This window comes from Actinomycetota bacterium (assembly GCA_013152275.1).
GTDB lineage: Bacteria > Actinomycetota > Acidimicrobiia > Spongiisociales > UBA4744 > BMS3Bbin01.
In genome coordinates, this window is sequence record JAADGS010000057.1 from 1 (window position 1) to 50659 (window position 50659).

Consider the following 50659-nt stretch of genomic DNA (forward strand, 5'->3'; position numbering starts at 1 on the left):
GTCGACCACCGCGACCCCCTGGGACGCCGCGACGATCGTCACCGGAACCCGGGTGCCGTCGACGGTCGTCACGAACGGTTGGTTCGCCGCGTCCGAACCGATCGCCGCGACTGGCACCAACGGCCCAGACGTCACCGGGATCACGACCACCTCGGCACGAAAATCCGTCCTGTCGACCAGGTCCACCCACCGGGCGCACCCCGACCCGCACACCGACCCTCCATCGATCCCGGTCAACAACAGATCCAACTGGCCGAACTCCGGCGACTCCACCGCCCGATCCACCCGAGCGTCCCACACCCCCTCCGGGAACGTCACCCGAACCTCGGCCGACAGCGGCACCAGGGTCCGCTGCTCGATCGACAACGGAATCCGAAACACCGGATCGTCGGGCACCACCGACACGACCTCCTCCCCGCCGCTCAGACGCGCCCCCACCTCCAACACCTCGGCGAACACGACCCGCACCGGCAAGACAGGTACGAACACGACGTCACCGGCCCGCACCACACCATCCGCCGCCACCCCCAACGACGACTGCCACACCTTCACCGCATCGCGGGTCGAGCGGCCGAACACCCCGTCCGGTTCCACCGACAACAACCCCAACCCGACAAGCAGACCCTGCAACTGGGCCACATCCGGCCCCACCGCCTTCAACGACAGATCGCGAAACGCCGGCACCGACCCTTGCGCGATCACCACCGGACGCAAATCCACCGTATACAACACATCGCCCGACGACACCGCACCGCCCACCCTCACCGGCATCGACGTCACCACACCCGACGCCCCATTACGACCAACCGGAGTCAAATCCCACTCCGCGACCGCGGTAAACGTCAACGACCGGCCAACCTCACCCTCCCCCACCGCATAGGTCACAGCCTCGGCCCCCGTCAACGGATTCCCCGGCGGAACCAACGCCCTCCGGCCCGCCCAAAACCCCACCGCACCGACACCCACGATCGCCACCGCAACCCACAGCGCAACCCATCGACGCTTCATCACACCTTCCTCATCACACCAGACACCACCGGTGAAGCCGGCCGGGCTCCCCGGAGACCTCCAACGGCACGCTTCCGGGTGGACTCCGACCGTACGACGATTGAGGATGACGTCCCAGCCGGAGCCCACCACATGACACAGCCCGTCGAACATCGACCCGCCACTCCACACACTCCAGTTTGTGTGCGTCGCCAGGCCGGTTCACGGTTGGGGACATAGCTCTTGGATTCTGTACCAGTCCGCTTGACTCATTCTCGGAACCGAGTTGTACGCAGTCCAGATGTCCTGACCGCCCATGTAGCTGTCGATGAACGTATCCAGTGACGGTGGATCGTCGACCGTGTACCCCTCGGCTTCAAGGCACGCCTTGGTGTCGACCTGTTGGTAATAGAACTCGGTGACCTGCTCCTCCGTCATCGGTTCGGACGGTGGGATATGCAGCCCCGCCCAGCAGGCAGAGACCACCGCCAGAGCCATGTTTTGCTGGTCGAGCACGACCTGGTTGTAACCGATCCCGTTACCCGGGGGGATGACGGTCACCGGATACCCTTGGTCGTTGGCGCACTGCACCTCCAGCGCAGTGACCTCGACCCAGTCGACGTCATAGTACGAAACACCTGAGAAGTCTCCGTACCCGGTGATCGGATCCAGCGTCGGTATCGGCAACACATCGGCAAAAGGCACACCCGAATCCCCATAATCGCTCAAGACGCCGGCACTGGTCGTGCCTGTCACCGTCGGAGACGTCTCCGTCACCGCAGTCGTCGTGGAGGCGCTCGACGACGTGGGTGATGCTGCGTCACCGGGGGTGCACCCGGCCAGCATCACCAACAGCACCACACCCCCGACCCACAGTCTCAATCTAGTTTCTGTGCAGCGAACCATGTGACCTTCTAGCTGATGTCCGTGCACCAGCCGTGCGTATCGTTGTCATACAGCACGCCACCGAACTCATAGACGACCCAGTCGAAGGCAAAAGCATTCCCAATCGACTGGTGGGTCCTCACAGTCGAGCCGTCGTTCCAACTCCCTCTGACACCTCCATACGGGTCGGCTTGATAGTGCTGGACCTGTCCTGACGACCTCGACTGGATACCAGCGATGTAGGTACCGCAGTCCTGGTGGCCCTGCTTCTCAAGCGTCTGGATTGTTGCCCCAGCAGGCAATGCTGCCATCGCAGCCAACACGACAACCAGTACGAGGACAGTGATTCGCTTCATCTTGCGAACTCCCCTTTCCTGGATCTCACACCTCTCACTGTATGTATTCGCGAAAGAGCCGTCCTCTGTTCCCAAAGAGTGGAGATTCGGGCGCAAGGTTCCCGAACCGACGCAAGAATCTTCGTGCTGTCCTGGTTGCCCGCCGCTTCCGACTCCTGTCCGTATTCTGTCCGTCAGAGGAACAGGAATGGGCGAGAATCGACGGGCATTGACCGGTGGGTGAATGTCCAGGTCGCGGCAGGTTCTTGGGTCATTCCTCCTGGTCATCGGAACCCGCCGTGTCAGGCGTATGACCTGTTGGTCGCAGGTTTGAGTCCTGCCGGGCTCACAACATGCGCCCAGGGAACCATGAGGAGAACCCCCGGACCAGGTGGTTCTTGTCGAGGATACCGGAGCTATCTGGCCTTGATATTCGCGGGGCGAACGATCCGAGCGACCCAGCTGTGCTCGGGTCGAGGCTTGGTGCATGGTCCACGCGGATCCAAGCCCGATCTGGTGCCGCGCCAGCCAACGTTCGGAGTGTCGATGGCGAGGCAGGGGCGTTGCTCACAAGGCCCTACAACGAAGGCACACCTATGAGTGCGCCGAGGCGGAGAATGCAGTGAGCGGCGTTCCTGGCCGCCAGAACGGCGCCAAGGCTGCCTGACGGGGTGCTAGCTCGGCTCAGAGCCGCACAGAGTACACTGCCATTTGTGCTCCATTTGTGCTGAGATGTTGAGAAACGTCGACAAAGGCCAGGTGGCGATGCGAAGTGTCACGAACGGGAAGCCCCAGCTAACGGGGCCAGAATAGCCTCCCACGCAGGGGTTTCGTTGGTGGCCAGGGGCAGAATCGAACTGCCGACCCCAGGTTTTTCAGACCTGTGCTCTTCCTACTGAGCTACCTGGCCGAGCAGGTTGGCGGGGACGACGGGATTTGAACCCGCGACCTCCGGCTTGACAGGCCGGCGTGAACTCCAGGCTTCACCACGCCCCCAAGACCGCTCCACGGCGCAGCCGTGTAGACGGCGGCAGTATAGGGGGTCTGGAACCCGCCCGGGTTCGTCAGCCATGCCGCAGCAGAATCTTGCCGAACTGGTCATTGCCCTGCATGCGGCCCAGAGCCGTGGGGAGATCGTCGAAGGCGAAGACGGAATCGACGAGGACCGGCACCTGTCCTGTGGCGACGAGGCGTGTTGTCGACGCGAACTCACCGAAGTCGTACATGGTCGACCCGATGATCTCGAGCTGTTTGAAGAACAACCTCGGAACGGTGAGTTCCACGGTCGTTCCTCCCGTTGCTCCACACGTGACGAGACGGCCGCCCTTCTCGAGGGAGCGAACAGAGGTGTCCCACGTCGGTTTGCCGACGTTCTCGAGCACGACATCGGCACCGGCACCGGTAGCTGCTTTGAGGGCGCGGTCGTAACCCTCGTCGGAGAGGAACCCACCGTCCGCTCCCAGCGAGATCGCCTTCTCGATCTTCTCGGCATTCCGAGAAGTGACGAACACGGTCGCTCCCATCGCCTTGCCGATGAGCATCCCGGCGCTCGACACGCCGCCTCCGACGCCGATCACCAGCAGCACCTCACCGGCCTGAAGACGAGCCCTGCGCAGCATGCGGTACGCGGTCCCGTAGGCGAGACCGTACGCGCCCGCCTCCTCCCAGCTCAGTGACGAAGGTTTCGCCGTGACGTTTCGGGCCGGGGCGACGACCTGTTCTGCGAAGGTCCCCCAGCGGTGCTCCCCGAGGATCTGATACGCATCACAGAATGGCGTATTCCCGCGCAGGCACGCCGCACAGTGTCCGCAGGAGACCGACGGATTGACGATGACTTCATCGCCGATGGCCAATCCGGCGACATCTGCTCCGATGGCATCGACGACGCCTGCACCGTCCGCGCCGGCGACGTGGGGGAGCGGGGGTTTCGGCATCCCCATGGACGACCAGATATCGAGGTGGTTGAGGGCCGATGTCTTCAGGTGAACTCGGACCTCCCCGGGGCCAGGGCTGGGGGTCTGGACGTCCTCGAGTGTGAAGGAATCCGGTCCATCGATGTCGTGAAGGAGCCATGCTTTCATGACAAGCAGCGTAGTAGCGGCCTGTTCCCGGGGTCGGGTCCAGAGTCCCTCGATCACTTTGCGAGGTCACTGAACCTCGTGTGTGAGACATGTCGGCGGCTGTGGTCGGCAGGCTGGTGGGCGGCTCGTCCTCAGAGTGCTGCGAGCGCCTCGGCGAACTCGGTCGGGAACCGGGTCGGCCTGCCGTCGAGGTCGGTGACCGCCGCGCGGATCTCGAGCGTGGCGATCAACGTGTCATCTCGGAACATCCGCTGCTGCCACATGGACGAAGCGCGCCTTCGTTCTTTCACGGCCGTCTCGATCCGGAGCGTGTCACCGCCGACGGCCGGGACGAGGAACCGGGCGTCGGCCTCGACGACCACCACATGGATCCCCACTGCCGACATCTGATCCATGGCGAGCCCCACCGATTCGAGTGCCTCGATGCGTGCGGTCTCGAAGTAGCCGAAGTACGCGGTGTGGTTCACGTGGCTGTAGGGATCCAGTTCGTAGAAGCGAACTTTGAGGGTCGTCGTGTGTGCCATGAGTGGACAGGCTACTGCAGGCGTTCCCACGTGGGCGTAGCATTGCGCCGGGAGAGGAGACTCCAGATGCTGCCGTGGCTCAACGTTGCGGTGATGGTCGGCGCCACGATCTTGACGTTCGTCTTCTATGTGGCGAGCGTCCGGCCGGCGGCGCTGTCGCGACGGATCGGTGCCGAAGCCGCCTATCGGACGTGCACGCGGTTCCGGGTCCTCTCCGCGGTGATGATGACGGTCGTCGGGATCAACTACGTGGTGTATGCGTTCTTCCCGTTGCCGTGGTCGTTCCCGAAGACGTTTCCCTGGCCCTACTGGGTGTCCGCGCTGATCGCCGTCGTTATCGCCATTCCTTCGGGCATCGTGTTCGCCCGCGGGATGAAGGACGCCGGCGAGGAGACCATGGTTCTCAAGGAACAGCACACCATGTACGGCGGAATCTACGAGAAGATCAGGCATCCACAGGCCGCGGGCGAGGTCTGGTACTGGTGGGTGATCGCCTTCCTGTGCCACTCACCCTTCCTGGCGATCTACTCGTTCGTGTGGCTTCCGCTGTTCCATCTCATGTCGCGGGCGGAGGAGCGTGATCTGTTGATCAGATACGGGGACGACTACCGGGCCTACAGGGAACGCACGGGCATGTATCTCCCAAGACGGGCGCACACCGGCTCATAGGCCGACGACTCCGTCGGGGTCGATGCGGAAACGGATCGATGTGCCGGGCTCCTCGGCGTGGTCGAGGTCGGCCTGGAGGATCGTCCCGTCGGGCATTTCGAGGTGGGTCGTGTAGTGGCCTCCCCGGAAGCTGCGTTGCGCGACGACGGCTTCGAGCGGACCGTTCTCCGTGATGGCGTCCTGTCTGATGATCACCTGGTGTGGGCCGTCGGAGACTCCCGGGGCTTCGAACGTGCCCCACGGTGCAGTGGCGATCCCGCCGGACACGTTGACCGTGACCACGTTGGCGAATCCGAGGAACCGGGCCACCCATGCGTCCACCGGTGCTCGCCACACCTGCTCGGGAGTACCGGCTTGGGCAACCGTGCCGTCTCGTAGGATGACGATCCAGTCGGCGATCCCGAATGCCTCCTCCTGGTCGTGGGTGACGTAGATCGCGGTGATGTTGTGAGTCACGAAGAGGTCTCTGAGCTCTGGAACGATCCGCTCTCTCAACGTCCGGTCGAGGGATCCGACGGGTTCGTCGAGCATCAGGACCTTGGGTTCGGGTGCGAGCGAACGAGCCAGGGCCACACGCTGCTGCTCACCGCCGGAGAGATGCCCGACGCCCCGATCTTCGTACCCTGCCAGCCCCACCCAGCGAAGCACCTCCGCGACTCTGCGGTCCACGTCGGGGCGGTCTTCGATGCCGAAGGCGACGTTTGCGCCGACGGTCATATGCGGAAACAGGGCGTAGTCCTGGAACATCAGTCCGAAGCCTCGGGCATGTGGTGGTGTGTGGTCGAGTGGCTCTCCGTTCCAGGCGATGGATCCGGAGTCGGGGCGTTGCAGGCCGGCGATGGTTCGCAGTAGCGTCGTCTTTCCACTTCCGCTGGGACCGAGGATCGCGACGACCGTTCCGTCCGTCACGGTCAGGTTCACATCGTGGAGGAATGGCACTCCTGCGAAGGAGACGGCGAGGTCCTTCACTTCGAGCATCAGAAATCACCCAACTCGCCGAACCGGAACCGCTCGATGAGGAGTATCGAGAGTGCGGTGAGCACCATGAGCACCGTTGCGAGTGCCAGCGCCTGATCGAGGGTGCCCGGTCGTCCGAGCAGACGGAAGATCGCGATCGGCAGCGTGGGCGTCGCCGGCCGGGCAATGAAACTCGTGGCGCCGAACTCTCCGAGGGATATGGCGAACGCGAACCCTGCGCCGACCAGTCCGGCGCGAAACACCATCGGGAGGTCGATCCGTCGCCACACGCGGGAGGGGGGAGCGCCGAGCATTGCCGCAGCTTCGCGCAGCTTCTCCTTCACGGACCGCATTACCGGGACGGCGGTTCGCACGACGAACGGGATTGCGACGAGCGCGTGGGCGATCGGTATCAGCACCGGTGAGGTCCTCAGGTCGACCGGTCGTCCGAGCGCCACGAGGAAACCGAACCCGATCGTCACCGCGGACGTGCCGAGGGGGAGCATCAGCAGCACGTCGAAGGCTCTGGAGAGAAGACCCGTCCGGTAGGCGACGATTGCCGCAGCCGCCATGCCGACGGTCACGGCAATCACGGTCGCCGCGAAGGCGAAGAGGATCGAGTTCCGGATGGCTTCCACCGGTGGGACGAAGAGGGCGGAGGTCGGTGTGGCGAGGGATCGGTAGGCGGCGAGCCCGAACCCGGCGTCGGTCCGCAGGGAGCGTTCGATGAGTACCGCCAGGGGGGTTCCGAGGAAGAGACCGGTGAAGCCAAGGGTGATACCGACGATGGCCCGGTCGCGCAACGTCCTGGGTGTCCGTGAGACTTCCTGTGCCGGGCGCAGCGGCAGTTCGATCATGCGCCGCTGTTGGTAGCGCGAGTACGCGAACAGGATCGACGTGACGCCGACGAGTTGAATCACGGCGAGTGCACTCGCGATCGGCAACTGCAGATAGGAGATCGTCTGGCGCCAGATCTCGACTTCGATCGTGGCGAAGCGAAGACCTCCGAGGATGAGGATCACTCCGAAGGACGTGAAGGTGAACAGGAACACGATCGATCCTGCCGCCGCCAGTGCAGGGCGGAGCAGCGGCAGTGTGACGGTGCGGAACGTGCGCCAGCGTCCCGCGCCCAGCATTCGTGCCGCCTCTTCGAGTCGAGGATCGAGATTCGCCCAGAACCCGCCGACGGTGCGCACGACGATGGCGTAGTTGAAGAAGACATGGGCGATGAGGATGAGCCACACGGTGCCGCTGAGATCGATCAGTCCGGTCGGTCCGAGGAGTGCCAGAAAGGCCGTGCCGACGACCACGGTCGGGAGTACGAACGGAACGGTGATTGCTGCACGAAGCAGGTTCTTACCGGGGAACCGGTACCGCGCGAACACGTATGCGGTCGGCAACGCGACGACCAGTGTGAGCAGCATGGATGCGGTCGCCTGCCACACGGTGAACCAGATGGCATTTCGCAGGGTGCCGCGGCGGAACACGTCGGCGAAAGGCGTCAGGTCGACGCGCCCCGCCTGGAGGAGACTCTTGGAGAGAATCGCTCCAAGCGGGTACGCGAAGAAGTAGCCAAGGAAGACGAGAGGGAGTACGACGAGGATGACGCCGCCGACACGCTCTCGTAGTCTGGCCGGGGTTCTCACTTTCGTAGGATCTCCGTCCACTCCTCGATCCAGCGTTCCCTGTTCTGTTCGATGAGGGCCGGGTCCAGCGACTCCGGGTGCTCGGGCAGTGTCGTGAATTCGATGAACTCGGGTGGCAGCTCGGCTTGGGAGTTCGCGGGGAAGACGAACATGTTCAGGGGGATGTCCTCCTGGAACTCTTTCGAGAGCATGAAGTCGATGAGTTTCCGGGCGGCGTCCGGATGTTCGGTGCCCGCGAGGATCCCTGCGAACTCGATCTGACGGAAGCACCCGTCGGTGATGACGCCTGTCGGCGCGCTGGTGAGCGGAGTCTCGGAGAAGATCACCTCTGCCGGCGGAGACGACGCGTAGGAGACGACCAGGGGCCGTATCCCATCCGACGCGGCGGAGAAGTCCGAGTAGTAGGCCTCCGTCCATCCGCTGTCGACCTTGACTCCGTTTGCGGCCAAGTCCGCCCAGAAGTCCTTCCAGGTGTAGTCGCCCTCCTCGCCGAACTCGGCGATCGTTGCCAGCAGAAACGCCAGGCCGGGTGACGACGTCGCCGGATCTTCGACGACGAGCATGTCTCGATAGGCCGGGTCGGTCAGGTCGAGAAGTGAAGTCGGGACCGGGACATCTCCTGTGAACGCCGCCTTGTCGTAATTGATGCAGACGTCGCCGAAGTCGATCGGTGTGACGTAGTGCTCGGGGTCGAGTTGGAGTGCCTTGGGCACCGTTGCCAGGCCCGGCGACTCATACGGATCGAAGATACCTTCCGACAAGGCCCTGGAGAGGAACGTGTTGTCGATACCGAACATCACGTCTGCGATCGGGTTGTCCTTCGTGAGGATCGTCTGATTGAGCATCGTCCCGGCATCGTCCGACCGCAACAGCTTGACGTTGATGCCGGTCTGGGAGGTGAAGTCTGCGAGGACATTGTCCGAGACGGCAAACGCATCGTGGGTGAGCAGGACGATTTCGACGGGTTGGGTGGTCGTTGTCGTGGGTTGGGTGGTGGTCTCTCCGGGTTGGGCGGTGGTCTCGCTTGTTGTCGTACTCGTTTCCTTCGGTGCCGATCCTGTCGGGCTACATGCCGCGACGATCAGGGTCAGTGCAATGACAAGCCCGCCGAGACGACGGACCTCTGGTGTTCTACGCATGGTGCCTCCTTTGTGTTCGGAGGCCAGGCTGAGACAGCTTCCTACGCCGGCATTATCCGGTCAGGTTCCAACGGTCGGAGGCTCCAAGCCTCCTTCTCAGCCCGGTCAAACCGAGCTCCCGTGCGATGTCGATTGTAGCGGAACCGGCGGGAGGGACGCGACCCCGACAAATCCTCCCGTTCTCGTGACGGTTGGGCGGGACTATTCCGGTGAACCGTCACGAGAACGGGAGGGGGGTGCTCGTGTTCGGTCAGGTCCTGTCGGCGGCGCCTCCAACGAGTAGGGCTACTCCCAGGGCGATCACGGCCGCCGGCAACAGGTAGCCCGAAGGGACGTCCCAAACTCCTGCGGCTTCGAGAAGGAAGACGACTCCGACGATGACGAAGAACACTCCGGCGGTGATGGAACCTTTCATCGTGATACTCCGATCTGCCCGGCGAAGGCGGAGACGTTCAATACCAGGGTCCGGTCGCTGTCTCCCGACGACGTCTTGTCGAGGCCCACACCCACACCCGACCGCTGCTCACCGAACGCGTTGATCTCTCCGAACAGCGTGTTGGCGTTCACCTCGACGGTGGCGTCACTCGGGACGCGAATCTCGATCTCTCCGGCGAACACGCTGATGTCGATCTTGGTGGTTCCGGACGGCAGGTCGAGATCACGCAGGTCGAGGGTGAGGCTGCCGGCGAACATGGAGGTGTCCTTGAGGTCGGTCATGCTGGTTATCCGTTCGTGTCGATCGCCCACCGCGCTCGTGGTCGTGTCGACGTTGACCGCCCTGCCTCCGCCTGCCACGAGTATGAGCGTCAGGATCACGCCGAGAGCGATCAGACCGCCGTGCCTTCGCCCCTTGGCGTCGGCGATGAGCGCCAGACCGACGACGATGAGGATGGCGGGGAGGATCCAGTCCCAGGCCAGGTGGTCGATCAATCCTGCCGCCTGGAAGAACCATCCGAGCCCGATCAGCAGGATGATCAGGCCAAGGATGAGTCGCCCGGCGCGACCGTTCATCGCCTGCCTCCTATGATCACCGCCAGACCGATGATGATCACGGTTGCCGGCAGGATGAACTTGCCGAGGCTCGGGACGATACGGTCGAGGATCATGAATCCGCCGATGACGATCAGCGCGGCGCCGATCAGCACGGTTGCGTTGCTTGCCTGTCCGGTCGCAGGTCCGACGTTGTCGCCGGGTCGTTCCATCGGCATGGCGACCCATCCGATCAGATAGATCAGAAAACCGGATCCGCCTGCGACGAGCAGGACGAGCAGGATGATCCGAATGATCACCGAGTCGATGCCCAGGTAGCGGCCCAGCCCGCCTGCAACCCCTGCGATGACCTTGTCGTTTGCGCTCCGTCGCAGGACCTTCGGCGCGCTCGCCGGCTCCGAGCCCTCATGTGTGGTCATATGTTCCCTCCTGGCGTCGATTCCAACCTACCCGAGTCCGCACGAACCTTTTCCCCGTTCTCGTGACGCTCGGCCGGGACTATTCCCATGAAGCGTCACGAGAACGGTCTACCAGCGGATCAGCATCGATGCCCACGTGAAGCCGCTGCCGAAGGACGCCGATGCCACCAGCATCCCCGGCTGGAGAACTCCGATCTTCTCGGCCTCGTGAAGTCCGATCGGGATCGTCGCGGCGGTCGTATTGGCGAAGCGGTCGATTGTGTTGAACACCTTCTCCTCGGGAATCCCCATGCGCTGTGCGACGGCCTCGTTGATCCGGAGGTTGGCCTGGTGGAAGACGAAGAGGTCGACGTCTTCGAGAGCGACTCCGTTGGCTTCGATGGTCTCGATGATCGCTTCCGGCATGCGCTTGATCGCGTTGACGTACACCTTGCGGCCGTTCATTTTCGGGTAGATGAGACCTTGGTCGATGATCTCGTGGGTGACCATGCGGCCGCCGACTGCCATTCCGGGGGCTTCGACCCACAACTCTTCGGCAAACCTGCCGTCGGCGTGCAGATGCGTGGAGAAGACATGCGCATCGACCGCAGGGTCCTGGACGTCGGTGGCCTCCATGACGATCGCTCCGGCGCCATCCCCGAAAAGCACGGCGACATCGCGCCCCTCGGTGCTGATGTCGAGGCCTTTGGAGTGAATCTCGGCGCCAACGACGAGAACCTGGCGCGCCGATCCGGTGCGGATGTACTGGTCGGCCATCGAGGCGGCGTAGATGAATCCGGTGCACTGCTGGCGGACGTCGATCGCAGGGATGTCGGAGATTCCCAGCTTGCGCTGGAGGAATACGCCACTGCCGGGGAAGAAATGATCCGGACTGATGGTCGCGAAGAAGATCATGTCCAGGTCCTCGGGGCCGATTCCTGCCGACGCGAGGGCCTGGTCGGACGCTTGCAGAGCCAGATCGGAGGTGGTCGTGGCGCCTTCCACCCAGTGCCGTTGCTTGATGCCCGTGCGCTGGGTGATCCACTCATCGGACGTGTCCATGAGATGAGTGAGGTCGTCGTTGGTGACGACCCTCGGTGGGACGTAGCTTCCCACGCCCGTGATTCGCGAACGGAGTGCCATGCGATCTGCCTTCCCGGATGGTGCGGGCATGGTATCGCGCGATGTGAGACCGGTCAGGTCGACTTGCGGATGTCTGGGGCGCCGAGACGAACCGCGTCGGCCGTTCGGTCGTCGGGTTGGCGTTGTGAGTCTCGCTCGGCCTCGACCCGGGCGAGGTAGTAGGTCACCTCCCGCCGGCGGGTTTGCTCGTCCCAACCGAGTAGAGGTCCGATGAGTCGGGCGGCTTCTTCGGCGACATCGGTTCCACGGTCAGCGGTCTCGACAGAGATCCTGGTCCTTCGCGTGAGGACGTCGTCGAGATGCAGTGCGCCCTCGTGGGAGGCCGCGTAGACGATCTCGGCTCTCAGGTATCCGCCGGAGAGTGTGCGCCCCAGCGTCGGGTCGGCGTCGATCAGCCCGAAGATGTCCTCGATCATCGAGCCGTACCGGTGCAGGAGGTGTTCGACGGTCTCGAGGGAAAGGGATCGTCTCACGGCGATCTGCTCCCTTCGGTCCCACAGGTCCCGATACCCCTCGGCTCCTGCGAGAGCGAGGTCGTGTGTTGCGGATGGTGGCGTGTCCGAACCGAGGCTCTTCACGGTGGCGTCGACGGCATCCTTGGCCATGACCCGATAGGTCGTGTACTTGCCGCCTGCGACGGTGATGAGACCGGGGACGACCTCGGTAACCGCGTGCTCCCGGGTCAGCTTGGACGTCGAATCAGATTCGCCGTACAGCAGCGGTCGTAGGCCGGCGAAGACGCCTGCGACATCATCGTGACCGAGGGGCGGGTCGATGACCTTGTTGATGTGCTTGAGCAGGTACTCGATGTCCGTACTCGAAGCGGCGGGATGGGCGAGGTCCAGATCCCAATCGGTATCCGTCGTACCGATGATCCAGTGACGATCCCAGGGTATGACGAACAGGACGCTCTTCTCGGTCTTGGTGATCAGGCCTGTGTCTCCACGGATACGGTCTCTGGGTACGACCAGGTGGATGCCTTTGGAGGCGCGTACGTGGATCGCACCGCGACCCGCGAAGTCCTGGATCTTGTCGGTCCAGACGCCGGTGGCGTTGATGACGGTTCGGGCATTGATCGTGAAGGTCTCTCCACATTCGAGACAGCGGGTCTCCACTCCGGTGACCCGGTCACCGTCCCTGCGGAGTCCGGTGGCGATCATGCTGGGTGCGATGGCGGCACCGAGTCCTGCGGCGGTGCGGGCAACGGTCAGGACAAAGCGGGCGTCGTCCTCTTGAGCGTCCCAGTAGCGGATCGCGCCGACGAGGCCGTCTTTGCGTAGAGAGGGAAACAGCTCGATCGCACGTCTTCGGGAGAGTTGCCTGTGCCATGGGAGTGGGTTGACGCCTGCTCTGGCGAACAGGTCGTACATCGTGACTCCGGCTCCCACGTAGAGCCGCTCCCAGACACGATGGGTGAGTGGGTAGAGGAATGAGACCGGTCGGACCAGGTGTGGGGCGATGCGGTCCAGCAGGAGGCCACGCTCGTGCAGCGCTTCCCACACGAGACGAAAGTTGAGTTGTTCGAGGTAGCGGAGCCCTCCGTGGATGAGCTTGCTGGATCGGCTCGATGTTCCGGAAGCAAGGTCACGCTGTTCGATGAGGCCGACCGAGAGGCCACGTGATGCGGCGTCGAGCGCGGCGCCCGTCCCTGTGATCCCACCGCCGATGACCAGTACGTCGAATGTCTCGCTCCGTAGCCGATCGATGTCCCTGCGGCGCTGCATCGGACTGAGGGCGGATGTCATGGTCGAAGACTAGATGTGTTGTTCTTGGAGGTTGCCGACTGCTCGAAGTGACCCTCCCGGCTTCGCCGGCCACTTTCCCGGTCGTTTGCTCCCCCAGGAGACCCCCAGGGCCGACGCTCGGGGAGGTGCCCTCGAGGTTCGGGCTGAGGGCGGAGGGGGTGCTTGGGACGTGACCTCCTTGGGAACGGAGAAGGTTTTGGGAGGTGTTCCTCGGCGAGATGAAGGGGCGGGTTCTTTGGCCGGGTAGCCTAGGTTTGTGGTGTCGAGGGCGGAGGCAGTGCATGGAGGACCGAACGTTCATGATTCTTGGGGGGGCCGGTCTGGTCGGCTTTCAGGTGGCGCACCGTGTTGCAACCGACCTGCGTCCGGACCGGATCGTGCTCGTCTCGCTCTACGAAGAGGGAGTCGAGCAGGCCGTCGCCGACCTGCGTGCCCTGTTTCCAGAGGGTGAGACCGAATTCGTCGGCGAGTGGGGCGACATCTTTGCCCGGGAAGCGTTTGCTCAGCGCTCTCGGGGCGATCTGCTCGAAGATGAAGATGCCCGGGAGGGCATCTTCGCTGATCTTCTGGGTCCCGTCGACGAGGCGTTCGAACGTTCCCGGTTGGCTCATCTGATCGATGGGCATCGTCCCGACGTGATCGTCGATGCGATCAACACGGCGACCGCCATCAGCTATCAGGACGTGTATACGTCGGCCCGATGCGCCAAGCGAAGCGTGGATCGACTCCAGGAGGACCCTTCGTACCCGGGCGATGAAGTCGCTCACGATGTCGAGACGCTGATTCTCTCCCAGGCGGTTCCCCAGTTGATCCGCCATGTGATGATTCTGGACAGGGCGATGCGAAAGGCTGGGACACGCCTCTATCTCAAGATCGGCACGACGGGAACCGGTGGAATGGGATTGAACGTCCCCTACACGCATTCGGAAGACCGCCCTTCCGCGAAGCTGATGACCAAGGCGTCCGTTGCATTTGCCCATACCGGCCTGCTGTTCCTCATGGCTCGAACGGCCGGTGGGCCGATCGTCAAGGAGGTCAAACCTGCGGCAATGATCGGGTACGCGGACATTGACCACCGAACGATCTATGAGCGGGGTGAGCCCGTGCGTCGGTACGGCGCGCGTGTCGAGACACGCACCTTGCCCTGCGGGTGAGTCCCGACGAGTTCGAACGGGGGCCCGATCTGCAGCTTCCCGTGGTGGGCACAGGGGAGAACGGCGTGTTCACGAAGGGTGAATTCGAGGCGATCACCGCGCTGCGGCAGATGGAGTTCGTAACTCCAGAGGAGATTGCACAGATCTGCCTGCAAGAGATCGTCGGCGACAACACGGGCCACGATGTCATCGCGGCGATGGACGCCTCGGTCGTGGATCCGAGTTATCGGGCCGGTGTGCTGCGTGAGGACGCTCTCGTGAAACTGCGCAAGCTCGAAGAGGAGACCGGCACGCACAGCGTCGCGCTCGGCCAGCTCGGTCCGCCGGAGCTCTCCAAGTTGCTGTGGGAGGCCGAACTCCTGAAGCTCACCTATCGGACGTTGCCCGCCGTCCTGGCGGCGACAGCGGCGGAGATCGCGACAGCGGCGACGAGTCTGCTTGTGGAGCATCCCGACTTGCGAGACACGATCACTTCGCTCGGGCTGCCCATCATCACCAAGGACGGGAGCTCGTTGATCAGAGGTCCGCGTATCAGGATCCCAGAAGTCTCCGGTGAGACGGTCATCTCGCTGTCTCCCGAGGCGGTTGACCGCTGGGCCGCCAAAGGATGGGTCGATCTGAGACCGAAGAACTTCGCCGAGTGGCAGCGGAGGTTCCAGGCGATGCGGGACGCGCGTAGTGGAAGGGCACAGCGCGGGTCCGCCGGTGTTGTGCAAACTGCCTATGCGACCGAGAACATCACGATCGGCGCCGTCGTCGCCTGGGTGCTGACCAACGAGCTGGGCGGATTCAGGACGAAGTAGCCGAACGAGAGAGTGGGCCTCGGGGAGACCCACTCTCTCGGATGGTGGGCCGGCGTGTCAGCTGTTATTCGAGGACGAGCCGTCGCTGCGCTCATCCTCGCTGTCGTTGTTCTTGATCTCGGTCTTCGTCTGGAGTTGACCGTGGTCGAGTTCGGCTTCGAATTCGACGTTCTCGGACCCGTTGGTGAACTCGATCTTGATCTGATCGGCCTCGGTGCGAGTCTCGGTGATCTCCCATCCTGCGTTCGGGGTGGCATCCAGCAGTTCGAGACTTCCGCCCGAAACCTTGATCTGCACAGAACCGGCGGTACCGACGGTGTACGTCTTGGTCATGTCCACGGCCGGGGTCGTGTCCGTTGAGCCCTCGGTGGAGGAGTTCTCGGTGGAGGGGTGGTCGCTCGTTGAGTCCTCGGTGGAGGAGTTCTCGGTGGAGGGGTGGTCGCTTTCCCGAGTTTGATCGTCGTTGGCCACATCGTCGGCAGTCTCACGGGAGACCTTGACGTTGAGCGTTCCGTTCTCGAGCTCGGCCTCGAACTCGACTTCGAGAGATCCGTTCCGGAACTTCACATCGATGCCGTGTGGCTCAGTGCGCGTGCTCGAGACCTCGAAGCCGTCGTTAGGTGTTGCCGAGACCAGTTCGAGTCCTGTGTCACCGACCGCGATTTCGACCGTTCCGGCTTCGTCGACGGGGAAGATTCCGCCGGTGGGAGCCACCTGGCTCGGCTGGGGATCCGCACTCTCGAGGGAGTCGTCGGTGGAGTTGTCCGAACTCGACGACGTGGCCGTGGCCGAGCCGTCACCGGCTACGGACGATGTTGTTTCCTGAGAGTTGTCGTCGGCGGCTTCGGCCGTCGTTGACGTCGAGCCGTCAGCCGACGCGCTCGGGCTGTCGGTGGTGCTCACGGACGTTGCGGTGTCATTGGTGGATGCCGGTGCGGTTGCTGCGTAGGCAAGGCCTGCGATCAGCAGCACGGCGAGTGCGATCGATGAGATCACGGATACTCGCTTCAACATGCTTGTCCTCCTGGGATTGCTGGGTTGCATGAGGGCATGATCCTCGAGGCAACGCTATGGGGTCCTCTCGGGAGGGTTAGAGGTTGGATAAGGATCCAAAGGCCGGGCCGACAGTCGCGACCAACGTGAGCAGATCATGCTGTCCGCCGACCCCGTCATTCACGACGAGGGGCAGCGATGTATCGAGCGGGTTGTTGGGGCGGTTGTCGTCGACGCCGGGCCGTGGCGTCGACGGTTGGGAGGTTCGTATGTTGCTGTGGCGTTCCCCGGCCGCAAACACCCGGCGAGGGTGTCTCCGAGGGCGTCGGCTTTCACGATCACGTTACGGGTGTCGGCGGCATGCATCGTGCCAATGCCCTCCTGTTCCGGAAACCGTTCTCTTCGCAACCTCGTGTCCCTTGCCAGAAGGACCTTTGCGCGTACCGAACTTTCCCAACAGCACGACCCCTCGATGGTGGGATCTAGCATGACCGGAAACCGATGAGAACTGTCCCAATGCTTCTATTACCGGGCGGAGGGACGCTGCCCGAGGAGTACACCATGGACCAGCACGAGAACGGCCTGCAGCAGTGGCGGTGGAAGACGACAAGCCGTCGAGAACGATGGGCGACCGCCTGGGGTGTCGGTTGGCGACTGGGGGTCGTCGGGGCGGTGCTGGCAGGTGTCGTGGCGGCGGTGCTGTTGGCGGTTACCCTGCTCGTCTCTTTTCTGCCGGCCGTCTCCATCAACGGGCTCGGCGACACAGGCACCGACGGTGGTCGGGGCTTCGGAGCCCGCCTGTTCGCGTTCCTCCAGCCGCCCGATGCTTCAGGTCCCGGTAGGCTCTCCGCGGTCGTCAGCGGTGACTGTTTCGACACCACCCTCGCCGCCGGAGGGGCTCTCGACAGCTTCGAACAGAAACCATGCACCCAGCCGCACAGTTACGAGGTGTCCGGCGTGATCTCCACGGAGACCTTCCTGGCACATGACGAATTGGCCAACGAAGGCTACTGCCTGAGCATCGCCATCAGCTATCTGGGAAGGGCCCCGAACGCAGGCGATGGTCTCGAACCCGACTGGTTCCTCATCGATGCAGCCGATCCCAACGGACTCATCTGCGTCGTCCACAGCTACTCGCCCATCGATCACGCGGTGGCAGGCCAACTCTCCTCCTGACCGGGTCCCCCTGTCACGCGTCGGTCCGTAGCAGGCCCCTTCTTCCGGCACCCCACCGGCCGGTCACCCGCGCCCGCCCGCCCCTGCCACGTCGCTGAAGGCTGCCTGACACGCGTCGGAACCCCGGACATCCGCCGTTCCGGGCGCTGTCGCACCCCGGATGGGTCAAGACCCCGCCTCCGAGACCCTCGAGGGTCGGTCGGGCAGGGTTTTCGTGTGTCCAACCAGCCGGTTTCGGCCGGCTGGTATCTCGTGGGCCCGGAGGGAATCGAACCCTCGACCTTGGGATTAAAAGTCCCCTGCTCTGCCAACTGAGCTACAGGCCCGGGACTGCAAGATAACTCACGAGAAAACACGCGAGAAAACCAGCCGTCGCAAGCGGCCCACAGGATAGGGTCCTGACGGGGGAGGCGGCGCAATCGGCGTGTGGGAGAGGCCTGGCGGTTGATCTCCGTGCCGGCTTCTCCCCGGCTTTCGGGAACGGTTGGGTTGCCGGTAGCCCAGGGTGCATGACATGCCGGTTCTGCGCTCTTGCCACGAGTGCCCATCGGCAATCCCGACGGTCAAGCGGCCAGGCTGCGGTCCAGTAAGACTCGCAGCCGCTCGGCATAGGCCTGGTCCACAGGGGCGGCAGTCGCGCGGTTGAAGCGATGGCCGAGCTCGCCCATGAAATCGAGGCAGAAGAGCGCCGCATAGAAATCGAGCGCCGCACGTTGCTCCGCGTCAGGTCGAAGCAGCTCGGTCCAGCTGTCGGCATAACAAAGGCTATGGCCGTTGGCCGACAGCGCCATGCGAACCAGACCGAGCAGGAACAGCGGGTCGCCGAAACAGAGGTCGTCCACGTCAACGATTCCACTCAGGCGCGATTCCTCGACAATGACATTCCTGGTTGTGATGTCGTGCAGGAAGGGTGTGGGAGGCAGCCTTGCGAAATAGTCTGCGAGCCTGCCGGAAGCCGCTTCGACCCGGTCGCCGGGGAGATCGCCGAAGATGCCCGCGGCGCGAATGCGCTTCCGGCTGCGTTCGATGGAGGCGGCGACAGCCTGCCCCCAATCGGCATGGGGAAAGGGCCCTTCCAGGCGCGGCGTAAACCCATAGCCCTGCCCCTGCGGCAGATCACCCACGATCGCCTGTATGCCCGCCACGCGCCGCGCCAGGCTGCGTAGCGCGTCGGGCGACAAACCGTCGATCACAAGCCCCAGGTCGCAGCCCGGCAGTCGTTCCAGGATCATGAAGGGGAAGGGGTGGCGAGTCATGGTCGTGTCGGCGTACAGAACCTCCGGCAGCGGGACACCCAGCGGCCGTAGCTTGCCCGACCAATAGAGCGCATCCAGCGCCACGCCGACAGCCGTGCTCCTCGAGATCCGGACAACGACGCTGCCGCCTTGTGTCGATACGGCCTCAAAGACGAAGTGTCGGGCGCCGGTTGGGAAGCGTGCGACGCTGATGTCGCCATCGGGAAACACTTCCCTGGCCATGGCGGTCGCAGCGGCCTCATCGGGGTCTGTTGGCGAAGCGCTGATGACATCCTCTCCAGAACTCGTGTCGACGATGACACGCCAATGGGTTGCAGCCTAGGTCGCCCCCCGGTGGGACCGTGGTCGGCTGACACGGTGTGGGGCCTGCACGGTGATACGGGATCCGCCAGACGCGAATCCTCCTCGAACCCGACCAGAATCGCGAATCGACGCGCCGGTGAACAACCGCGAGAGAACCACCGTCGGCGACCAGCCGACCGATCTACGGATCGGCCGGCTCCGACTCACGCTCCTAGCGGCGGAGAGTTTCGACTGCGCCTTGGAGCCGACTGCCGTATTCGGGATCGGCGTTGCGGAAGTGTGACACCGCCCTCTCGACGATCTCGTCCTTGGAGACCTGCGAAAGGCTCCCTGCGATCGAATCGATGAGACGCTGTTGCGCGGCGGCGTCCATCAGGCGATACAGGGCTCCGGCCTGCTCGAAGTCGTCGGACTCGCGGTCATCCCACTCGTAGGTACCGGTCACGCCGCCTACGTCGATGCCTGCGTAGTGCGCCTCATCGCTTTGGATCGGGCCGTCGAAGCTGTTCGGCTCGTAGTTCTTCTGGCGGCCGGCGTTGTCGTCGAACCGCATGAACCCGTCCCGGCCGTAGTTGTCGGCGGTGGCGGCGTGAGGGCTGTTCACCGGGAGCCGGGTGTGGTTGACACCGAGGCGGTACCGGTGTGCGTCGCCGTAGGCGAACAGCCGACCTTGCAGCATCTTGTCGGGTGAAGGCCCGATACCGGGAACGAAGTTTCCCGGGTTGAATCCGCTCTGCTCCACCTGCGCAAAGTAGTTGTCCGGGTTGCGGTCGAGCACGAGCTTGCCCACCTCGATCAGCGGGTAGTCGGCGTGCAGCCACACTTTCGTCACGTCGAACGGGTTGACCCCGTATGTCTCGGCGTCCTCGAACGGCATGATCTGCACGTTGAGGGTCCAGGACGGGAAGTCACCATCGTCGATCGAGGTGATCAGGTCGGTGGTGTGCGATTCGGGGTTCTCTCCCGCCACCTGGGTTGCTTCGTCGTCGGTGAGGCATGCGATGCCCTGATCCGTCTTGAAGTGGTACTTGACCCACACGCCGTCCCCCGCTGCGTTCACCCACTGGAACGTGTGCGATCCGTACCCGTTCATGTGACGGTATGAAGCGGGGATCCCGCGATCGCCGAACAGCCAGGTGAACATGTGGGTCGCCTCGGGCGACAACCCGAAGAAATCCCAGACGTTGTCCGGCTCCTGCTTGTTCGTATAGGGATCGGCCTTCTGGGAGTGGATGAAGTCGGGAAACTTCAGAGCATCGTGGAGGAAGAAGATCGGCGTGTTGTTGCCGACGAGGTCGTAGTTGCCGTCCTTGGTGTAGAACTTGACGGCGAACCCTCGCGGGTCACGAACGGCCTCAGGCGCGCCGCGACCGCCGGCCACCGTGGAGAACCGGACGAGCACCTCCGTCTTCTTCCCGACCTCGGAAAGGAAATCGGCACGGGTCCATTGCGTGACATCCTGTGTGACCTCGAAGTGGCCGAACGCTCCCGAGCCGCGAGCGTGGACGACACGCTCGGGAATCCGCTCCCGATTGAAGCGGGCGAGCTTCTCGATCAGATGGTGGTCCTGTATCAGTACCGGACCGTCCGGCCCGGCGGTCTGAGAGTTCTGGTTGTCGGCGACCGGTGCGCCGGATTCTGTCGTGAGACGGCGAGGGGTCATGTGGATCTCCCTTTCTGGTTCGGACATCGGCTCGAGAGAATCGAAGCTTCGTCACCCCGGCAGGCCATCGGCCATGTCGCTGGAGCATCGACTTCACACACTAGGACGCTGTTGATCTAATGCCCGTGGCGGTCGCGATCATGAGCGTCTCGTGTCGGATTGCGCCACATACGGCAAGAGTTTGCTGCGAATCGTGAGTTGTCGGATGCGGCGGCGTCGTGTCGCCGGTGTGCGTTCTCGACCGATCGGATCGCTCAGGATTGCGTCTCGGAGTTGTGTCCACGGACGTCGTGTCAGCGGCCCGTTGAGGGTGCGTCCTTTGGGTGATCACCGCACTGGTCCCACAGGGGCGCGTAACCGGCCGTGTGAGGTCTGTGGTGACCAACGACAGGGTGGCCTGTGGGTGAAGAGCGAGCAGTTCGAGAGTGGCGGGAATGATGTGTTGCGCGAGATGGTGCGCAGTTTCGCCGGGGGCTTGATGTCAGTCGAGGCCAATGCGGTGTGTGACGCGCCTCATGCCTTCCAGGTTGTACACGGTGTTCTCTCAGGGCAAGGAATGCGCCGGTGTGTGAGAAGATGTCCCCGGTAAAGCAGCCGCCAGGGCTTCCGTCCGGCAGCGACGACACGGTGGGTCGGAGGGCAGTTCGAGGCGAGCGCCATCGCCGTCACCAGGAGTCTGGATCCCACATTTCTGGCACCTTGGCCGGCAACGTTCGTGGTGTCGAGAGACTACTCGGGTTGTCGTTGACGAAGATGTCAAGGGTCACCGAGCCGGCCTCGTCTCTTCGCTCGACTGCCTGCCGCCGGGACGATCGCCTATCAGCGTGGCGGGTTTTGCGATCCCCGACGCACCCGACGGACCGCATCGCGATCTTTCCGGAGCGTTTCCTCGCTGGTATCCTGAATTCGAGGTGATGAGGCCCGCCTAGATGCCGCGCAGCGGCTGATGGCTTCTAACGGACGACTGTTTGGAAGCTGATGGCGAGCGATAACCACCTCGGACCCGATTCGATATCCCTGATAGCTGCTGCACCGGGTCGGCGCGTCGTCGTGGCGGCGAAGCCTTGCACCTGGTTGTGCGACGGAGATCTTCGGTCGCCCGTCGACGTTGCTCTCATCCCTTCGGCATCTCTCGAGAAGGACGGTTCGCCAGGTGCAGTTTCATAGCATTCTCTTTGAGCAGCCTGCGGACCGTGTCGACGGCGATGCGCAAGATGTGCCCTCGTCCTTCCGAGACTTGAACCTCGATCAGGTCCTGGAGTCGATGGTCGAGGGTCGGGAGGAGTATCGCCTGGAAGCGTTCTTCTACTCGCCGCTGACCGCCGCCGAGCCTGTGCTCTATCGGCACGAAACTCTGCAGGATCTCGAGAAGAAAGAGATCCTCGACTCCGTTACAGACTTCTCCGAGAGCATGCGGAGGGTGCGAGCCCATCTGGGTCGGGCTGCAAAGCTGCGCCACAAGTACGAGACGGAGCGCTGGTTTCTGGACGCGGCCGAAACGTATCTGGCCGCCGTGAACACCTTGAAAGAGAAACTCGCGCTCTGCGAGCTCGGCTCCCGCGCCTTGATGGGGCTCCACGAGTATCTGGAAGCCTATGTCCTTTCGCCTTACTTTTCGTCGTTCGCAGCCGAGACGCAGAAGGTGAAGGACGAGCTCGCTTCGGTCGTGTACCGCGTCCATATCAGGGGGAGTCGCGTCGAAGTCAGTCCCTACGGCGGCGAGCCGGATTACACACCCGAGGTGGAGCAGACATTCGCGAAATTCCGGCAGGGCGATGTCGAGGACTACACGGTCAGATTTGTGGACAGGGCCGGGATGAACCACATCGAAGCGCAGATCCTCGACCTGGTCGCCCGGCTGAATCCAGCTGTTTTCGGGGCTCTCGACGACTACTGCGTTCGCCATGAAACGTTCCTGGACGACACGATCGTTCGATTCGAGCGAGAGGTCCAGTTCTACGTGGCGTATCTGGAGTTCATCGAGCGCTTCAAGGCGGCGGGATTGCCTTTCTGCTATCCGCAGGTGTCTTCCCGATCGAAAGATATCAGCGTCCGTGGGGCGTTCGATGTGGCACTGGCCAACACGCTCGTGCCTGGTGAGCGGGTGGTGTGCAACGACTTTCACCTCGAGGGGACCGAGCGAATCTTGGTGGTAACCGGGGCCAACCAGGGCGGCAAGACGACATTCGCCCGAATGTTCGGCCAGTTGCACTATCTGGCGAGTCTGGGTTACCCCGTACCGGGTAGTGAGGCGCGTCTCTTCTTGCCGGACCAGATCTTGACGCACTTCGAGCGGGAGGAGGATATCGAGACCTTGCAGGGGAGGCTGGAGAGCGACCTCGTGAGGATTCGTGACATTCTTCAACGAGCCACGAGCAGCAGCGTCGTGATCATGAACGAGTTGTTCAGTTCCACCACCGTGAAGGATGCGCTGGTCCTTATTGCGGCAGTGATGAGCCAGATCATGGAACTCGGCGTCCTGGGCGTGTGTGTCACGTTCTTGGACGAGATCGCTTCTCTCGGCGAGAGCACGGTCAGCATGGTGAGCATGGTGGATGCCGAGGATCCGTCGGTGCGCACGTACAAAGTTGTCAGACGGCCTGCCGATGGACGCGCCTACGCCGTGGCGCTTGCCGCGAAGTACGGGCTGACCTACCCGCAGCTGAGAGGGCACGTGACATCGTGAAGGTCTACCTCATGCACAGGGATCAAGACTTCGACGCGCAAGCGGAGTTTCCGTCGAACGCGGAGGACCTGTCGCAAGATCTCGGGTTGGACACGCTGTTCGATGCCATGGCCGGCGACGACTCTTTTGTGCTCGGTATTGTGAAGAGGGCCATCTTGTCGAGCCTCGTCGATCCGGATGCGATTGTCTACCGGCAGGACGTCCTGAGAGATTGTCTGAACCATCCCTCGGTCGTGAGGGAGCTTTACGACGTCGCCGTGGGCGTGATCGAGGCCGAGAGGAAGGTCTTTTGGGGTCTGTCCAGGGATTCGCCCGAGAGGATTCTTGCGAGATCTCTGCGCGTGCTCCAGGTCCTCACCAGTTCGCTCAAGAGACTGAGAGAGATTGCGGATCAGCACGGGGAAGAGTTCCGGTCCGAAGGTTTTGTGCGGTTCTTCGGGATGCTCGAGGCCGAGTTGACGGACGAGTACCTGAACACCGTCGATTTTCATCTGCGCGAGCTGACGTTTCCACGCGGCGTTCTGATCAGCGCCAAACTCGGCCAGGGAAACGTGGGTACTCACTACGTGCTCCGACAACCGTCGAAACAGAGTTGGACCGAGTGGCTCTTCGGTGGACACAACCGCTCCAAGTTCAGTTTCGTCATTCCTGAGAGAGACGACAACGGCTTCAAAGCTCTGGCGGAGCTGACGAACAAGGGGATCAATCGTGTCGCCGGCGCGGTTGCACAGTCGGCAGATCACGTCCACAGCTTTGTTGCCGTGTTGCGTGACGAACTGGCTTTCTACATCGGTTGTCTCAACCTGCACGAGGAGCTCTCCAAGAAGGAGGAGCCAACGTGTTTTCCGGTTCCCGTACGCTCGGAGGAGGTCGCGTTCACCACTCGGGGCCTGTACGACATTTGTCTGGCGCTGAATGTGGAAGCGAGAGTGATTGGCAACGATGTGAACGGGGACGGTGAGTCGCTCGTGATGATCACCGGCGCCAATCAAGGCGGGAAATCGACGTTCTTGAGGAGTGCAGGTCTCGCGCAGCTGATGATGGGTTGCGGCATGTTCGCCCCTGCGGAGCAACTTCGTATCAGCGTCTCTGCCGGCGTCTTCACGCACTTCGAACGGGAAGAGGATCCGACCATGAGGAGAGGCAAGCTCGAGGAAGAGCTCGAAAGGATGGAGAAGATCGCCGAGGCGATCACGCCAAGCAGCCTCTTGTTGTGCAATGAGTCGTTCGCCTCGACAAACGAGAGGGAAGGCTCGGAGATCGCGCGCCAGATCGTACGTGCCCTGTTGGAAAGGGGCGTCAGGATCTTCTTCGTGACCCACATGTTCGACTTGGCGGAGGGTTTCCAACGCCTCGAGGCCGACACCGCCTTGTTCCTCCGCGCCGAGAGAATGCAGGATGGTCGGCGAACCTTCAGGATGATCGAAGGTGAGCCCCTACCGACGAGCTACGGCGAAGACCTGTATCGGCGCATCTTCGGCACGTCTCCGAGTGCCGCCGGGGGGTAGGTCAGGTCAGGGTGCCGCGACCAAGGGAACCGTGCACCCTCGAGAAACAGGCGGCACAGGAACAATGCAGACTGTACATAGATGTCAATTACATATATACTCTACATGTAATGCGACGTGGACCTCATCATGGACATCCGGGGCATGGTCACGGACCGGGCCCTCGGGGTGGCAGGCTTCTCGATGCGGGGCTGCTCCTGCTCATATCGAGAGGCACGTCCCACGGGTACCCGCTGATCGAGGCGATCAGGGAGGATCTCGGTCTCGACGTTCCCGATGTTGGGGCCGTCTACAGAGCATTACGCCGCCAGGAATCCCAAGGGCTGCTCACCTCGACTTGGGAGACGGGTGCGACGCGACCCAGGCGCGTGTACACGATCACACCGGCAGGTCGAGAGGTTCTCGAGATCTGGATGCAGGGTGTAGAGGAGATGCGTGAGGCCTTGGAGCGACTTCTCCAGGCCTGGAAAGGAGACAAGCAATGAGATATCGAAGGATGAGACGCTTCGGCGGTCCCCGCATGTGTTGCGCGTACGGTCCCGGGATGGGATACGGGCGCTCCATGGCCTTCGGCTCCGGTCCCCACGGTCACCGGCACGGCGATTGTCGCGGCGGGTGGGGGTACGGCCCGTGGGTCGAAGATGACCCCGAAGTCCAGGAAGAAGACATGCGGACCTACGTGGCCGACCTCGAGGCCGTCGTCAAAGGGCTCCAGGACGAGATTCGAGACCTGAAGTCCAGGGTCTGATCGTATCGATGCGTGACGGCCGGGTCGCCGACCCGACCGTCACGCTCATGGCCGGTTCACTAGGCTCGATTGGGCGATGAGTGACGACGGCACCCAGGAGTCCGCAGCGCAGCAAAGGGTCGATCATCCGATCCTCAACCAGCAGCGTCTCGGCGGTGACGAGGCTCGACAGAGGAAACCGAAGCTGCCCAAGAAGCTCTACGAAAGCGAGCTCGCGAGGCTGCAGATCGAACTCGTCAAGCTTCAGGAGTGGATCAAGGCCGAGGGCGTGAAGGTCGTCGTCGTGTTCGAGGGCAGGGACGCGGCCGGCAAGGGCGGGGTCATCAAACGGATCGCCGAACCACTCAACCCCCGCATCTGTCGCATCGAGGCGCTGGGCACTCCGACCGATCGTGAGAAGACCCAATGGTGGTTCCAGCGATACGTCGCACGCCTGCCTGCCGCCGGGGAGATGGTGCTGTTCGACCGGAGCTGGTACAACCGGGCCCTCGTCGAGCGCGTGATGGGGTTCTGCACCGAAGATCAGTATCGCGAGTTCCTGAGGACATGCCCAGAATTCGAACGCATGCTGGTGCGCGCCGGCATCATCCTGATCAAGTACTGGTTCTCGGTGAGCGACGAGGAGCAGGAGCGCCGGTTCCAGAACCGCATGGAGACACCGACCAAGCGCTGGAAGCTGAGCCCGATGGATCTCGAATCACGGTCCCGCTGGAGCGAGTATTCGATCGCCAAAGACGTGATGTTCAATCACACCGACATCAAGCAGGCACCCTGGTACGTGGTCAACGCCGACGACAAGAGGCGCGCCCGACTCAACACGATCACTCATCTGCTCAGCCTCATCCCCTATGAGGACCTTACGCCCGGCCAGATCGAGCTCCCGCCCCGTCAGCCCGACATCGGCTACATCAGGCCGCCGCTCAGCGAGCAGACGTTCGTGCCGGAGAACTACTGACCGGGTGTCTGCGGTGACAGCCGATAGTCTCGGAGCATGATCCGGTTCGGTTACTCGGAACTCCCTGCAAATGGAGACGACGCAGTGTTCCTCGACGGGCTCGTCGCCAAGCGTCACCGGGCGTTCGAATTGGCCTTCATCGAGGAGCTCTCGTGGAGCGAGCAGCGGTGTCGGCGGTTCGGTGACCTCGCGGCCGAGCGGGATATCCGCCTTTCGATGCATGCTCCGTACTCTGCCGTTCTGACGGTCGCAGACGAAGAACGCTCGGCGCAGTGCCTGTCCACCATCGAGCGCACGATGAAACTCGCCAAGGCGGCCGGTGCCCGGATCATCTGCGTGCATCTCGGCAACCGTCATGGGAGGGACGGGGAGGCGCTCATGGAGTTGGTCTCGGAACGCCTCGAAAGGATCGCTCCGAAGGTCGAGCATCTCGGCGTCGGTCTCGGACTGGAAACCGCCGGACGCAGCAGCGCCTTCGGAACGCTGGATGACATTGCCTCGCTGGCCTCGAAGTTCTCGTTCGTCCGTCCCTACGTCGACTGGGCGCACCTACACGCCATCACTCGGGGAGGTCTGGCGGCAAAGGAGGCGTTCCGAGAAGTGCTCGGTTTTCTTCGGGAGCATTTCCCCGGATGGATGATCGACCCGCTGCAGTGCCAGTTCTCGGAGGTCCGGTTCGGGGAGAAGGGAGAGATTCGTCACGTTCGGTATGGAGAAGGAAGTCTGCGGATCGCCAATCTCGTCGAGGCCGTGCAGGAGGTGGACATCGGACTGGTCGTCATCTCCGAAGCCCGAGAGCCCGAGAGCACCGACGCGATGGCGCGAGAGCTGCAGCAGATCATGGGGAGACCGGAACCGTCCGGCATCGCCAGACGTCTCGGGTCGGGCAGTGTCGAGTTCCCGGTCCCGATCCATGTCGCCCCGTCCGGATCCGGCTTTGCTCCGCTCGGTCTCGCACATCCCCTCGTGCTGTCCAAAATCGACAAACCGTTCTTTCCCGACGGGTTCACGAAGGGGGACCTCATCCAATACTACGCGTCGGTCGCCCCGACGCTGCTGCCCCATCTGGTAGAGCGGGCCATCGTCATGGCGCGCTACCCGGATGGCAGCGAAGGAGAATCGTTCTACGAGAAACAGGCACCCGAGCATCGGCCCGACTGGCTCCTGCTCGCCCCCATCTACTCGAAGCATCGTGGAGAGACCATCGAGTTCGTCACCGTCGCGGATCGTGAGGCTCTCATGTGGCTCGCTTCGATGGGTTGCATCGAGGTCCATCCATGGCTCAACCGTCTGGGCAATCAAGACCGCCCGGATTTCGCCGTCTTCGATCTCGACCCTTCCGAAGGTGCGACCTGGGCCCAAGTCGTCGCGGTTGCCAAAGAGCTGAAGGCCACACTCGATCGTCTCGGTCTCGTCGGGCATCTGAAGACGTCTGGGGCCACCGGTCTGCACATCTACGTTCCGCTCGACCCCGTGCACGACTATCGGCGGGTGCGAACGTTCGTCGGGACGGTCGGCCGATTGCTGCAGTCGGCGAACCCCGACGACATCACGATGGAGTGGCATGTCGCCAAACGGGGGGCCAGGGTGTTCATCGACCACAACCAGAACGCCCCGGGCAAGACGATTGCCTCGGTGTACTCGGTGCGACCCCGCCGGAGTGCCCCCGTATCGACCCCCATTCTGTGGGAAGAAGTCGACGACGTGCAGCCGGGCGATTTCACGATCGCCACGATCTGGGACCGCCTGCAACGGTTCGGCGATCTCTTCTCGCCCGTTCTCGCAGGAGGGCAGACGCTCGACGCCGCCGAGGAGGCACTCGGGCTCGGATAGCGCACACGGCCGCGGTCGTTCGGGCCCCACAACCCCGCACCTGACTGGTGTTTTGCGATCTGGGCACGTCGGTCTCCCGACCGGGCAAGGATCGGGGACAGGACGTCGTGTGCTGTGGGCGCTAGCGTTTCGTGCATGCAGTGGATCGAAACTCATCGCGACGTCGTCTACCCGTGGCAGTGCGATCACATGGGCCACCTCAACGTCATGTTCTACACGGGCATGTTCGATCGGGCCACCTGGCACCTCTTCTCGAGTGTCGGGTTCACAGGCGCCTACCTGCGGAAGCGGGATCGTGGGATGGCGGCGGTCCAGTCGACGGTCTCGTACCGCAGCGAGCTCGTCTCCGGCGACCTGATCGTGATCCGGTCGAGATTCCTCGAAGTTCACGATCGCAAGGTCCGTTTCGAGCATGAGATGACCAACGTCGAATCTGGTGAGATAGCCGCAACCAACGAGCTCGTCGGAGTGCACATCGATCGTACGGCCCGCAGGGCATGCCCAATCCCCGCAGAGATACGCTCTTCGGTCGAGAAGCTCATTTCCGGCGAGAGCAGCGAACGCCCCGACCGATGACTCATCCTCGTGTCGCCGTCGGTCTCGGGTTGGGCACATCCCCACCTATCTGGCGACCCCGTGCGTTGTTGCGTCTGGCGAGGGTGATGCGTCTGCATTCGGCGTGGACCGTCGACCACTTTCTCGGCTTCTTCCCACAGCAGATCTGGAATCGGGACTTGACCTGGACTGCCCGTCCGGGCTCGAGTCCACACGAGTACTTCGATTATCAGGTCCTCCTTGGCCATCTCGCCTCTCGGGCGGGGAACGTTCGCCTTGGAGTTGGGGTGACCGAAGCGTTGCGACGGCACCCCGTGTTGATCGCCCAGACGTTCCTGTCACTGTCGCACCTGACGAGACGGCCCCCGATCCTGGGGATCGGAGCGGGGGAGCGAGAGAACCTCGAGCCGTACGGAATCTCCTTCGAGCAGCCGGTCGGTCACCTCGAAGAGGCGTTGCAGATCATTCGGCTGTGCTTCCGGTCGCGAGGCCCGTTCGATTATTCCGGGAAACACTATCGGCTCGACGGTGCCGTGATGGACATACAGCCCGGCCGAGGCGGCGTACCGGAGATCTGGATCGGGGCGCACGGTCCGAAGATGCTCCGGTTGGTCGGAACGTACGGCGACGGCTGGTATCCGAGTGTCCCGATGACGCCGGACGACTACGGCACGAGGCTCGCGACGATTCGGTCCGCAGCCGAGGCGGCCGGACGCGATCCGGACGCCATCACACCGAGTGCGCAGCTGATCGTCGTGCTCGGTCGAAGTGAGGAGCATGCCCGCTCCCTGCTGGACAGCCGGGCGCTGCGGTACCTGGCGCTGATGGCCCCCGCGTCGCTCTGGCGAGCACACGGCGCTCCGCACCCCTTCGGTGACGGCTTTCGTGGATTCATCGACCTCGTTCCCCAGCACCTCACCGCCGGCGAGATCGACGGTGCCTTGACGTCGGTTCCGAGATCGGTGCTCGAGGGTGCGATGTTGTGGGGGACTCCCGAACGCGTGCTGGAGGGCATCAGGGAGCTTGCAGATGCCGGCATGCGCCACGCCGTGCTGTCCCCGGCGTCCGCGCTGGTGTCACGTCGCGATGCGTTGTTCTCCATGCGGGCGGTGCTCGGTCTGATGCGCCGCCTGCAGAACGGATACTGAGCGGCGGAGCCGGGCTGCGGCCGGCGGCACGTCGTGGTCTTCCGAAGCTCGATGGCACGGCCGGCGACATGTGTTGTCCCGCAGTCGTCTGGCGACGGTGTCGGTTCTGCCGAATACCCGATACGGGCGGGCATGGAGGGTCGATGCTATGGTGATTTCTCGATGATCAACTCATCGAACGTGCAGTAAGCCGCCCGAGGGGCGGCCTTTTCTATGGAGGGAGGAGCATCGTGGAGTTGACCACCGAGAAGAAGCTGGTGTTGGGCGCCCAGCACACTGTCGCGATGTTTGGAGCGACGATCCTGGTTCCGCTGCTCACCGGTCTGGATCCGGCCGTCGCGCTGCTTTCGGCCGGACTCGGGACGCTGATCTTTCATCTGCTGACGAAGCGTATGGTGCCCGTGTTCCTGGGATCTTCGTTCGCGTTCATCCCTCCGATCGTCGCTGCACGTGACGGCGGGTATTCGTGGGCGGCGATCGGCGCCGGCATCGTGGGCGCCGGCATCATCTACGCACTCATGTCGCTGACCGTGAACTTTGTGGGGAGTGCACGGGTCCGCCGCCTGTTCCCGCCGATCGTGACAGGACCGGTGATCGCGGTGATCGGGATCACACTCGCTCCCACGGCGGTGGGGATGGCCTCGGGGCACTGGTGGCTGGCGATTGCGACGCTTGTCGGAACGATCGTGGCGGCGGTGTGGTTCCGTGGCCTGTTCAAGATGCTTCCGATTCTCAGCGGCCTGGTGTTCGGCTATGCGGTCGCGGTCCTTGCCGGCGCGGTCGATTTCACTCCCCTCGAGAAAGCCGCGTGGATCGGTCTGCCGAACTTCACCTGGGCTTGGCAGGATGTCCAGTGGGGCGCAATCGTGCTGATCGCACCGGTCGCGTTCGTGACGATCATCGAACATGTGGGCGATATTCTCACCAACGGGGGCGTGGTCGGTAAGGACTTTTTCAGAGAGCCGGGCTTGCATCGAACCCTCATCGGCGACGGTGTGGCGACGCTGCTGGCGGGGTTCATCGGCGGCCCTGCCAACACGACCTACTCCGAGAACACCGGTGTGCTGGCGGTCACCGGCGTGTACGACCCGGCAATCCTGAGAATCGGCGCAGGCTTCGCGATCGTCCTCGGATTCATCCCGAAACTGGCAGCGCTTCTCCAGACGGTCCCGGTGGCCGTACTCGGTGGGCTGTCGATCATCCTCTTCGGGATGATTGCGTCGATCGGCATGCGCACATTGGCCGACGCACAGGTCGATTTCACACACAGCCGGAACCTGATCGTCGTCGCCCTGATCCTGGTGCTCGGCCTCGGAGTCACCGGCCTCGACGAGGGGATCGTCTGGTTTGGCGTCAAGATCTCGGGGCTGGCGCTTGCCGCCGCCGTCGGCGTCGTCGCCAACCTCGTGCTGCCCAAAGAGATGGACGTCCCGGAGAGAGTGTGACACGCCGGCGTGAGCCCAACCGCGCCGCGTCGTGGACTGCCCAAGGGGATGGATGTCCCAGAGGGGGTGTGACTCTCACTCCAGCGCCTGTTCCTGGGAGCGGGACTCCTTGCGCCGAGTCTCCGGCAACAGCCAGCTCATCAGGAAGCCGATGAAGATGATCAGCGCACCGGTGAGACTCGACCGTCGAGCCGAATCCGAGAGCGCCTTCTCGAGGACGGGAACCAGCGGCGCCGCGTCCGGGCGCTCCCTCAGGCCCACCAACATCTGTCCCGCCGACTCGCGAAACCCGTCGGCGATCACGACCCGACCCTGCTCGGGGACCTGTGGAACCGAGGCGAGTCCGTCCTCGGCGAGGGATCCGAGTGACACGGCGAGCACGGTGCCGAGCAGCGCGATGCCGAGAGCGGAACCGATCTGACGTGATGTGGACTGTATCCCGGAGGCCTGGCCGGACTTGGATTTGGGAACGTCGGCGAGGATCACGTTGGTGAGTTGTGCGGCCGCGATGCCAACGCCGAGCCCGTAGACGAACAGTGCTGGAGCCAGCTCGAGGCCGTGGACTCCCGGGCGGAGCTGGAGCGACGCCACGACCACCGCCACCGCCTCGAGGAACATCCCGATCGAGACTGCTCTTCGTGGACCGATCTGGACGGCGACGTACGCGGCCACAGGTCCGCCGATAAAGGCCCCGATCGCCAGGGGGAGGAGTGTGAGTCCGATGTGAAAGGCGCTGTAGCCGAGCACGCCCGCCATGAACAGCGGGAGAACGAAAACGAGACCGAATTCGCCGAAACTGCGGGTTGCGGCGACGAGATTGCCGTAGCGAAAGCTCCGTAGGCGAAAGAGGGAGGTATCGATGAGACCTCGGCTTCCCCGGCGCTGTTCATTCGATTCGTGGATCACGAATCCGAGCAGCATCACCACGGCCACGGCGAAAGCGACGGGCACGGGGGACAGAACGTTGCCCGGCCAGCCGAGTCCCGCGATCTGGAACGGCTGCGTCGGATGCAGCCATCCGTGGCGCGGCCCTTCGATCAAGGCGAAGACGAGGCTCGCCAGGCCGGTTCCGATCAGGATCACGCCTTTGAAATCGAAAGCCCTGACAGCGTGTTCGTCGCGGCTTTCGCTCACCCAGAGGATCGTCCCGATCCATACCATCACACCGATCGGAACATTGATGTAGAAAACCAGACGCCAGGAATAGCTGCTTGTGAGCCATCCGCCCAAGAGTGGACCCAGCGCAGCCATCCCACCGATCACCGATCCCCACACGCCGAACGCGATACCCCGTTCCCGGCCGCGAAATGTCGCGTTGACCATCGACAAGGCGGCCGGCAGTGTCAATGCGCCTCCGAGTCCTTGGAGGAACCGTGCTCCGATCAACCAGCCTCCGCTGCGCGAGAGGCCGGCGAGCATGCTGGCCAGGACAAACGTCGTGACGCCGACTCGAAAGAGCTTGCGACGTCCCTCCAGATCACCAAGACGACCGGCGGTGGTCAGCAAGGAGGCAAAGACGAGGACGTAAATCGTGTTGATCCACTCGGCTTCCGCCAGATGGATTCCGAGTTCCTCGATGATCGTGGGGAGGGCGACGTTGATGACCGTCACGTCCACGATGATCATGGAGACCCCCATGGCAAGGGTTGCGAGGGTGAGCCAGCGTGTTGAAGGGCGTGTTTCCGACACCATGTCGGAAACACGATAGTGGACCCCGCCCGATTACGGAAACCGTGACAGACTCACGTTGCATCGATTGCGGCAATCGCCCAGGCGAGCCCTTCCTCGGGATCCTCGATGGCGAGATGCAGGGTCCAGCCTGTGGGAGGGAACAGGTCGGACCACGCATACCAGCGCAGGCGTCGAGCATGCTCTCCGAGTAGCGTCGGGTCGGGAGGCCACTCGGCGTCCGTCAACGCTGCGATCGTCCACCACGCGGCGAAGCGCCCGGCGGCAGCTCCTCGTCTCCGACCATGCGCCCCACCACTCGCTGCCGCCCAAGCCATCGTGGCGAGCCCGAGATCGGGGCCGACCTCGGCGATCCGGGCCCTTCGAAGTCCGAGAGCGGCCAAGGCCATCCGCGCCGTTCCCCGGACGGCAATGGTGTCGCACCGTCCATTGGATTCTTCGGTCCATGGGGTCGTGAGTCCCGCGAGTGCTTCAAGGGACTCCGGGTCGTCGAGGGGGTCGGGAGCGGGGGGGAGTGTGATCTCGGCCATTGCCGGCAGGTCGGGGGGTGGGAACTCTGCACTGCGGTGGTGGTAGGTGGCAGCGGGGTAGGAAGGTTCCCAGGGTTCGAGTCGCAGAGGGATCTCGAGCACGGTGTCGTCGACGACGCCACGGAGGTCCTCGCCCCGGACGACACGTTCCTGGGCAACGACCGACTTGGTAGGTCCTTCGGACAGATAAGGCTCGAGATCGTCCCAGGTGTGGGTCGAAGCCGCGACCTCGGCGAGCGGTCCGATCGTGAACTTCCCGGCTCCCACCACGACAACGGGACCTGCCCACCGCCCTGGTGACTCGAGCGCGAGGCGGTAATCGATGTGCTCTGCGATTCCCCAGAGTTGCTTGCCGCTGTCCACGGCGTGCAGACAGCGGTCTTTCAACTCGACGAGGTCGTTCCAGGATTCGTCTTTGCAGAGGTGATCGACGACGCGCAGCAACTCGTCGAGGTTTCCACGATCGACTGCGGCAGCGAGAGTGCTCATCCCTGCAGGATATCGAGATTGGATCGGTCGACGGTCCCCGTGTCTCGGCGTGTGTTTCGGTCCGTGTCTCGGCCAAGCAACCTCTGTGCCGTTCCGGGAGCCGGGGACACCGTCTGCCGAGCACTAATCTCGCCACGATGCAGCTTCTCGATCCTCTGGCCGCGCCCTTCCTCTTTGAAGGGACCAATGGTGAGGGAGTGCTGCTCCTGCACGGTTTCACCGGCACGCCGGCGCACTTCCGCATGATGGGCAAGTTCCTCACCGAGCGCGGCTACACCGTGCATGCGCCGCTCCTCGCCGGCCACGGTACGAGTTTGGAGGAGATGGACCGAACGACGCGTCGCGACTGGGTGCAGAGTGCTCGGGATGGGCTGGCGCTGCTATCAGGGTCAGCGCATGTCCACCTGGTCGGTCTCTCGATGGGCGGGCTGATCTCGTTGCTGCTCGCAGGACAGGGCGAGGTGGCATCCATTACGACGATCGACACACCGGTGAAACTCTGGGACCGCCGCGATCCGCTCGTGCACATTCTCAAGCACGTGGAGCGATTCCACTCCTGGAACGGGCCCGAGGACCCTCCGCGCGGTGAGGCGGCCAGATACTTCATCCAATACGACGGGTTTCCCTTGGGCGCCGCATCGGAGCTGTTGCGCTTGAAACGTGAGGCGTTGCGGCATCTCGATCGGGTGCACGCGCCGGCGTTGATCATTCAGTCACGTGCCGACGAAACGGTGCGACCGGAGAGCGCAGTCATCCTTGCTCGCAGGCTCGGCTCATCCCGCAAGCGGATCCTGTGGCTCGAGCGCCACAACGCGCTGCTCGACACGGAGCGCGACATCATGGATGAGGCCATCCTCGAGCACCTCCGCTCCACCCAACCCAGCTGAACCCAGGGCTCAGGGGGGTCGCCACGACGCATACGAGCCCAGGGTTCAGGGGGGTCGCCACGACGCATACGAGCCCTGGGTTCAGGGGGGTCGCCACGACGCATACGAGCCCTGGGTTCAGTGGTCCGTGTCGTCAGGCGGTTCCGGCTGGGAGGTCTTGCGGACGCTGTCGACCGCCCGATCGAGCGCCTCTCCAACCTGAGCGAAACTCGTTCCGAGCGCATCGAGGAGTGACTTGGCTGCGTCCTTCGCGCTCTGTTGTACCTCTGGATCCCTGATAGCGTTCCCAACCGACGTCAATGCCGTATCCAAGGCATCGGTCACAGTGTGGAGCGCGTCACGGACTTCCTGTTCCGACGGAGTGGCGTCACCCTGATCCTTCGTGGCGCGGTACTGGTCTCGAAATGCATACCCGAGATCTCGGAATTCTGCGGCGACGGTCTGCCAACTGTCTTCCATTTCACCCATGATCGAGTCCTCCTTCGTCTCGACTTGATGCTACCGATCCTGCACCTGGCCGTTCGATCGGACCGGCACGACCACCAGCCCCCCGGATCCGTCATCGAGGATGCGCACGGTCGCCCCGAAATGCCGCGCGATGACCGATTCCTGCAACACCTCTCGCGGTGTCCCGTCTGCGATGACCTCTCCTGCGGAAAGCAGCACGAGGCGGTCACAGAACTGTGCAGCGAGGGTCAGGTCGTGCATCGCCGAGAGCACCGTCAGGGTCCGTTCTCTCCGAAGGCGATCGATGAGGGCGAGCACTTGGAGTTGGTGACCGACGTCGAGGGCGGACGTGGGCTCGTCGAGAAGGAGCAGAGAAGCCTCCTGGGTGAGTGCCCGAGCCAGGACGACTTGCTGTAGCTCCCCGCCGGAGAGTTCCCCGAGGAGTCGGTCGGCGAACTGCTCCATGGTGAGCGAGGCGAGTGCCGTACGTGCCACGGCGACATCGTGATGTCCTTCCACACCCAGATAGGAGATGTGCGGGCTCCGTCCGAGGAGCACATAGTCGAAGACCCGCATGTCCGGTGGGGATGCAGGGCGTTGGGGAACGAGTGCCGCCAGTTGTGCACGGGCCGATCGAGACAGGTGGGTGACATGTCGGCCCGCGAGCGTCACGGTCCCCGTGGACGGAATCGTGCCGTGGACCGCCCGCAGCAAGGTGGTCTTCCCAGCGCCGTTCGGACCGATCAATCCGACCCACTCTCCTCTTGCCGCCGAGAGGTCGACACCGTCGAGGATCGTGGTCTTGCCGAGAACCACGCGGAGACCTTCGACCGTCAAGCCGTTCATCGCAGGCCTCTCGATGTCCGAAGTACGAGCACGAAGAACGGCGCGCCGAGAAAGGCGGTGACAACTCCGATCGGCAATTCGGCAGGGCTGAGTGCCGTGCGTGCGACCACGTCGGCGACGATGAGGAACGCCGCTCCGAGCAGCGCCGAGAGCGGAAGGATGACGCGATAGCTTGCACCGGTGACCAATCGAACGGCGTGCGGGACGATGATCCCCACGAAGCCGATCAGCCCGCCGACTGCAACGGCGGCGGCGGTGCCCAAGGTGGCTGCGGTCACCACGAGTAGGCGCACACGACGAACGGGAACACCGAGGGCAGAGGCCTCTTCGTCTCCGAGCGAGAGGACGTCGAGCATCCGACGGTGGAGCAGGATCACCACACCACCGATCGCCACGTACGGGAGGATGAGGAGCACTTCATGCCATCCGCTCGTCGAGAGCCTTCCGAGAATCCATGCGTAGACCTCTCGGAGTGTGCTGGAGTTGCGCTGCTGGATGTACGTCTGTAGAGCGGTCAGAAAAGACGCGACCGCAACGCCCGCCAGGATGAGACTCGTATCCGTGCGACGTCCGACCGTTCGCCCAAGCACGTAGGTCATGAGAACTCCGCCAACGGCGCCGGCAAACGCAGCGATCGGGACGACGGCGCCGGTGGCCGAGGACCCGGCCGCGATGGCGAGTGTCGCGCCGAGACCCGCACCGGCCGCGACACCCAGCAGGTACGGGTCGGCCAGCGGATTGCGGAACACGCCCTGATACGCGGCTCCGGCAAGGGCGAGGATCGCTCCGACGAGTCCACCGAGTGCCACCCGTGGGAGACGGACGACCGTGAGGATGTCCACCTGGCGATCCGTCAGTGTTGCCGGCACATCGATGCCGGGCAGAGCATTCAGGAGTGAGCGCGCCGCCCCAGACACCGGGATGTGTACCGGCCCGATGAGGGAGCCGAGGGCGGCGGCAGCGATGACCGCTGCGACGGCCGTCAGCATCCCTGCCCACGTGAGCCTGGTGGGTCGGTCGGGCCGGTGCGGGGCTGCGCTCAGGGGTGTGTCACCTGTCTTACGGCGTTGGCGATCGTGTCGAGAAAGTCGACGATTCGCGGTCCCCAGCGTGAGGCCACGTCATCGTCGAGGGCGAACACATTGCCATCTGTCACTGCAGTCAGATTATCCCAGCCGGGCCGTTCGGCGACCCTCTCCGGGCTTTGGCCACAGCATTTCGTGTCCGCGAGGAAGATCAGGTCCGGGTCTGCATCGAGGATGTACTCGGCTGACAATTGCGGGTAGCCGAACCCATCGGCATCCGCCGGGTCGGCGATGTTCTCCAATCCGAGCATGCCTACCAGTTGGCCGATGAACGTCGAGGAAGTGACCGAGTAGTAGGTCGGATCGAGCTCGAAGTAGTAGGTGAGATTCTGGCCGTCAGGGATGGAGGACGCCGTGTCGAGCAGGATCTGATCGATATCGGAGCTCATCCGATCGACGAGGTCGAGCGCTTCCTGTTGATGTCCAGTGGCGGTGCCGAGCTGTCCGATCTGGTCATAGACATCCTCGATCGATGCTGCCGCAGGGTCGAGGAGCACGGGAATACCGAGAGAATCGAGTGAGGCGACGAGATCTCCGGGATCGAACGTGATCACGACGAGGTCCGGGTCATAGGCCACGATTGCCTCGACGTTGGGGCTGAACCCGGTCAGGTCGGTGACTGGTGCCGTGTCCGGATAGTTCGACTGATCGTCGACTGCCACGACCTGGTCGCCTGCGCCGATCGCGAAAAGCATCTCGGTGGCCGTCGGGGAGAGGGACACGATCGCATTCGGTGTCTCCTGGATCTCCACCGTTCCATTCGCTGCGGTCACGGTTGTCGGGAAGGGACTTGCCAGGGTCGTTGTCGTTGGCGCCGCCGCTGTCGTCGTCGGCGCCGTTGTTGTTGTTGTTGTCATGGGAGTGGTGGGGGCCACCGCGGTGGTGACAATCGTTCCGGTCGAGCACGCGCTCACGATGAGCGCGGCTACGACCCCCACAATGGCCTTCCGCATGAGAACATCCTCCTTGTCCGGAGGATGAAGTGGACTGCCGGCCTGAGTGCCGACGAAGTACGCCTTCATCCGAGGGTTCGTTCGTTGCCGCTGCGCCAGGCGACCTGGCTCGGCCCCGAGGGAGCCTCACAGTTGCGGGACAGCGCCGGTTTTCCACCGGACTTCGCTGAACGCTCGCGGCGCCTGCCTCACTGGACAGGCAGGGCGAGCATAGCGCGTACAGTTTGCCGTCGGACTCGGCACGCGCGAGCGGGTTTCGGTTGCTTTCGTGTCTGGCGGGCGGGACACCCTGGGGGCGACTGACGTACGATGCTCCCATGCGGCTCCACGTGATCGACGCGACCTACGAACTGTTCCGCGCCTATTTCGGCTATCCCCGAAGGAGTGATCCATCCGGCCGAGAAGTCGGGGCGGTGTGGGGACTCGTCGACTCGACGAGACGCCTGCTGCGCGAACCGGGTGTCACACACGTTGCAGCCGCCTTCGACACGGCCATCCGGTCGTTCCGCAACGACATGTACGACGGATACAAGACGGGAGAGGGGATCGAGCAGGAGTTGTTCGATCAGTTTCCGTCGGCAGAGCGAGCCCTGGAATCACTGGGTGTTGTCGTGTGGCGGATGGAAGAGTTCGAGGCGGACGATGCGCTCGCTTCGGCCGCTTTCCGCTTTGGCGACGATGTCGAGCAGGTCGTGTTGTTGAGTCCGGACAAGGACCTCGCCCAGTGTGTGGTCGGAGACAGGGTCGTGATGTACGACCGTCGCCGCTCGATGATGATCGATGAGGACGGTGTGCACGACAAGTGGGGGATATCACCTGTATCGATGCCCGACTACCTGGCACTCGTCGGGGATGCCGCCGATGGTATTCCGGGCATACCCGCGTGGGGAGCGAAGTCGGCGTCGACGCTGCTGGGTCGTTATCGAAGGATCGAACGGATCCCCCTCCGCCACGAACTGTGGGACGTTCCGGTTCGCGGTGCCCTTCGGTTGTGCACGTCGCTGGCCGCCAACATGGACGATGCGCTGTTCTACCGCACGCTCACGACACTACGACGCGACGTGCCGATTACCGAGACGATCGACGATCTCGAGTGGGTGGGAGAAGACGAATCGGCGATGCGGGCGCTTGCCACCGAGTTTGGATTCTGATTGGTGGCGAGTGCAAGAAGAGCCTCCACCCCATCGACCTCGGCTCGTTCCTCGCCTCGGCCACTTCCCCTGCCAGGGGAAGCAAGAAGTGAGCCACTCTTTCCTTCCCCCACAAGGAAGGGCCGAGTCTTCGAGGCGATGGGGGTGTTCGCGCGTAGCCGAGGTGTGGTGGCTCTACCGCATCGACCTCGGCTCGTTCCTCGCCTCGGCTGCTTCACTCCCCGCGAGGACCGGTGAGCCCGAGGTGGTGCAGGAACGCCTCGTTGTTGGGTTCCCGACCCAGGAAATCCCTGAGCAGATCCGCCGCGTCTCTGGAGCCGCCTCGCTCGAGGATCTTACGGCGATAGGCGATACCGACGTTTGGGTCGGTGACGCCTGCTTCCTCGAATCGGGAGAACATGTCGAGGCCGAAGACCTTTGACCACAGGTACCCGTAGTAGCCGGCGTCGTAGCCGCCGAGCAGATGGCCGAAACTTGCCGGAAAGAAGGTTCCCTCCTGGTGGGGGAGGAGGCCGACGCTTTCGGCGTCGAGCATGATCGCGTCCAAGTCGCTGTGATCCCCCGGCCCGTGCAATCCGAGGTCCAGCTTGCCGAGAGAGATCTGGCGGAGTGTGTCGAGGGCCTCATTCACGTGCCGGGCGGCCACCAACCTGTCGACGAGATCCGTCGGGATCGGCTCGCCGGTTTCATGGTGCAGAGCGAATCGCTGGAGAAGGTCTGCTCGCCAGCACCACTCCTCCATGATCTGTGACGGCGCCTCGACGAAATCCCACTCGGTCGAGGCACCCGAGAAGCGGGTGAACTCGGTGTGACCCAGCGACATGTGCAGGATGTGGCCAAACTCATGGAAGAGGGTCTCGACCTCGGAGTGCTGGAGCAGGGACGGCCCATCTGCCGAGGGCTTCGTGAAGTTGGCCACGATTGTGGACAGTGGCAGCTGGTACTCGCCGTTGGCCGTTCGGTGCCCCGGAACGAGGGGGAAGGCGGCCGCGTGGCTGAACTTGCCCTCTCGCGGGAACAGGTCGGCCATGAAGGTCGCCACCTGGTCGCCCGAGGATGTGTCGACGATGTCGTAGACGACGACATCGGGGTGCCAGGTCGGAACATCTTCCCGCTTGCGGTATTCGAGCCCAAAGACCTCTCCGGTAATGCCGAGGAGGCCGTCGATCACCCGATCCAGAGGAAAGTACTGCGCGACTTCCGTTTGATCGACTCCGTAATCCTGTTTGCGAAGTTGCGTGTCGTAGTAGCGGCGGTCCCAGGGCTGCAATTGCAGGTCGCCGGTTTCGGATTCCAGCATCGAGGCCAGTACGGCGACCTCGCGATGACCGATCTCGGTCAGGGGCGGGACGAGATCGTCGTAGAAGGCCGTGACGGCCTTCGGGTGCCTGGCCATCTTCACCTCCATCTGATAGTCGGCCCAGGAAGGAAGACCGAACATCGCCGCCATCTTCTCCCGTAGATGCACGGCTTCTTCGAGGATCGGGCGGTTGATGCCTGCAGCTCTGTTCGAGAACAAGAACAAGAGTCGCTCTCGCAGATCGCGTCGGGTGGCGTTTTCCATGAACGGGAAGACATCCGGGTATGCCATGGTCACCTTGTACGTGCCGGCATCCGGTCCTGGCTGGAGATGCTCGATGTACTTATCGGTCATCCCGGCCAGATCCGGTCCCGTCACGATGAGCGCCGCATCGACGTCGGCGATGTTCTTCTCGAAGGCGATTCCGAGTTCGACCATCCGGTTCTGAAGCTTCTGGAGTTCCTCGCGTTGGTCCTGCCGGAGTTCATGACCGGCACGCCGGAAATCGCGAGTGGTGAAGTCGAGAAGGCGGCGGCGTTCTCCGGAGAGAGAAGTGGCGTCTTCGGTTTCGGCATATGCGCTGATCGCCTCATAGAGATCACGACGGAACGTGAGTCCGACCTGCCATTTCGTGAGTGCCTCCTCTGACGCCCGAGCAGCGGCACGGATGGACTCGTCTGGGTGAACGTTGGAGAGAAACGGCCCGCGACCGTAGGCAAGGGCCATCGTCGTGGCCGCTTCTTCGAGCGGAAGCAATGTGTTTGTGAACGTTCGCGCACCCTCGACGGCGACGACACCGGCGACGAGACGCTCGCAGGTGGCGATGGTTGCAGAGGTCAAGTTGTCGATCGTGTCCGGAGTGATCATCGTGTAGTCGAACATTCCGAGAACGATACCCGCCCGGGGAGCCTGCTGAGCGATGCATGGCTCGGGTCTCGACGACCGTGCATTGCCCTGTCTCTGCCTCGACGCAGCGCACGACTGCGCTTTGTCACGCCAGATTCGTCACGCTCGCCCCGCGGTGTTGCATCGATGAGGTTGCGATACGAAGTACCAGGTACCTGGTACCGGCATCACTCGGTGGATTCCAGATGCGTCCAGTCGGCCTCGGAGAGCAGCCGGGACAACAGCCGCGCGGATCTGATCCCGTAATCTGCGTAACAGTTGTTCATCAACAGATGCACACGCTCCGCTCGTTCGCGAAGAAGCCGGATGCGGGGGATCCACTCTCGCAGCTCGTCTTCCCGGTAGTCGTAGCGGAACCGCTCGGCGGCGGTGATTCCCTTGCGTTCCCAGTTGTCGGCATTCCTGCCGTGGAAGCGCACGTGTGCAATCGGCGCTGTTACCGCTGCCACCGGTGGCACGGAACTTCTGAACCCTCGAGGCGCGTCGACGCAGACGTAGGCGAGGCCATGTTCTCGCAGAAAGTCGAGCGTGGAGCCGGCATGGTCCCGGTCCATCCAGCGTTGCTGCCGAAACTCGACCGCCACATCGAATTCCTCGAGCTGCTCTGCGGCCCAGGAGAGATAGCCGAGGGAACCTCGCGAGGGATAGACGTATGGAGGGAGCTGCATCAGGATCGAGCCGAGCTTTCCTGCGGAGTGCAGAGGCATGAGCGCCTCGGAAAAGCGGTGGAACGCCTCGGCGACGAACTCCCTCGGAAGATCCCGGGCGTAGACATTGCGCTTGTCGGCCTGTTCCTGGGGCAGTGCCTCTCGCAGATCCTTCCACAGTGTCCGCGGAGGAGTCGGATGCTGAGTGAGGAGTCGGAACGCCTTGATGTCGAAGGTGAAGTCGTTGGGCGTGCGCTCGACCCACAACCCTGCAGTTCGCTCGTTGGGAGGGCCGTAGTAGGTGGAGTCGACCTCGACGATCGGGAACTGGGATGCGTAGTAGCGAAGGCGCTTCTCGGCCGTGTCGACGTCCGGCGGGTAGAAGGCGCCGGATTCGAGCAGGGTCTTGTCTGTCCACGAACATGTTCCGACGAGGAGCCCCCGGTCGGCGATGGTGTCGCTGGCCATGCCGAGAGGGTACGCGCTCCGACCCACCCTGTGCGACAATCAAGACATGGAGCATCCGGGCATCCGGCGGATCAAAGAGGGGTACAGGTGCTTCTCCGTGGGTGACTGCGAGGGGTTTGCCCGCGAGTTCGCCGACGACGCGATATGGCACGTCCGCGGGGATACGCCGCTCGCAGGCGACAAGGTGGGTCGGGAGGAGATCCTGGAGTTTCTCAGGTCACTCGCTCAGGACACCCGTGGGTCGTTCATGATCGAGGTGCACGACATACTTGCGAACGATCTCCATACGGTGGTGTTGGCTCACATGACCGTGCATCGGGAAGAAGGGACCTACACGGCGGACGAGGTACACGTCTTCTGTACGAACGGGGGACGGATCACCGAGGCATGGGGATTCACGTCCGACCCCGACGGTCGCGGCAAGTTTTGGTTCTAGGGCCTCTGCCGGATGATGCACGTACCAGGCACCACGCATGAGAACGATCTCCTGGCGGCCATAGACCCCCTACAAACAAGGAACGATGTCGTGGCGGCCCACCCGTGCTTCGTATCGCAGCCTCGAGTCGATGCAAGACCACGGGGCGAACGTGGCGGCGGTTGCCGTCGGGTTCAAAGAGTCCGAAGACGCAACGCGTCGATGTACTACCACGGGGGCAACGTGACGATTCAGTCGTGGCAAAGCGCAGTCGCGTGGCGTGTCAGGAGGGGGTGGAGCACTGCACGGCCATCGAGAGGTGAGCCATGTGTCGCCCGGCAGGTGCCTATGAGTCGGCTGCCTCTGCTCCGTTGGTGGTCAGCAGTCGACGGAGTTGTTCTTTCTTGACGACACCGGTGGTGCGAAAGCGCTGCGTGATCTTCTTGGTGTCTTCCTCGCCACGCTGTTTCGCCTTACGCTGGGATCGTTCCGACGTCCCAAACAGTACGAACGTCGGCGTGCCCTTGATCTTGTAGTGTTCCACGGCGCCCGGCACCTTGCCCACGTTGACTTTCAGGACGTGGGCAGATCCACGAAACTCATGAGCGAGCTCGTCGATGGTGCCGTCCATCGCTTTGCACGCCGGGCACGAAAACTGCATGAAGTCGATGAGGACCGGTTTGCCGTCGGCCGTGAACTGCTCGATCTGATCGATGTTCTTTACGTTGATCGCTCTGGTGCGTCTGCGGAATGCCACGACTGCCTACAAGGGGGAACGGGGCAAGGGTATGCTCGAGTTGGTGGATTTGTCCACTCTCGGACCGCTCCGGTGCCCTTCCTGCCGGCTACCAGCCGCCTCCTCCACCGCCACCACCGAAGCTTCCGCCACCACCGAAGCCGCCGCCACCACCGAAGCCACCGAAACTGCCGACGCTTCCCCCGGAACCCCACGAGGATCCGCCGCTTCCCCCGCCGGATCCGAAGCCGCCGCCACCACCGAACCCTCCAAACCAGCTGCTCTTGGATTGGGACCACGAAGTATCTCGATAGATGGGGCTCCATCCAAGCGCCTGGCTCACGCCCCTGGTGATCACCCAGTGGTAGTAGAAGAGTGTGAATGGGTCGAAGGTTCCGAGGTCTCTCGGCAACGGGCGGCCGGTCCACGAGTCTGCCTGTCCCGATGTGCCTTCGTGAGCCAGTTCCGGTGCGTAGCGATCGGCGTCGTCGATGGTGGAACGCTCGAGGGCCTGGCGCTGTGCCGCGTACGCGAGCGCGAATGCGCGAGGCCCGCGAGGATCGGAGGCTCCGAACGCCGCGGCGGTGTCGGCGTACGCCCCCGAGAGCCCGAGGTCGGCGAGGGCGCGGCGGGCATCCAGCCATCGGTCGAGGGCACGTGCCGGTTCCAGAGAGATTGCCAGAACGGCGGCGATCGTACGACGAGTCTCTCCGGTGACCCCTTTGGCAGAGAGCTGGTTTGCCAGTTCGTTGAATGCCGTGACCGACCGCTCACCATTCCGAACGAGTGCCGCCGTAATGGAGATCGGCAATCCAAGCCGCTTCGCCTCGTCGCGGATCCTCTCGATCTCGCTCGAACTCGTCAGCCCTGCAATGGCCAGCTCGACGGCGACGACCGGCTCGTACCCGTACCCACGCGCATCGTGGTATGCCGCGAGGAAGTCCGGCACCGAGTCGTTGTTGAGGAGTAGGAACGCGGCCACGGCCGGAAGTTCAAGACCATCTTGGCGCAGGTCGGACCCTTTCTCCTCGAGCTCGACTCTGATCGTTTCGTATCGGTCCACCGACTCCTGGGGATCATCCATCACATCCGCGAGCGCAACTGCCACGGCCGGCCGGGCCAGCGAGTCGGGCAACTTCTCGTAGATGGCCTCCAACCTGTCGGTCTTCGCTCTCGCCGTCGCATACGCGTCTTCAAGAGATGCAATCGAAGTCTCGATGGGATCGGTGTCCTCGAGCACAGGGCCCGCCTGAAGGAGCCGGACTCCAAGATCGTTGACCACGGTCGCTCCGATCGGGGTGTGGACGATCTCGTCGGCCAATGCGATCGCCAGTTTTCGACGAGCCTCGGCGATTCGGTATGGGCGGAGTGCGTCGACGATGGAGCGGAGGCGTCCGAGCGTGACCTCGAAGGCTTGGTCGTCGGTCTCGTCGATCGCGTCCCGAGAGGCTTGCTGCAGAGAATCCTCCAACACAGATTGCTCACCGCTCACGCGCAGCTCGAGGGGGATCTCGGTGCGAAGTTTCTTGGTGTCGAGGACTTCGACGGCTCCGTGCGTCCAGAGTGCTTCGAGTGCAAGCCTTGTCGCTGGAGGAGATCCTTGTTTGAGCGCCCCGAGGGTCGACAGTGCCTCTCGGGTCGAGGTGGAGACTGCGGTCGCGGGAGGAGCGATGGTGACCTCGGCCGGCACGGTGAGCTCATGACCCGCAGGCCGCAGGCGTGCCAGTTCCCCGTCGACGCGTTCTTGTCGCTGCTTGCGAGCCAGGGACCGTCGGTCGCGACGAGTTTTGGCTGCTCCCGTACCGACGAGCACCGCGCCGATTCCGAAGATCACGATCGCGATGATCAGCCCTGCATTCGACGAGGAGGGTTCTCCGGATGGAGAACCGGTGGAGGCGACCGGAGTGCTTCCGGCGAACGTCTGCCCGAGGCCACCCACGATCGCGGCGATCCCACCGTCGAAATCACCGGCGGCGAAGAAACTCTTCCCGAGTCCGGCGACGAAGTCGAGCTGTGAAGAGGAGATATCCAGACCTTTCCCGGTCTCGATCGCCGTGGCCCGATTGTCGAGGTCGATCAGTACGACGACCCCATCGTTGCGGTCTGCAGCGCCCACTCCCCACGCGTTTCCGAGATCCTGTGCGAACTCGTTCGGCGAACGAGGGTCGCTGTTCCGGATCACCACGACGGCGATCTCGTGACCGTACTGGGCGACGACACGGCCGACGGCTTCCTCCAGTCGAGCGTCGTCGGTGATCACCCCCACGGTATCGGTCACCCACCCAGCGCAGGTGATCCCTTCGAACGAAGGACAGGTCGGTGCACTCTGGGCGAGTGCCGGGGTTGCCGGCATGAGCAGCAGCGCGAGAATCGAGAGGAGACGTTTCATTGACAGCGAGCCTACCGTTTTGGCGTGAGCGAGCCGACCGGGAATCTTCGGGTAGGCCGGACGTGTTGGAGGGACCATGGACTACGAAGAGGCGGCACGCCACATCTTGTCGAGATATCGAACGTGGGCCGTGGTGGGGTGCTCCCCCCGACCGACTCGCGCGAGCCACGACGTGGCGGCGTTCCTTCAGCACCGGGGGTTTCGGATCATCCCCGTCAATCCTGCCGCCGACGAGATTCTCGGTGAGACCGCATACCCCGATCTGGCCTCTGTCCCGGATCCGATCGAAGTCGTCGACATCTTCCGTCGTTCCGAACACGCAGGACGGCACGTCGACGAGGCGATCGCTATCGGGGCGAAGGCGGTGTGGATGCAGCTGGGCGTCATCGACGAGGGTGCCGCGATACGTGCGAGAAAGGCCGGCCTCGAGGTCGTCATGGACCGCTGTCCCAAGATCGAGTATCGACGACTGTTCGCGGGGTAGGTGCCCTGCAAGGAGAAACATGCGGAGATCGCGGGCATGACCCTGCGGATCTCCGGCGGGGAGTTGTCGCCGCATGCACATCGCGACGTTCCAGGGCTTCCGTTCTTGCGTGTGTCCCGCGCCCTTGCCCTTCGCGATGGTGGTGGCGGAATGCTCGCACCGAACGAAGACGCGGCCGGATCTCCCGCAATCCCAAATGTCGTCGAGATCGGGTTGTAGATAGACGGTGTTCACGTCCTGTATCGAAGGTCCGGCGGCCTGGGAAATCGAGTTCCAGGTCGAACCCCGCGCAGCGTGACCGAGTTCGACCGAAGGCGGCTGCGGGCCGGTGATTTCGGGGATTCGGACGGTCGCATCGTGTGGATCGCAGGATGGGAAGTCGGCAGTCCCCGGCTCCCGGCGGTCGCAGCGCCGCCGCCTTGTGGGAGCGTTCTTGTGATCGATGACCGGCTATTCGCCAGGGAGGTGCTCCTCGTGGACGATGTCCCAGCGATCGAGGCAGTCCTCGCATCGGTAGACGAGGATATCGCCAGGTTCGAACCCTTCTTCGGGCGGATACGAGATCAGGTGGGCAGTCCCGCCGCAATCGACGCAAGTGATCGTCTCATCCATCAGGGCCTCCGTTCGATCGTCGGGCGGGTGTCGTGGGGGCGTTCGACTTCGGGCAACCGCTCGAAGAAGAACGAACCATCGAGTGGTTTCAAATTGTCGAACCATGTCGCCAGCGGGTCGTAGCGAGCGAGAAACGGCTTTCCGACCCAGGCGGGATCTCTCGCCTGGAGGAACGACAGCGAGAAGGCCTTTTGTGTGCCGATGCGAGTTGTTCCGTGGATCATGACTTTGCCCGGCGTGGTTGACATGACGGGGCCACGAACGGTGCGGCCGAGGCCGGAGACCTGTCTGTACGCCGCGAAGAAGATGGCGTGGGTTTGTGCCAGGGGAAGTTCGAAGTAGGCACGGGCTCCTGTGTCCCGAGCGACGAACATGTAGTAGGGCACAATGCCCAGCTGAACCTGACGGTTCCACATGGATGCCCAGATGTCCGGATCGTCGTTGATGTGGCGGGCAATCGGCGATTGTGACCTCAGTACGGCGCCGGTCTCTTTGAGGCGGCCGACTGCCGTCACCGCAGCCGGGGTGGAGAGTTCGCGGGGGTGCGTGTAGTGAATCATCAGCGCGAGGTGGAAACCTGCGTCGACCACACGTCGGAGAAGTTTGAGCAGTTCATCTGTGTCGCGGTCGCTGATGAAACGGTACGGCCAGGTGGCAGGGACCTTGGTGCCGATGCGGATGGAGGTGAGCCCGCCCGGCCTCTGATCCAGGATCGGTTGGATGTATCGGGCCAGCACCCGCGCGCGCATGGTGAATGGGTCCCCTCCGGTGATCAGCAGGTCCGTGACGTCCGGGTTCTCGCGGAGATAGCGGATCAGTGGCTGGACCTCGGTGGCGGCGATTCGATCGTCTCCGACGAACTGTGGCCATCGGAAACAGTAGGTGCAGTAGGCGGGACAGGTCTGGCCGCGCTTCGGGAAGAACAGCACCGTTTCGCGGTACTTGTGTTGAATGCCAGGCAGCGGTCTCCCGTCGAGAAGAGCCGCATTCAGATCGAGTTGACCGGCCGGGTGTGGATTGAGAGAACGGTGGATTCGACGTACCGATTCGTGGAGAGCGTCGCGGCTCATCGGCTGCTCGATCCGTTCGAGGTCTCGCTCATCGAGCATCTCTGGCTGCGGGAATACGAGGCGGAAGATCGGATCGTCGGGGACGCTGTTCCAGTCGATCAACTCGTCGAGTTGATACCTGTTGACGCGGAAGGGGAAGACATGGGCGAGCGCGCGAAGACGTCCTCGATCTCGAGCTGTCCACGTTTCGAGCTGTGGAATCTGGTCTATCGACGCTTTTCCATACGCCCTGAATTGATGTGCTTTCTTCGCGACACCCATACGTACAACATACCCAATGATCACGTCTGCTGTGCATGGGCTTCAGGAAAACGGTGGTCTGGCGGGTTGGCCACGGCGCCGGCGCGACTTCCGCCGGTTGCTGCAGCAGCCGTTGCGCCTGCCCCGAGGCCTTGTGTCGGCGTGAGGTCGCGATGCGAAGCACAGGGTGGGTGGGCGGTGGTACTCGGCGGGTTCCTAGTCGTCGTTTGTGGTGGTTTCGATGGGTTTGGTGAAGAAGCGGAGGTAGGCGTAGCCGAGGGCTCCGGCGAGGAAGGATCCGGCGAAGACGCCTGTCTTTGCCATGTCGGTGAGAGCCGGGTCTCGGAAGGCGAGTGTTGTGATGAACAGGGCGACGGTGAATCCGACACCGGCGAGGAGTGCGACACCGAAGATGTGATGCCAGGTGGTGTTCTTGGGGAGTTTGCCGATGCCGAGCTTTATGGCGATGGCGGTGAAGAGCGAGACGCCGATGAACTTGCCGACCAGGAGTCCGAGTCCCACACCGAGGGTGACCTTGCTGGTGAGTTCGTCGAGGATGTTGACGCCTGTGAAGCGGACGCCTGCGTTGGCGAGGGCGAAGATCGGGATCACCAGGAAGGAGCTCCAGGGTGTGAGGGCGTGTTCGAGGCGGTTGAGTGGCGGGATCGATTCGGTTGCGATTGCCGCGACTTCTCTGGCGCCGTGGTCGACGCGAGCTTGGGAGTGGCGTGAGTCTTCTTCGGGTCCGTACGCCTTGAGTACGAAGTCGGTCTTCTCGTAGAACTGCTTGTCTGAGTACATGGCGGCGGCAGGGGTGAGGAGTCCGAGGAACACGCCGGTGAGTGTCGGGTGCACGCCCGATTCGAGCATGAAGTACCAGATGACGAATCCGACCGCCCAGTAGAACCCCATCGAGCGGATACCGGCGCGTTCTGCGAGTTTCACCAGTGCGAACAGCACGATTGCGCCGATGAGGTATTTCAGGGCGAGGTTGGTCGTGTAGAAGATCGCGATGACGATGATGCCGCCGATGTCGTCGGCGATGGCCAGTGTGAGCAGGAACAGTTTCGCTCCGAGAGGCACACGTTTGGAGACGAGGGCCAGAATGCCGACCGAGAAGGCGATGTCGGTCGCGACCGGGACTCCCCACCCCCGTGTGGCTTCCGGTCCGAGGTTGTGGACGAACGCAAGATAGATGACCGCCGGAAAGATCATGTGGCGCCGAGTGCCGCAAACGCCGGGAGACCCGCGGCCTTGGGGTCGCGCAGCTCACCGACGGCGAGTTCACGTTTGATCTCGAGCCCGATAACGAAGAAGAAGATCGTCATGAGGCCGTTGTTGACGACTTCTCGTAGCGTCTCGTTCAGAGCGAACCCGCCGATGTTCAGGTTGACCGCCGTCTCCCAGAACCGCTCATAGCTTTCACCACCCGGCAGGTTCGCCCACACGATCGCGACGACCGCCGCGATGAGCAGCAGGACACCAGACGCCGCCTCGATCTGCATGAACCGCAGCACAGGAGAAATGAAGATCCTCGGAACGGGCCGCTGAGAATGCAGCCACGTACGATGAACGCGATCACGATCCGGC

46 protein-coding genes, 3 tRNA genes, 1 pseudogene and 2 riboswitches are annotated in these 50659 nt (G+C 63.3%); of the genes and pseudogenes, 17 read left to right on the forward strand and 33 right to left on the reverse strand.

Going from position 1 to position 50659, the window contains the following annotated elements:
* The 7 genes from GXP34_09300 to GXP34_09330 form a co-directional block, all read right to left on the reverse strand.
* Nucleotides 1-1008, reverse strand: a 1008-nt coding sequence (locus GXP34_09300; GenBank protein ID NOY56170.1) for a peptidoglycan-binding protein, incomplete at its 3' end; no start/stop codon positions are given.
* A gap of 201 nt (nt 1009-1209) precedes the next feature.
* A complete protein-coding gene (locus GXP34_09305; protein ID NOY56171.1) occupies nt 1210-1893 on the reverse strand; it encodes a hypothetical protein in 684 nt (227 codons plus the stop codon).
* An 8-nt stretch (nt 1894-1901) separates the two neighbouring features.
* Nucleotides 1902-2228, reverse strand: coding sequence for a hypothetical protein (locus tag GXP34_09310; protein NOY56172.1), 327 nt, complete (start codon nt 2226-2228; stop codon nt 1902-1904).
* An 813-nt stretch (nt 2229-3041) separates the two neighbouring features.
* Nucleotides 3042-3117 (reverse strand) — tRNA-Phe (locus tag GXP34_09315).
* 8 nt (nt 3118-3125) lie between these two features.
* Nucleotides 3126-3203: transfer RNA gene (locus GXP34_09320), tRNA-Asp, on the reverse strand.
* Between the two features lie 68 nt (nt 3204-3271).
* Nucleotides 3272-4288, reverse strand: a complete 1017-nt coding sequence (locus GXP34_09325) for a zinc-binding dehydrogenase (protein ID NOY56173.1) — start codon at nt 4286-4288, stop codon at nt 3272-3274.
* 131 nt (nt 4289-4419) lie between these two features.
* On the reverse strand, nt 4420-4812 hold the full coding sequence (locus tag GXP34_09330) for an acyl-CoA thioesterase (protein NOY56174.1): 393 nt from the start codon (nt 4810-4812) through the stop codon (nt 4420-4422).
* Between the two features lie 66 nt (nt 4813-4878).
* On the opposite strand from GXP34_09330, the gene GXP34_09335 reads away from it, so the two are divergent.
* Entirely contained in the window at nt 4879-5481 is a 603-nt protein-coding gene (locus GXP34_09335; GenBank protein NOY56175.1) for an isoprenylcysteine carboxylmethyltransferase family protein, read from the forward strand.
* Here GXP34_09335 and GXP34_09340 read toward each other — a convergent pair.
* The 8 genes from GXP34_09340 to GXP34_09375 all read right to left on the reverse strand — a co-directional run bounded on the left by GXP34_09340 (nt 5476) and on the right by GXP34_09375 (nt 13499).
* A complete protein-coding gene (locus GXP34_09340; GenBank protein NOY56176.1) occupies nt 5476-6459 on the reverse strand; it encodes an ABC transporter ATP-binding protein in 984 nt (327 codons plus the stop codon). The genes GXP34_09335 and GXP34_09340 overlap by 6 nt on opposite strands.
* A complete protein-coding gene (locus GXP34_09345; protein ID NOY56177.1) occupies nt 6459-8084 on the reverse strand; it encodes an iron ABC transporter permease in 1626 nt (541 codons plus the stop codon). Before GXP34_09345 ends, GXP34_09340 begins: the two co-directional genes overlap by 1 nt.
* The gene (locus tag GXP34_09350; GenBank protein ID NOY56178.1) at nt 8081-9223 is read right to left on the reverse strand and encodes a thiamine ABC transporter substrate-binding protein; all 1143 of its coding nucleotides are present in this window, start codon (nt 9221-9223) and stop codon (nt 8081-8083) included. The genes GXP34_09345 and GXP34_09350 overlap by 4 nt, the downstream gene beginning before the upstream one ends.
* Nucleotides 9224-9244: 21 nt before the next feature.
* Nucleotides 9245-9355: riboswitch (TPP riboswitch) on the reverse strand.
* Between the two features lie 118 nt (nt 9356-9473).
* Entirely contained in the window at nt 9474-9638 is a 165-nt protein-coding gene (locus tag GXP34_09355; protein ID NOY56179.1) for a hypothetical protein, read from the reverse strand.
* A complete protein-coding gene (locus GXP34_09360; protein NOY56180.1) occupies nt 9635-10234 on the reverse strand; it encodes a cell wall-active antibiotics response protein in 600 nt (199 codons plus the stop codon). Before GXP34_09360 ends, GXP34_09355 begins: the two co-directional genes overlap by 4 nt.
* A complete protein-coding gene (locus GXP34_09365; GenBank protein ID NOY56181.1) occupies nt 10231-10632 on the reverse strand; it encodes a PspC domain-containing protein in 402 nt (133 codons plus the stop codon). Before GXP34_09365 ends, GXP34_09360 begins: the two co-directional genes overlap by 4 nt.
* Before the next feature lie 108 nt (nt 10633-10740).
* Nucleotides 10741-11754, reverse strand: coding sequence for a ketoacyl-ACP synthase III (locus tag GXP34_09370; GenBank protein NOY56182.1), 1014 nt, complete (start codon nt 11752-11754; stop codon nt 10741-10743).
* A gap of 53 nt (nt 11755-11807) precedes the next feature.
* Nucleotides 11808-13499 carry a glycerol-3-phosphate dehydrogenase/oxidase gene (locus tag GXP34_09375; protein NOY56183.1) on the reverse strand — a complete coding sequence of 564 codons (1692 nt, stop codon included), beginning with the start codon at nt 13497-13499 and terminating at the stop codon, nt 11808-11810.
* 281 nt (nt 13500-13780) lie between these two features.
* Between GXP34_09375 and GXP34_09380 the strand changes: the two are divergent.
* Nucleotides 13781-15456, forward strand: a pseudogene (locus GXP34_09380) (hypothetical protein).
* 57 nt (nt 15457-15513) lie between these two features.
* On the opposite strand, the gene GXP34_09385 reads toward GXP34_09380, so the two are convergent.
* Entirely contained in the window at nt 15514-16470 is a 957-nt protein-coding gene (locus GXP34_09385) for a hypothetical protein (protein NOY56184.1), read from the reverse strand.
* A gap of 480 nt (nt 16471-16950) precedes the next feature.
* On the opposite strand from GXP34_09385, the gene GXP34_09390 reads away from it, so the two are divergent.
* Complete coding sequence (locus GXP34_09390; GenBank protein NOY56185.1) at nt 16951-17625, forward strand: hypothetical protein; 675 nt, start codon at nt 16951-16953, stop codon at nt 17623-17625.
* Nucleotides 17626-17878: 253 nt separating this feature from the next.
* Here GXP34_09390 and GXP34_09395 read toward each other — a convergent pair.
* The 3 genes from GXP34_09395 to GXP34_09405 form a co-directional block, all read right to left on the reverse strand.
* A tRNA-Lys gene (locus GXP34_09395) sits at nt 17879-17951 on the reverse strand.
* A 237-nt stretch (nt 17952-18188) separates the two neighbouring features.
* Nucleotides 18189-19103 (reverse strand): aminoglycoside phosphotransferase family protein, encoded by a 915-nt coding sequence (locus GXP34_09400; protein NOY56186.1) that lies wholly within the window; start codon nt 19101-19103, stop codon nt 18189-18191.
* A 292-nt stretch (nt 19104-19395) separates the two neighbouring features.
* Complete coding sequence (locus tag GXP34_09405; protein NOY56187.1) at nt 19396-20847, reverse strand: catalase; 1452 nt, start codon at nt 20845-20847, stop codon at nt 19396-19398.
* 1153 nt (nt 20848-22000) lie between these two features.
* On the opposite strand from GXP34_09405, the gene GXP34_09410 reads away from it, so the two are divergent.
* The 9 genes from GXP34_09410 to GXP34_09450 all read left to right on the forward strand — a co-directional run bounded on the left by GXP34_09410 (nt 22001) and on the right by GXP34_09450 (nt 31725).
* Complete coding sequence (locus GXP34_09410) at nt 22001-23533, forward strand: DNA mismatch repair protein MutS (protein ID NOY56188.1); 1533 nt, start codon at nt 22001-22003, stop codon at nt 23531-23533.
* Complete coding sequence (locus tag GXP34_09415) at nt 23530-25041, forward strand: DNA mismatch repair protein MutS (GenBank protein NOY56189.1); 1512 nt, start codon at nt 23530-23532, stop codon at nt 25039-25041. Before GXP34_09410 ends, GXP34_09415 begins: the two co-directional genes overlap by 4 nt.
* 110 nt (nt 25042-25151) lie before the next feature.
* A complete protein-coding gene (locus GXP34_09420; protein NOY56190.1) occupies nt 25152-25526 on the forward strand; it encodes a PadR family transcriptional regulator in 375 nt (124 codons plus the stop codon).
* Nucleotides 25527-25585: 59 nt separating this feature from the next.
* Nucleotides 25586-25789, forward strand: a complete 204-nt coding sequence (locus GXP34_09425) for a hypothetical protein (protein ID NOY56191.1) — start codon at nt 25586-25588, stop codon at nt 25787-25789.
* Between the two features lie 76 nt (nt 25790-25865).
* Nucleotides 25866-26744: a polyphosphate kinase 2 gene (gene ppk2, locus GXP34_09430; GenBank protein ID NOY56192.1), complete on the forward strand. Its 879-nt coding sequence runs from the start codon at nt 25866-25868 to the stop codon at nt 26742-26744.
* A 36-nt stretch (nt 26745-26780) separates the two neighbouring features.
* A complete protein-coding gene (locus tag GXP34_09435) occupies nt 26781-28577 on the forward strand; it encodes a TIM barrel protein (GenBank protein ID NOY56193.1) in 1797 nt (598 codons plus the stop codon).
* Nucleotides 28578-28712: 135 nt separating this feature from the next.
* Nucleotides 28713-29153, forward strand: coding sequence for an acyl-CoA thioesterase (locus tag GXP34_09440; protein ID NOY56194.1), 441 nt, complete (start codon nt 28713-28715; stop codon nt 29151-29153).
* Nucleotides 29150-30280, forward strand: coding sequence for an LLM class flavin-dependent oxidoreductase (locus GXP34_09445; GenBank protein NOY56195.1), 1131 nt, complete (start codon nt 29150-29152; stop codon nt 30278-30280). The genes GXP34_09440 and GXP34_09445 overlap by 4 nt, the downstream gene beginning before the upstream one ends.
* Nucleotides 30281-30510: 230 nt before the next feature.
* Nucleotides 30511-31725 (forward strand): uracil-xanthine permease, encoded by a 1215-nt coding sequence (locus tag GXP34_09450; protein ID NOY56196.1) that lies wholly within the window; start codon nt 30511-30513, stop codon nt 31723-31725.
* Nucleotides 31726-31800: 75 nt separating this feature from the next.
* Here the strand turns inward: GXP34_09450 and GXP34_09455 are convergent, their stop codons facing one another.
* Together GXP34_09455 and GXP34_09460 are read right to left on the reverse strand one after the other, a co-directional pair.
* Nucleotides 31801-33417 carry a DHA2 family efflux MFS transporter permease subunit gene (locus tag GXP34_09455; GenBank protein ID NOY56197.1) on the reverse strand — a complete coding sequence of 539 codons (1617 nt, stop codon included), beginning with the start codon at nt 33415-33417 and terminating at the stop codon, nt 31801-31803.
* Between the two features lie 50 nt (nt 33418-33467).
* A complete protein-coding gene (locus GXP34_09460; protein ID NOY56198.1) occupies nt 33468-34433 on the reverse strand; it encodes a hypothetical protein in 966 nt (321 codons plus the stop codon).
* A gap of 137 nt (nt 34434-34570) precedes the next feature.
* Here GXP34_09460 and GXP34_09465 point away from each other — a divergent pair, with 137 nt between their 5' ends.
* On the forward strand, nt 34571-35320 hold the full coding sequence (locus tag GXP34_09465) for an alpha/beta fold hydrolase (GenBank protein NOY56199.1): 750 nt from the start codon (nt 34571-34573) through the stop codon (nt 35318-35320).
* A gap of 117 nt (nt 35321-35437) precedes the next feature.
* Here GXP34_09465 and GXP34_09470 read toward each other — a convergent pair whose 3' ends face one another.
* From GXP34_09470 to GXP34_09485, 4 genes are read right to left on the reverse strand one after another with little or no spacing between them, the layout of a single operon-like run.
* The gene (locus tag GXP34_09470; GenBank protein NOY56200.1) at nt 35438-35788 is read right to left on the reverse strand and encodes a hypothetical protein; all 351 of its coding nucleotides are present in this window, start codon (nt 35786-35788) and stop codon (nt 35438-35440) included.
* A gap of 30 nt (nt 35789-35818) precedes the next feature.
* The gene (locus GXP34_09475) at nt 35819-36613 is read right to left on the reverse strand and encodes an ABC transporter ATP-binding protein (GenBank protein NOY56201.1); all 795 of its coding nucleotides are present in this window, start codon (nt 36611-36613) and stop codon (nt 35819-35821) included.
* Nucleotides 36610-37602, reverse strand: a complete 993-nt coding sequence (locus tag GXP34_09480) for an iron ABC transporter permease (protein ID NOY56202.1) — start codon at nt 37600-37602, stop codon at nt 36610-36612. The genes GXP34_09475 and GXP34_09480 overlap by 4 nt, the downstream gene beginning before the upstream one ends.
* Nucleotides 37603-37652: 50 nt before the next feature.
* Nucleotides 37653-38651 (reverse strand): ABC transporter substrate-binding protein, encoded by a 999-nt coding sequence (locus tag GXP34_09485; protein NOY56203.1) that lies wholly within the window; start codon nt 38649-38651, stop codon nt 37653-37655.
* A 79-nt stretch (nt 38652-38730) separates the two neighbouring features.
* Nucleotides 38731-38854: riboswitch (cobalamin riboswitch) on the reverse strand.
* A gap of 114 nt (nt 38855-38968) precedes the next feature.
* Between GXP34_09485 and GXP34_09490 the strand changes: the two genes are divergently transcribed.
* Nucleotides 38969-39802 (forward strand): flap endonuclease, encoded by an 834-nt coding sequence (locus tag GXP34_09490; protein NOY56204.1) that lies wholly within the window; start codon nt 38969-38971, stop codon nt 39800-39802.
* A 214-nt stretch (nt 39803-40016) separates the two neighbouring features.
* Here the strand turns inward: GXP34_09490 and GXP34_09495 are convergent, their stop codons facing one another.
* The gene (locus tag GXP34_09495) at nt 40017-41984 is read right to left on the reverse strand and encodes a Zn-dependent oligopeptidase (protein NOY56205.1); all 1968 of its coding nucleotides are present in this window, start codon (nt 41982-41984) and stop codon (nt 40017-40019) included.
* A 191-nt stretch (nt 41985-42175) separates the two neighbouring features.
* Nucleotides 42176-43123: a DUF72 domain-containing protein gene (locus GXP34_09500; protein ID NOY56206.1), complete on the reverse strand. Its 948-nt coding sequence runs from the start codon at nt 43121-43123 to the stop codon at nt 42176-42178.
* Nucleotides 43124-43220: 97 nt separating this feature from the next.
* On the opposite strand from GXP34_09500, the gene GXP34_09505 reads away from it, so the two are divergent.
* A complete protein-coding gene (locus tag GXP34_09505) occupies nt 43221-43559 on the forward strand; it encodes a nuclear transport factor 2 family protein (GenBank protein NOY56207.1) in 339 nt (112 codons plus the stop codon).
* A gap of 325 nt (nt 43560-43884) precedes the next feature.
* Here GXP34_09505 and GXP34_09510 read toward each other — a convergent pair whose 3' ends face one another.
* Together GXP34_09510 and GXP34_09515 are read right to left on the reverse strand one after the other, a co-directional pair.
* Nucleotides 43885-44295 (reverse strand): thioredoxin family protein, encoded by a 411-nt coding sequence (locus GXP34_09510; protein NOY56208.1) that lies wholly within the window; start codon nt 44293-44295, stop codon nt 43885-43887.
* 88 nt (nt 44296-44383) lie between these two features.
* On the reverse strand, nt 44384-46663 hold the full coding sequence (locus tag GXP34_09515; protein ID NOY56209.1) for a TPM domain-containing protein: 2280 nt from the start codon (nt 46661-46663) through the stop codon (nt 44384-44386).
* Nucleotides 46664-46739: 76 nt separating this feature from the next.
* Here GXP34_09515 and GXP34_09520 point away from each other — a divergent pair, with 76 nt between their 5' ends.
* Complete coding sequence (locus GXP34_09520) at nt 46740-47147, forward strand: CoA-binding protein (GenBank protein NOY56210.1); 408 nt, start codon at nt 46740-46742, stop codon at nt 47145-47147.
* A 36-nt stretch (nt 47148-47183) separates the two neighbouring features.
* Nucleotides 47184-47366, forward strand: a complete 183-nt coding sequence (locus GXP34_09525; protein ID NOY56211.1) for a hypothetical protein — start codon at nt 47184-47186, stop codon at nt 47364-47366.
* Between the two features lie 231 nt (nt 47367-47597).
* On the opposite strand, the gene GXP34_09530 is transcribed toward GXP34_09525, so the two are convergent.
* The 4 genes from GXP34_09530 to GXP34_09545 form a co-directional block, all read right to left on the reverse strand.
* Entirely contained in the window at nt 47598-47759 is a 162-nt protein-coding gene (locus tag GXP34_09530) for a hypothetical protein (GenBank protein ID NOY56212.1), read from the reverse strand.
* Entirely contained in the window at nt 47759-49090 is a 1332-nt protein-coding gene (locus GXP34_09535; GenBank protein NOY56213.1) for a lysine 2,3-aminomutase, read from the reverse strand. The genes GXP34_09530 and GXP34_09535 overlap by 1 nt, the downstream gene beginning before the upstream one ends.
* Nucleotides 49091-49285: 195 nt before the next feature.
* Nucleotides 49286-50284: a Na+/H+ antiporter NhaA gene (gene nhaA / locus GXP34_09540; GenBank protein NOY56214.1), complete on the reverse strand. Its 999-nt coding sequence runs from the start codon at nt 50282-50284 to the stop codon at nt 49286-49288.
* Nucleotides 50281-50574, reverse strand: a complete 294-nt coding sequence (locus GXP34_09545) for a Na+/H+ antiporter NhaA (protein ID NOY56215.1) — start codon at nt 50572-50574, stop codon at nt 50281-50283. The genes nhaA and GXP34_09545 overlap by 4 nt, the downstream gene beginning before the upstream one ends.
* Nucleotides 50575-50659 lie beyond the last annotated feature (85 nt).

Coding starts and splice junctions, on each gene's coding strand:
- GXP34_09305 (NOY56171.1), bottom strand. CDS start 1,893: ATGGTTCGCTGCACAGAAACTAGATTGAGACTGTGGGTCGGGGGTGTG.
- GXP34_09310 (NOY56172.1), bottom strand. CDS start 2,228: ATGAAGCGAATCACTGTCCTCGTACTGGTTGTCGTGTTGGCTGCGATG.
- GXP34_09355 (NOY56179.1), bottom strand. CDS start 9,638: ATGAAAGGTTCCATCACCGCCGGAGTGTTCTTCGTCATCGTCGGAGTC.
- GXP34_09530 (NOY56212.1), bottom strand. CDS start 47,759: ATGGATGAGACGATCACTTGCGTCGATTGCGGCGGGACTGCCCACCTG.
- GXP34_09390 (NOY56185.1), top strand. CDS start 16,951: ATGAGAACTGTCCCAATGCTTCTATTACCGGGCGGAGGGACGCTGCCC.
- GXP34_09495 (NOY56205.1), bottom strand. CDS start 41,984: ATGTTCGACTACACGATGATCACTCCGGACACGATCGACAACTTGACC.
- GXP34_09475 (NOY56201.1), bottom strand. CDS start 36,613: ATGAACGGCTTGACGGTCGAAGGTCTCCGCGTGGTTCTCGGCAAGACC.
- GXP34_09515 (NOY56209.1), bottom strand. CDS start 46,663: ATGAAACGTCTCCTCTCGATTCTCGCGCTGCTGCTCATGCCGGCAACC.
- GXP34_09440 (NOY56194.1), top strand. CDS start 28,713: ATGCAGTGGATCGAAACTCATCGCGACGTCGTCTACCCGTGGCAGTGC.
- GXP34_09500 (NOY56206.1), bottom strand. CDS start 43,123: ATGGCCAGCGACACCATCGCCGACCGGGGGCTCCTCGTCGGAACATGT.
- GXP34_09360 (NOY56180.1), bottom strand. CDS start 10,234: ATGAACGGTCGCGCCGGGCGACTCATCCTTGGCCTGATCATCCTGCTG.
- GXP34_09455 (NOY56197.1), bottom strand. CDS start 33,417: ATGGTGTCGGAAACACGCCCTTCAACACGCTGGCTCACCCTCGCAACC.
- GXP34_09385 (NOY56184.1), bottom strand. CDS start 16,470: ATGTTGAAGCGAGTATCCGTGATCTCATCGATCGCACTCGCCGTGCTG.
- GXP34_09470 (NOY56200.1), bottom strand. CDS start 35,788: ATGGGTGAAATGGAAGACAGTTGGCAGACCGTCGCCGCAGAATTCCGA.
- GXP34_09405 (NOY56187.1), bottom strand. CDS start 20,847: ATGACCCCTCGCCGTCTCACGACAGAATCCGGCGCACCGGTCGCCGAC.
- GXP34_09365 (NOY56181.1), bottom strand. CDS start 10,632: ATGACCACACATGAGGGCTCGGAGCCGGCGAGCGCGCCGAAGGTCCTG.
- GXP34_09520 (NOY56210.1), top strand. CDS start 46,740: ATGGACTACGAAGAGGCGGCACGCCACATCTTGTCGAGATATCGAACG.
- GXP34_09400 (NOY56186.1), bottom strand. CDS start 19,103: ATGGCCAGGGAAGTGTTTCCCGATGGCGACATCAGCGTCGCACGCTTC.
- GXP34_09525 (NOY56211.1), top strand. CDS start 47,184: ATGACCCTGCGGATCTCCGGCGGGGAGTTGTCGCCGCATGCACATCGC.
- GXP34_09445 (NOY56195.1), top strand. CDS start 29,150: ATGACTCATCCTCGTGTCGCCGTCGGTCTCGGGTTGGGCACATCCCCA.
- GXP34_09435 (NOY56193.1), top strand. CDS start 26,781: ATGATCCGGTTCGGTTACTCGGAACTCCCTGCAAATGGAGACGACGCA.
- GXP34_09465 (NOY56199.1), top strand. CDS start 34,571: ATGCAGCTTCTCGATCCTCTGGCCGCGCCCTTCCTCTTTGAAGGGACC.
- GXP34_09425 (NOY56191.1), top strand. CDS start 25,586: ATGGGATACGGGCGCTCCATGGCCTTCGGCTCCGGTCCCCACGGTCAC.
- GXP34_09485 (NOY56203.1), bottom strand. CDS start 38,651: ATGCGGAAGGCCATTGTGGGGGTCGTAGCCGCGCTCATCGTGAGCGCG.
- ppk2 (NOY56192.1), top strand. CDS start 25,866: ATGAGTGACGACGGCACCCAGGAGTCCGCAGCGCAGCAAAGGGTCGAT.
- GXP34_09340 (NOY56176.1), bottom strand. CDS start 6,459: ATGCTCGAAGTGAAGGACCTCGCCGTCTCCTTCGCAGGAGTGCCATTC.
- GXP34_09370 (NOY56182.1), bottom strand. CDS start 11,754: ATGGCACTCCGTTCGCGAATCACGGGCGTGGGAAGCTACGTCCCACCG.
- nhaA (NOY56214.1), bottom strand. CDS start 50,284: ATGATCTTTCCGGCGGTCATCTATCTTGCGTTCGTCCACAACCTCGGA.
- GXP34_09480 (NOY56202.1), bottom strand. CDS start 37,602: ATGCTGACGGCCGTCGCAGCGGTCATCGCTGCCGCCGCCCTCGGCTCC.
- GXP34_09375 (NOY56183.1), bottom strand. CDS start 13,499: ATGACATCCGCCCTCAGTCCGATGCAGCGCCGCAGGGACATCGATCGG.
- GXP34_09460 (NOY56198.1), bottom strand. CDS start 34,433: ATGAGCACTCTCGCTGCCGCAGTCGATCGTGGAAACCTCGACGAGTTG.
- GXP34_09335 (NOY56175.1), top strand. CDS start 4,879: ATGCTGCCGTGGCTCAACGTTGCGGTGATGGTCGGCGCCACGATCTTG.
- GXP34_09330 (NOY56174.1), bottom strand. CDS start 4,812: ATGGCACACACGACGACCCTCAAAGTTCGCTTCTACGAACTGGATCCC.
- GXP34_09545 (NOY56215.1), bottom strand. CDS start 50,574: ATGCAGATCGAGGCGGCGTCTGGTGTCCTGCTGCTCATCGCGGCGGTC.
- GXP34_09490 (NOY56204.1), top strand. CDS start 38,969: ATGCGGCTCCACGTGATCGACGCGACCTACGAACTGTTCCGCGCCTAT.
- GXP34_09350 (NOY56178.1), bottom strand. CDS start 9,223: ATGCGTAGAACACCAGAGGTCCGTCGTCTCGGCGGGCTTGTCATTGCA.
- GXP34_09420 (NOY56190.1), top strand. CDS start 25,152: ATGCGACGTGGACCTCATCATGGACATCCGGGGCATGGTCACGGACCG.
- GXP34_09535 (NOY56213.1), bottom strand. CDS start 49,090: ATGGGTGTCGCGAAGAAAGCACATCAATTCAGGGCGTATGGAAAAGCG.
- GXP34_09325 (NOY56173.1), bottom strand. CDS start 4,288: ATGAAAGCATGGCTCCTTCACGACATCGATGGACCGGATTCCTTCACA.